37 protein-coding genes and 1 riboswitch are annotated in these 41,983 nt (G+C 72.4%); of the genes, 23 read left to right on the top strand and 14 right to left on the bottom strand.

Features of this window, described 5'->3' with window-relative positions:
- The coding region (locus LCD31_RS07410) for an acyl-CoA dehydrogenase family protein (RefSeq protein WP_255623070.1) at positions 1–234 on the top strand (234 nt) is incomplete at its 5' end.
- 279 nt (positions 235–513) lie between these two features.
- Here the strand turns inward: LCD31_RS07410 and LCD31_RS07405 are convergent.
- The 4 genes from LCD31_RS07405 to LCD31_RS07390 all read right to left on the bottom strand — a co-directional run bounded on the left by LCD31_RS07405 (position 514) and on the right by LCD31_RS07390 (position 4,967).
- On the bottom strand, positions 514–1,434 hold the full coding sequence (locus LCD31_RS07405) for an aldose 1-epimerase family protein (RefSeq protein ID WP_224956843.1): 921 nt from the start codon (positions 1,432–1,434) through the stop codon (positions 514–516).
- Between the two features lie 102 nt (positions 1,435–1,536).
- On the bottom strand, positions 1,537–2,931 hold the full coding sequence (locus LCD31_RS07400; protein ID WP_224956842.1) for an APC family permease: 1,395 nt from the start codon (positions 2,929–2,931) through the stop codon (positions 1,537–1,539).
- Between the two features lie 246 nt (positions 2,932–3,177).
- Positions 3,178–4,473: an MFS transporter gene (locus tag LCD31_RS07395; protein WP_224956840.1), complete on the bottom strand. Its 1,296-nt coding sequence runs from the start codon at positions 4,471–4,473 to the stop codon at positions 3,178–3,180.
- 215 nt (positions 4,474–4,688) lie between these two features.
- Entirely contained in the window at positions 4,689–4,967 is a 279-nt protein-coding gene (locus LCD31_RS07390) for a GlsB/YeaQ/YmgE family stress response membrane protein (protein ID WP_224956838.1), read from the bottom strand.
- A 271-nt stretch (positions 4,968–5,238) separates the two neighbouring features.
- Between LCD31_RS07390 and dxr the strand changes: the two genes are divergently transcribed.
- The 10 genes from dxr (at position 5,239) to LCD31_RS07340 (ending at position 15,744) form a co-directional block, all read left to right on the top strand.
- Positions 5,239–6,432 carry a 1-deoxy-D-xylulose-5-phosphate reductoisomerase gene (dxr, locus tag LCD31_RS07385; RefSeq protein WP_224956846.1) on the top strand — a complete coding sequence of 398 codons (1,194 nt, stop codon included), beginning with the start codon at positions 5,239–5,241 and terminating at the stop codon, positions 6,430–6,432.
- On the top strand, positions 6,432–7,715 hold the full coding sequence (locus LCD31_RS07380) for an RIP metalloprotease (RefSeq protein WP_224956836.1): 1,284 nt from the start codon (positions 6,432–6,434) through the stop codon (positions 7,713–7,715). Before dxr ends, LCD31_RS07380 begins: the two co-directional genes overlap by 1 nt.
- Before the next feature lie 296 nt (positions 7,716–8,011).
- Positions 8,012–9,169, top strand: coding sequence for a flavodoxin-dependent (E)-4-hydroxy-3-methylbut-2-enyl-diphosphate synthase (gene ispG, locus LCD31_RS07375; RefSeq protein WP_224956835.1), 1,158 nt, complete (start codon positions 8,012–8,014; stop codon positions 9,167–9,169).
- 274 nt (positions 9,170–9,443) lie between these two features.
- Entirely contained in the window at positions 9,444–10,280 is an 837-nt protein-coding gene (locus tag LCD31_RS07370) for a DUF4081 domain-containing GNAT family N-acetyltransferase (RefSeq protein ID WP_224956834.1), read from the top strand.
- A 165-nt stretch (positions 10,281–10,445) separates the two neighbouring features.
- Entirely contained in the window at positions 10,446–12,281 is a 1,836-nt protein-coding gene (locus LCD31_RS07365) for a penicillin-binding transpeptidase domain-containing protein (RefSeq protein ID WP_308015826.1), read from the top strand.
- A gap of 76 nt (positions 12,282–12,357) precedes the next feature.
- The gene (locus tag LCD31_RS07360) at positions 12,358–12,615 is read left to right on the top strand and encodes a type II toxin-antitoxin system Phd/YefM family antitoxin (RefSeq protein WP_224956833.1); all 258 of its coding nucleotides are present in this window, start codon (positions 12,358–12,360) and stop codon (positions 12,613–12,615) included.
- The gene (locus LCD31_RS07355) at positions 12,612–13,004 is read left to right on the top strand and encodes a PIN domain-containing protein (RefSeq protein WP_224956832.1); all 393 of its coding nucleotides are present in this window, start codon (positions 12,612–12,614) and stop codon (positions 13,002–13,004) included. The genes LCD31_RS07360 and LCD31_RS07355 overlap by 4 nt, the downstream gene beginning before the upstream one ends.
- A 64-nt stretch (positions 13,005–13,068) precedes the next feature.
- Positions 13,069–13,926: a type I methionyl aminopeptidase gene (gene map / locus LCD31_RS07350; RefSeq protein ID WP_224956831.1), complete on the top strand. Its 858-nt coding sequence runs from the start codon at positions 13,069–13,071 to the stop codon at positions 13,924–13,926.
- Positions 13,923–15,455, top strand: coding sequence for a cobyric acid synthase (locus LCD31_RS07345; protein ID WP_224956830.1), 1,533 nt, complete (start codon positions 13,923–13,925; stop codon positions 15,453–15,455). Before map ends, LCD31_RS07345 begins: the two co-directional genes overlap by 4 nt.
- A 19-nt stretch (positions 15,456–15,474) precedes the next feature.
- Complete coding sequence (locus LCD31_RS07340; protein ID WP_224956829.1) at positions 15,475–15,744, top strand: type II toxin-antitoxin system Phd/YefM family antitoxin; 270 nt, start codon at positions 15,475–15,477, stop codon at positions 15,742–15,744.
- Here the strand turns inward: LCD31_RS07340 and LCD31_RS07335 are convergent.
- Positions 15,711–16,409, bottom strand: coding sequence for a FadR/GntR family transcriptional regulator (locus tag LCD31_RS07335; protein ID WP_224956828.1), 699 nt, complete (start codon positions 16,407–16,409; stop codon positions 15,711–15,713). The two genes, LCD31_RS07340 and LCD31_RS07335, sit on opposite strands and share 34 nt — an antisense overlap.
- 103 nt (positions 16,410–16,512) lie before the next feature.
- Between LCD31_RS07335 and LCD31_RS07330 the strand changes: the two genes are divergently transcribed.
- Positions 16,513–17,799: an MFS transporter gene (locus LCD31_RS07330; protein WP_224956827.1), complete on the top strand. Its 1,287-nt coding sequence runs from the start codon at positions 16,513–16,515 to the stop codon at positions 17,797–17,799.
- Between the two features lie 211 nt (positions 17,800–18,010).
- On the opposite strand, the gene LCD31_RS07325 is transcribed toward LCD31_RS07330, so the two are convergent.
- Positions 18,011–18,226: a hypothetical protein gene (locus tag LCD31_RS07325; RefSeq protein ID WP_224956826.1), complete on the bottom strand. Its 216-nt coding sequence runs from the start codon at positions 18,224–18,226 to the stop codon at positions 18,011–18,013.
- 154 nt (positions 18,227–18,380) lie between these two features.
- Here LCD31_RS07325 and LCD31_RS07320 point away from each other — a divergent pair, with 154 nt between their 5' ends.
- The 3 genes from LCD31_RS07320 to LCD31_RS07310 all read left to right on the top strand — a co-directional run bounded on the left by LCD31_RS07320 (position 18,381) and on the right by LCD31_RS07310 (position 19,730).
- Positions 18,381–19,244, top strand: a complete 864-nt coding sequence (locus LCD31_RS07320; RefSeq protein WP_224956825.1) for a helix-turn-helix transcriptional regulator — start codon at positions 18,381–18,383, stop codon at positions 19,242–19,244.
- The gene (locus LCD31_RS07315; protein WP_224956824.1) at positions 19,241–19,438 is read left to right on the top strand and encodes a DUF397 domain-containing protein; all 198 of its coding nucleotides are present in this window, start codon (positions 19,241–19,243) and stop codon (positions 19,436–19,438) included. Before LCD31_RS07320 ends, LCD31_RS07315 begins: the two co-directional genes overlap by 4 nt.
- Positions 19,439–19,550: 112 nt before the next feature.
- Positions 19,551–19,730, top strand: coding sequence for a DUF397 domain-containing protein (locus LCD31_RS07310; RefSeq protein ID WP_224956823.1), 180 nt, complete (start codon positions 19,551–19,553; stop codon positions 19,728–19,730).
- A 20-nt stretch (positions 19,731–19,750) separates the two neighbouring features.
- Here the strand turns inward: LCD31_RS07310 and LCD31_RS07305 are convergent, their stop codons facing one another.
- The 3 genes from LCD31_RS07305 to LCD31_RS07295 form a co-directional block, all read right to left on the bottom strand.
- The gene (locus LCD31_RS07305) at positions 19,751–20,254 is read right to left on the bottom strand and encodes a metallophosphoesterase (RefSeq protein WP_224956821.1); all 504 of its coding nucleotides are present in this window, start codon (positions 20,252–20,254) and stop codon (positions 19,751–19,753) included.
- Between the two features lie 2 nt (positions 20,255–20,256).
- On the bottom strand, positions 20,257–21,660 hold the full coding sequence (locus LCD31_RS07300; RefSeq protein ID WP_224956844.1) for a mycothione reductase: 1,404 nt from the start codon (positions 21,658–21,660) through the stop codon (positions 20,257–20,259).
- A 640-nt stretch (positions 21,661–22,300) separates the two neighbouring features.
- A complete protein-coding gene (locus tag LCD31_RS07295; RefSeq protein WP_224956819.1) occupies positions 22,301–27,790 on the bottom strand; it encodes a biotin carboxylase N-terminal domain-containing protein in 5,490 nt (1,829 codons plus the stop codon).
- Positions 27,791–28,124: 334 nt separating this feature from the next.
- Between LCD31_RS07295 and LCD31_RS29490 the strand changes: the two genes are divergently transcribed.
- Positions 28,125–29,297 (top strand): sensor histidine kinase, encoded by a 1,173-nt coding sequence (locus tag LCD31_RS29490; RefSeq protein ID WP_224956817.1) that lies wholly within the window; start codon positions 28,125–28,127, stop codon positions 29,295–29,297.
- Between the two features lie 49 nt (positions 29,298–29,346).
- Positions 29,347–30,012 (top strand): response regulator transcription factor, encoded by a 666-nt coding sequence (locus LCD31_RS07285; protein ID WP_224956816.1) that lies wholly within the window; start codon positions 29,347–29,349, stop codon positions 30,010–30,012.
- Between the two features lie 31 nt (positions 30,013–30,043).
- Here LCD31_RS07285 and LCD31_RS07280 read toward each other — a convergent pair whose 3' ends face one another.
- Both LCD31_RS07280 and LCD31_RS29365 read right to left on the bottom strand, forming a co-directional pair.
- Positions 30,044–30,688, bottom strand: coding sequence for a response regulator transcription factor (locus LCD31_RS07280; protein ID WP_224956815.1), 645 nt, complete (start codon positions 30,686–30,688; stop codon positions 30,044–30,046).
- Between the two features lie 88 nt (positions 30,689–30,776).
- Entirely contained in the window at positions 30,777–32,009 is a 1,233-nt protein-coding gene (locus LCD31_RS29365) for a sensor histidine kinase (protein ID WP_304614470.1), read from the bottom strand.
- Between the two features lie 227 nt (positions 32,010–32,236).
- On the opposite strand from LCD31_RS29365, the gene LCD31_RS07270 reads away from it, so the two are divergent.
- On the top strand, positions 32,237–32,557 hold the full coding sequence (locus tag LCD31_RS07270; protein WP_224956814.1) for a PLD nuclease N-terminal domain-containing protein: 321 nt from the start codon (positions 32,237–32,239) through the stop codon (positions 32,555–32,557).
- A gap of 154 nt (positions 32,558–32,711) precedes the next feature.
- Here LCD31_RS07270 and LCD31_RS07265 read toward each other — a convergent pair whose 3' ends face one another.
- The gene (locus LCD31_RS07265; RefSeq protein WP_224956813.1) at positions 32,712–33,818 is read right to left on the bottom strand and encodes a VanZ family protein; all 1,107 of its coding nucleotides are present in this window, start codon (positions 33,816–33,818) and stop codon (positions 32,712–32,714) included.
- A gap of 19 nt (positions 33,819–33,837) precedes the next feature.
- The gene (locus LCD31_RS07260) at positions 33,838–34,383 is read right to left on the bottom strand and encodes a YbhB/YbcL family Raf kinase inhibitor-like protein (protein WP_224956812.1); all 546 of its coding nucleotides are present in this window, start codon (positions 34,381–34,383) and stop codon (positions 33,838–33,840) included.
- A 520-nt stretch (positions 34,384–34,903) separates the two neighbouring features.
- On the opposite strand from LCD31_RS07260, the gene LCD31_RS07255 reads away from it, so the two are divergent.
- A complete protein-coding gene (locus tag LCD31_RS07255) occupies positions 34,904–35,710 on the top strand; it encodes a helix-turn-helix transcriptional regulator (protein WP_224956811.1) in 807 nt (268 codons plus the stop codon).
- A gap of 420 nt (positions 35,711–36,130) precedes the next feature.
- Positions 36,131–36,955, top strand: a complete 825-nt coding sequence (locus tag LCD31_RS07250) for a trypsin-like serine protease (RefSeq protein ID WP_224956810.1) — start codon at positions 36,131–36,133, stop codon at positions 36,953–36,955.
- Positions 36,956–37,026: 71 nt separating this feature from the next.
- Here the strand turns inward: LCD31_RS07250 and LCD31_RS07245 are convergent, their stop codons facing one another.
- Positions 37,027–37,653 (bottom strand): LysE family translocator, encoded by a 627-nt coding sequence (locus LCD31_RS07245; protein WP_224956808.1) that lies wholly within the window; start codon positions 37,651–37,653, stop codon positions 37,027–37,029.
- A gap of 303 nt (positions 37,654–37,956) precedes the next feature.
- Here LCD31_RS07245 and LCD31_RS07240 point away from each other — a divergent pair, with 303 nt between their 5' ends.
- From LCD31_RS07240 to LCD31_RS07230, 3 genes are all read left to right on the top strand, one after another.
- The gene (locus tag LCD31_RS07240; RefSeq protein WP_224956805.1) at positions 37,957–38,736 is read left to right on the top strand and encodes a trypsin-like serine protease; all 780 of its coding nucleotides are present in this window, start codon (positions 37,957–37,959) and stop codon (positions 38,734–38,736) included.
- A 188-nt stretch (positions 38,737–38,924) separates the two neighbouring features.
- Positions 38,925–39,392, top strand: coding sequence for a GNAT family N-acetyltransferase (locus LCD31_RS07235; protein WP_224956804.1), 468 nt, complete (start codon positions 38,925–38,927; stop codon positions 39,390–39,392).
- A 68-nt stretch (positions 39,393–39,460) separates the two neighbouring features.
- A riboswitch (cobalamin riboswitch) is annotated at positions 39,461–39,590 on the top strand.
- Positions 39,591–39,648: 58 nt separating this feature from the next.
- Positions 39,649–41,796: a putative cobaltochelatase gene (locus tag LCD31_RS07230; protein ID WP_224956803.1), complete on the top strand. Its 2,148-nt coding sequence runs from the start codon at positions 39,649–39,651 to the stop codon at positions 41,794–41,796.
- Positions 41,797–41,983 lie beyond the last annotated feature (187 nt).

Here is a 41,983-nt window from a genome sequence, read left to right as displayed (position 1 = left end):
GGCGGGCGGGGGCGGGGGGGGGGGCGGCCGCGGCGGGGGGGGCGCCCCCCCCCCCCCCCCCCCCCCGCCGCGATGAAGGTGACCACCGACGCCGTGCAGGTCCTCGGCGGCGCCGGCTACACCCGCGACTTCCCCGCCGAGCGGTACATGCGGGAGGCGAAGGTGCTGCAGATCTTCGAGGGCACCAACCAGATCCAACGCATGGTCATCGCCCGCGACCTCGCCAAGGGCTGACCCACCGGTTCGTCCGTGTCCCGTCAGCGGCGAAGCCGCTGAGCAGAAACCACCCGAGCGACCGGACCACCCGCAGGCTCCGCCGTTTTCCTGTCAGCGGCGAAGCCGCTGAGCGGCGACCACCAGAGCAAGACGACCATCCGCGGGTTCTCAGCGGTTTCCTCGCGAGGACAGCTTTTTCGCATGTGGCGGAGCCACCTGCGAAAAAGATCCCGCAGCGAGGAAACCGCTGAGGTTCCGCCACCCCACCCCCTCAGCAACGAGAGCGGGGATCCCGCATCAGAACGGGCGGAGGCCCCACTGGGCGATCCAGTCCTCGCCGGGCGGGAGGGTGATCAGGTCGGTGCCGGAGTTCAGCGCGTCCGGCGGGCAGGTCATCGGCTCGATCGCGACGGCCCGGCCGCGGCCCGGGAACTCGTCGTTGGTGTAGACCTGGACCCACTTGAACACCGGGTCCGCCCACAGCTCCACGCCGTGCCCGGCCGGGTCGGTCAACGAGTGCCGCACCAGCGGATCGCCCGGATCCGGCGCGGCCCCGCCGAACGCGGTGTCCAGCAGCACCCCGGCGAGGCGGCGGCCGCGGCGGAAGTCCTGCTCGTCGCCCTCCAGCGCGCGCGGCGGCCGCACCGGCAGCAGCCGTTCCGGGTCGACCGGCAGCACCGAGGACGCCGCGAGCCGCAGCGCGCACTCGTCGGTCTCGGCGAGCCCGGCGCGCGGGTACGGGTGCACGCCCACGCCGAACGGCACGGCGCGCTTGCCGAGGTTCTCCACGGTGTGCGTGACGGTCAGCCCCGTCGCGTCCAGCGAGTAGCCGATGGAGGTGAGCAGCGGCACCGGCCAGCCCGGCTGCACCGGCACCATCGCGTGCAGCACGATCGTCGACTCGGCGTGCTCGACCACGGTCCACGGGGTGTGCCGCAGCAGGCCGTGGATCGCGTTGTGCCGGTCCGGTTCGGTGAGCGCCAGCTGCTGCGGCTCCCGCTCCAGGGTCCAGCGTCCGTCGGCGACCCGGTTCGGCCACGGCACCAGCACCGCGCCTGCGCCGCCCGGTGGCCGCTGGTCGGCGTCGTAGGTCTCGGAGTACGCGATCCCGTCCACTTCGAACAGGCGCAGCGCCGCACCGACCTCGGTGACGACGGCGCGCGCACTGCCGCTGACGATCTCGAACTGCCTGCCGGTGGCGGCGACCAGATCATTCACACCGCCACTCTAGAACGTGCCCGGCGACCCCGGTGCGGACGCGGAAGAACCCCGCCCCCACGGGTGCTTCCGCACCGCGGGGACGGGGTTCCGGTCCGGCGATTACTTGGCGAGCTTGTCCGGGTCGAAGTCGACGCGGCCGGCGATCGCCCGGTTCACGCCCCAGAACACGACGCCGATGAGCAGCAGGCCCGCGGCGACCAGGTACTCGGCGACGGGACGGCCCGACAGCGGGCTCGCGAAGAACAGGCACAGCACCGCGCCCAGCACGGGCACCCAGGTGGGGGCCTTGAAGTGCTTGTGCTCCACCTCGTCCTTGCGCAGCACCAGCACCGCGATGTTGACGATGGCGAACACGACCAGCAGCAGCAGCGAGGTGGTGCTGCCCAGGTCCTCGATGTCCAGCAGGCTCACCAGCACCACGGCCAGCACGCTGGTGAACAGGATCGCGACCCACGGGGTCTGCCGGGAGCGGTGCACGCGGCCGAACACGGACGGGATGATCCGCTCGTTCGACATGCCGTAGACGAGGCGGCTCGCCATCAGCATGTTGATCAGCGCGGTGTTGGTGACCGCGAACAGCGCGATGATGGAGAACAGGATCGGCGGGAACCAGGGCGCGGCGGCCTTGACGACCAGCAGCAGCGGCGCGTCGGTGGCGGCCAGCTCATCGGTCGGCACCAGCGTCGAGGTGATCACCGCGATGATCAGGTAGATGCCCGCGGTGATGGACAGGCCCAGCAGCAGCGCGCGCGGGAACACCTTCGCCGGGTTCCGGGTCTCCTCGGCCATGTTCACCGAGTCCTCGAAGCCGACCATCGCGAAGAACGCCAGCGCGGTCGCGGAGGTGACCGCGAGCAGCGGGCTGGACTCCGGGTTGAACTCCAGCAACCGGCCCGGGTCCGGCGCCACCGCCGGGTCCTTGCTGCCGCTGATCAGCGCGACCGCGCCGAACAGGATGACGATGACCAGGCCGCCGAGCTCCACGCAGGTGAGCACGACGTTCATCTTCACCGACTCGCCCACGCCCCTGAAGTTGATCAGGGCGAGCAGCACCAGGAACGCAAGCGCCACCACGATCGCGACCGGCCCCACGCCGGGGAAGATCTCCTCCAGGTAGTTGCCGCTGAACGCCTGCGCGGCGGAGGCCGCCGAGGTGATCCCGGAGCACATCACGGCGAACGCGATGATGAAGGTGACGAAGTGGATGCCGAACGCGCGGTGCACGTACAGGGGCGCCCCACCCGCCTTCGGGTACTTGCCCACCAGCTCCAGGTAGCTGCAAGCGGTGAGGAACGCGACGACGAAGGCGACCACGAACGGGATCCACAACGCGCCGCCGACCTTGCCCGCGACCTTGCCGGTGAGGGAGTACACCGTGGTCCCGAGGATGTCGCCCACTACGAAGAACAAGAGCAGTTTCGGCCCCATGACCTTCTTCAGGCCGGGCTGCGCACCGTCGGGCGCGTCGTCGTTCATGGTCGTGTCGTTGGCCATGGCAGGAAAGTGTGCAGGGTGGTTCGACGTGATCTTGGAGCACCCCTGGTGGACGGCGTGCACCGTCGACGGCACCGGGCCCGCTCAGCGCATCGGCCCCGGACCGGGAACCGCTCGTCGGCCGAACCGCGTTGAGCCGAACGGCCCCGGCCGGACACGCTCAGCCGCGCGGCCGGCTCCGGATAGTCACCGGTTCCCGCAGTGCCGCGGCCCGGCTGATCCCTTCCGGTGGAGTCCGCGGGCGGCTCACTCGGACGGCGCGCGGTAACGCCAGAACGAGGGCGTGAGCACCGCTGCGCCCAGCGCGAGCACCACCACGAGCACGCCGCCCGCCGCCACCGCGGTCTGCGCGCCGATCACCGCACCGCCCGACCCGTGCAGCACGTCGGCGAGCCGCGGGCCGCCCGCGACGACGACGGTGAACACGCCCTGGATGCGGCCGCGCATCTCGTCGGTCGCCGCGGCCTGCAGCATCGAGCTGCGGTACACCATGCTCACCAGGTCGGCCCCGCCACCGATGGCGAGGAACAGCACGCCCAGCCACAGCGAGTCGGACAGCCCGAACCCGACGATGGCCACGCCCCACACGACGACGCCGATGGTGACGCCGACGCCGTGGCGCAGGATCCGGTGCAGCCACCCGGACAGCACGCCGAACGCGAACGCGCCCAGCGGGATCGCCGCGTACAGCCAGCCCAGCGCCGCGCCGCCGCCCGGCGGGTCGCCGTAGACGCGTTCGGCGAGCTCCGGGAACAGCGCCCGCGGCATGCCGAACACCATCGCGATGATGTCCATCAGGAACGAGGTGAGCAGCACCGGGTGCGTGCCCAGGTACCGGAACCCGTCGACCACCGAGCGCAGCCCGGCCTTCGTCGGAGCCCCCGCCAGCGGCGGCAGCGCGGGCAACCGGAACACCGCCCACACCGCGATGGTCAGCGCCACCGCGTCCACCAGGTACAGCACGGACAGGCCCAGCACCGGCAGCAGCACGCCGGCCAGCAGCGGCCCGATGACCGCGCCGAGCTGGAACACGGTGGACCCCAGCGCCTGCGCCGAGGGCAGCAGCGGCGCCGGGATGAGCCGGGCGATGGCCGCGCTGCGGGTCGGCATGTTCACCGCGAAGCAGGTCTGCTGCAGCGCGAACAGCACCAGCACCAGCCACACCGAACCGACGCCCGATGCGGCCACCAGCCACAGCAGCACGGCCGTCGCGGCGAGCCCGCTGTTGGTGAGCAGCAGCAGCTTCCGCCGGTCCACGGTGTCGGCGACGGCGCCGCCCCAGAGCCCGAACACCAGCAGCGGCACCAGGCCGAAGATCCCGGCGAGGCCGACGTACGCGGAGTTCCCGGTGAGGTCGTAGAGCTGCTTGGGCACCGCGACGGCGCTGAACTGGGCACCGACCGAGGTGACGATGCTGGAGGTCCACAGCCGCCGGTAGGCGGGGTAGCCGAGCGGCCGGGTGTCGAGGACGACCTTGCCGAGCAGCGATCGCCAGGATCGCCGGGTCCGCTCCCGCTCCGCGCGGCCGCTCTGCTGGTCCACGAGGAGCCAGCCTAGCCATGAGCGTGGCTAAGGAAACCAGGTCTTGTGACGCAGCCGACCACGCGCACCGGCGATCACGTGCGCGGACGTCCCCTTCGACCGGTTCGCACGACGGCGGGGGGGGGGGGGGGGGGGGGGCCCCCCCCCCCCCCCCCCCCCCCCCCCCCCCCCCCCCCCCCCCCGCCCCCCCGCTTCCTGGGAGTGGACGGAGAGCGCTAGCCCCCCTTGGCGGCCTTCCCGGTCCTGCTGACGATCAACCGGTAGATGCCCAGCACGATGATCGCGCCCACGATGGCCAGCAGCCACGTCCGCCACGACCAGAAGCTGCCCAGTCCGACGTGGAACACCCAGTTCCCGATCAGGCCACCGACGAAAGCCCCGACCACGCCCAGCAGCAAGGTGACGAGGATCCCGCCCGGATCCTTGCCCGGCATGATCAATTTGGCGATGGCGCCCACGATGAGCCCGAGAACGATCCATCCGATGATGCCCATGGCGCTACCCCTTCCTGCCTGGTGTGTGAACGCTGTGCCAGCGGCGCGGACCGCTGGTTCAGGCGTCCGGTGCTCGGGGCCTACCCCCCGATCGTGACGCTGATCGCGGATTCGCGCACCGCGAGCGACCGGCGACCACCTGCTTCGGGGAGAATGGGCGGTGATGGACACCGCGACCCCCGCTTCGAGCGCGCGCCCCGAATCCCCCGTCCCCGCGAGCGGCCAGGCAGGCGCCGCCGAGTCGAACGCCGCGCGCGGGACTCCGCGCAGCGTGCTGATCCTCGGTTCCACGGGGTCGATCGGGACCCAGGCGCTGGACGTGATCCGGAACAACCCCGGCCGGTTCCGCGTCGCGGGCCTCGCCGCCGGGGGCAGCGACCCGGCCGCGCTGGCCGCGCAGGCGCTGGAGTTCGAGGTCGAGGCGGTCGCCGTCGCCAAGGGCACCGCGGCCGAGGACGTACAGCTGGCGCTGTACGCGGAGGCGCAGCGGCTCGGCTACTCCACCGGCGGGTTCCGGATGCCGCGGCTGCTGGCCGGGCCGGACTCGACGACCGAGCTGGTGCAGAGCACCCCGGCCGACGTGGTGCTCAACGCGGTGGACGGCTCGCGCGGGCTGAAGCCGACCCTGGCCGCGCTGGAGACGGGCGCGACGCTGGCGCTGGCGAACAAGGAATCGCTGGTCGCGGGTGGCTCGCTGGTGCTGCGGGCGGCGAAGCCCGGCCAGATCGTGCCGGTGGACTCCGAGCACTCCGCGCTGGCGCAGTGCCTGGCGGGCGGCCGGGCCGACGAGGTGGACCGGCTGGTGCTGACCGCCTCGGGCGGGCCGTTCCGCGGCCGCAGCCGCGCGGAGCTGGAAGGCGTCACGCTGGAGCAGGCGCTCAAGCACCCGACCTGGGCGATGGGCACCGTCGTCACGATCAACTCGGCGACGCTGGTGAACAAGGGCCTGGAACTGATCGAGGCGCGGCTGCTGTTCGACGTCGGCTACGACCGGATCGACGTGGTGGTGCACCCGCAGTCGATCGTGCACTCGATGGTCACCTTCGTGGACGGCTCGACGCTGGCGCAGGCCAGCCCGCCGAACATGCGGCTGCCGATCGCGCTCGGCCTGGACTGGCCGAACCGGATAGCGAAGGCCGCGCCGCCGCTGTCGTTCACCGAGGCGTCCTCGTGGACGTTCGAACCGCTCGACGACGAGGCGTTCCCCGCGGTCTCGCTGGCCCGGCACGCCGGTTCCACCGGCGGCTGCCTGCCCGCGATCTTCAACGCGGCGAACGAGGAGGCGCTGGCCGCGTTCGTCGGAGGGAACAGTGGTTTCACCGGCATCGTGCAGACTGTGGAGCGGACCCTCGCGGCGGCCGACCAGTGGCGCGGTGAACCGCAGGGCGTGGACGAGGTCTTCGCAGCAGAGGAGTGGGCCCGAGTGAAATCCCGCGAGCTCGTAGCGGCAGGGAAGGTGCAGTGATGCTGGTCATCGTCGGCATCGTCCTGTTCTTCGTCGGACTGCTGCTGTCCATCGCCTGGCATGAGCTCGGTCACCTGCTCACCGCGAAGATGTTCGGCGTCAAGGTCACCCAGTACATGGTCGGCTTCGGCCGGACCGTCTGGTCGCGCAAGACGGCGGAGACCGAGTACGGGGTGAAGCTGATCCCGTTCGGCGGCTTCATCCGCATGATCGGCATGTTCCCGCCGAAGCGGGACGAGGAGTACGGGCGCACCGCCTCCTCCGCGCCGTGGCGGGTGATGATCGAGGACGCCCGGGAGGCCGCGGCCGAGGAGGTCACCCCCGAGGACGCGCACCGGCAGTTCTACCAGCGCAAACCGTGGAAGCGGATCATCGTTATGGCCGCCGGGCCGATCATGAACCTGATCCTCGCGGTGCTCATCTTCGCCGGGATCCTGATGGGCTACGGCAAGGCCGAGCTCACCACCTCGGTCTCGTCGATCAGCGAGTGCGTGGTGTCCGCCGACGCGCAGGACAAGGGCACCTGCCCGCCGGGGGCGCCGCCGTCGCCCGCCGCGGCCGCCGGGTTCCGGCCCGGCGACAAGATCGTCGAGTTCGACGGCAAGCCCTATGGCTCGTGGACGGAGCTGCAGAAGGCCATCCGCGGCTCCGCCGGCTCGGTCCCGATCGTGGTGGAACGCGGTGACCAGCGCCTCACCCTGCACGCCGACCTGATCCAGGACAGGCGGCCCGCGCTGGACGACCCGAAGCGGACCGAGGTCGTCGGATTCCTCGGGCTCACCCCGGACCAGGTCATGGTCCGCCAGGACGTCGGCGGCGTGGTCCGCACGATCGGCGGGTTCGTCAGCCTCACCGCGCAGAAGATCGTGGAGCTGCCGCAGCGGGTGCCGGACCTCATCTCCGCCATCGGCGGCAGCGAGCGGTCCGCGGATTCGCCGGTGGGCATCGTCGGGGCCAGTCGCATCGGCGGCGAGGTGCTGTCGATGGACCAGGTGTCGGTGGGCGCGCGGCTGATCACGATGCTGAACCTGCTGGCCGCGGTGAACCTCTCGCTGTTCGTGATGAACATGCTGCCGATCCTGCCGCTGGACGGCGGGCACATCGCCGGTGCGCTGTGGGAATCGGTGCGCCGCGGCTTCGCGAAGCTGGTGCGCAGGCCGGACCCGGGCCCGTTCGACACGGCGCGGCTGATGCCGCTGGCCTACGGGGTGACGTTGGTCTTCATCGCCTATTCGCTGCTGGTGCTCGTCGCCGACGTGGTGAACCCGGTGACGCTGATGTAGCGCTGCCGGGTGAACCGCCGGTGAACCCCGGGCGGCATCGCGCCGAGTGCCCTCCGTCGATCACGCCGGGTGATCAGTCCAGGGGTGAACCTTGCCCGTCCGGGGGAGTGGCTATCGGTATCGTGGTTCGGGGAACGGCGTGCGCCGGGTACCCGGAAGGCCACCCGGGGGCTTTCCCGGAGCGGTGGTGACGGGCTCGTCGCCGAGCCGTTCCGGCCGCGGGGCGCGGTACGAACCGCCTCGTCCCGCTGACACTCACGAGCGCATCCGCGCAGCGCAAAGGTGGAGAGGAATCGATGACCGTCGATCTGGGCATGCCCGCAGCACCCGCCCCGACACTGGGCGAACGGCGCAAGACCCGGCAACTGCAGGTCGGTGCGGTCGGAGTGGGCAGCGACCACCCCATCTCCGTGCAGAGCATGACCACCACCAACACCGCCGACATCAACGGCACGCTGCAGCAGATCGCGGAGCTCACCGCGTCCGGCTGCGACATCGTGCGGGTGGCCTGCCCGAGCGCCGACGACGCGGAAGCCCTGCCCGCGATCGCGCAGAAGTCGAAGATTCCGGTGATCGCCGACATCCACTTCCAGCCGAAGTACGTGTTCGCGGCCATCGAAGCGGGCTGCGCGGCCGTCCGGGTCAACCCGGGCAACATCCGCAAGTTCGACGACCAGGTCAAGGAGATCGCGCAGGCCGCCAAGGACCACGGCACGCCGATCCGGATCGGCGTCAACGCCGGCTCCCTCGACCCGCGGCTGATGAAGAAGTACGGCAAGGCCGTGCCGGAGGCGCTCGCCGAATCGGCCATGTGGGAAGCGGGCCTGTTCGCCGAGCACGACTTCCACGACATCAAGATCTCGGTGAAGCACAACGACCCGGTCGTGATGGTGCGCGCCTACGAGATCCTCGCCGAGCAGTGCGACTACCCGCTGCACCTCGGCGTCACCGAGGCCGGTCCCGCGTTCCAGGGCACGATCAAGTCGGCGGTCGCGTTCGGCTCGCTGCTGCGCCAGGGCATCGGGGACACGATCCGCGTCTCGCTGTCCGCGCCGCCGGTCGAGGAGATCAAGGTCGGCACCCAGATCCTGCAGTCGCTGAACCTGCGCCCGCGCAAGCTGGAGATCGTCTCCTGCCCGTCCTGCGGTCGCGCCCAGGTCGACGTCTACACCCTCGCCGAGGAGGTCACCGCCGGGCTGGAGGGCATGGAGGTGCCGCTGCGCGTCGCCGTCATGGGCTGCGTCGTGAACGGCCCCGGCGAGGCCCGCGAAGCCGACCTCGGCGTCGCCTCCGGCAACGGCAAGGGCCAGATCTTCGTGAAGGGCGAGGTCATCAAGACCGTGCCCGAGGCCAAGATCGTGGAGACGCTGATCGAGGAGGCCATGCGCATCGCCGAGACGATGGAGGGCGCCGAGGAGCAGGGCGAGGGCGCCCCCGTCGTCACCGTCGGCTGACCGCAGGCCCACGGGCCCGCGGCGGGAGCGATCCACCGCGACCGTGGCGGCCTGATGTCCGCGGAGCACTGCAGGCCCGTCGGGAGATCCGGCGGGCCTGGCTCGTTCGTGGGCGGTTCGTCCGGAGTCAGGGGCGGGCTGCTCGGCACGGAGCGTCATCGGTGGCCCCGATGACCGCGCCGTCGCTGCGCCATCCGGGTGATACCCGGAGGGATTGTGCTGGGTACGTCGGGTAGGGGAGCCTGCGAGCGGTCCGGTCTGGCAGTCTTTACCCGTGCTGAAGCTCGTCGGAGCCCGCCTGCTGGAGGATCGGGACGCGCCCCAGGTCCGCACCGCGCTGGGCAGGGACCCGGTCGCGGCCTGCATGGTGGCCTCCCGCGTCGAAGCGGCGGGACTGCGGCCCAGCAGGCTCGGCGCCGAGGTGTGGGGCTACGGCAGCAGGCTCGAAGGGCTCTGCTTCTCCGGCGTCAACCTCATCCCGCTGTCCGGCGGGCCCGACGCGATGCGCGCCTTCGCCGACCGGGTGCTGCGCCGCCGCCGGGTGTGCTCCTCGCTCGTCGGTCCCGCCGAGCAGGTGCTGGCGCTGTGGGACGAGCTCGCCGGCCAGTGGGGGCCCGCGCGGGAGATCCGCGAGGAGCAGCCGCTGCTGGTGCTCACCGGTGCCCCGGCGGTCCGCCCCGACCAGCAGGTGCGCCAGGTCCGGCCGGACGAGCTGGACCGGTACCTGCCCGCCGCGATCGCCATGTTCACCGAGGAGGTCGGCATCGACCCGTCCCGGGACGGCGGTGCCGCCGGGTACCGGGCGCGCGTCGCCGAGCTGATCGCCGCCGGTCGCGCCTTCGCCCGGTTCGAGAACGGCGAAGTCGTGTTCAAGGCGGAGATCGGCGCGATGTCCCAGGCCGCCGGCCAGATCCAAGGGGTGTGGGTGCACCCGGACAAGCGCAGCTCCGGGCTCGGCACCGCGGGCACCGCCGCCGTCGCCGACCGCCTCGTCCGCGGGCTGGGGCGCGCCGCGAGCCTCTACGTCAACGGGTTCAACATCGCCGCCCGGATCGCCTACAACAAGGTCGGTTTCCAGCAGTTAGGCACCTTCAGCACGATCTTGCTCTGAGTCCGGGCGGGACTCCCGGCGCCGCCGCCACCGGCCGGACGCGGGCGCCGATCGCGGGACGACGTTGCCCCATCGGACCCCACGAATTGCGCGAACGGGCCAACCTCGTCCGGGGGAACGGGTGGTGGGTTCGGAGCTGTCATCGTCTTAGGCATACTTCCGGGGGTGCGTTCTTCACGGATCTTCCCCCAGCGGCGCCCGCGGGCGAGGCTGCTCGCCGCGTGCACCGGACTGGCGATGACCCTGCCCGTCTCGGGTTGCGGCCTGTTCGATTCCGGGCCGTCCGCCCAAGAGGTCGCCACGGCGTTCCTGAACACCGTCGCCGCCGGGGACACCGCGGGCGCGGCCGGCCGGACCGACGCCCCGGAGAAGGCCCGGCAGGCCCTGGACGACGCGCGCGGCGAGCTGTCCCCGCGCGCGATCAACTTCAACGTGACCCAGGTCGTCGAGGACGAGGGCGGCGCCCCCGCCCGCGCCACCTTCGACGCGAACTGGGACCTCGGTGACGGTCGCGCCTGGCAGTACCGGGGCGCGCTGGAGCTCAGCGAATCCGACCAGGGCTGGAAGGTGCACTGGGCGCCGTCGGTGCTGCACCCGAAGCTCGCCGACGGCCAGCGGCTCGCGTTCGACGAGCAGCGCCCGGAACCGCAGCCGGTGCTCGACCGCGAAGGCACCGAGCTGATGCGGCCCGAGCAGATCGTCACCGTCACCCTCGACCCGCAGGCCGCGGGCGACCTGCCCGGCGTGGCCGAGCAGCTCGCCGCCGGGTTGCAGCCGGTGGACCCGGAGATCACCCGGCAGACCATCGTCGACGGCGTGAACGCCACCGAAGCCGGCCAGCCGTACGTGGTGGTGTCGCTGCGCCAGGACGATTACGACCGGGTGCGCCCGGCGATCTACGACCTGCCCGGGGTGCGGTTCCCGGCGCAGACGAAGCTGGTCGCCGAGGAGCGCGGGTACGCCGCGCAAGCCCTGTCCGGGGTGTCCGAGCAGGTCGACGAGCAGATCACCGCGAACGCGGGCTGGAACGTGCACACCGCGGACGCGAACGGTGCCCCGATCGAGGTCCTCCAGGAGCAGCCGATCCGGCCGGTGGACCAGGTGCGCACCACGCTCAGCGACCGGACCCAGCGGGCCGCGGAACAGGCCCTGGACCCGGTGCCGCAGGCCGCGATGATCGTCGCGATGCAGCCCTCCACCGGCGACGTGCTGGCGGTCGCGCAGAACGACCCGGCCGACGCCCAGGGCGCCCCGGCGCTGACCGGCCAGTTCCCGCCCGGATCCACCTTCAAGATCATGACCGCGGCGGCGGGCCTGGAGGCGGGCAAGGTGACCGTCGACCAGCCGGTGGAGTGCCCGGCCAGCAAGGTCTTCGACGGCCGCACCATCCCGAACGACAAGGACTTCGACCTGGGCGTCGTGCCGTTGCGCACCGCGTTCGCGAAGTCCTGCAACACCACGTTCGCGCAGCTCGCGGTGGATCTGCCCGCGCAGGCGCTGACCGACATGGCGAAGCGGCTCGGCATCGGCGTCGACTTCGACGTCCCGGGCATCACCACGATCACCGGCCAGGCGCCGCCCGGGGAGAACACCACCGGCCGCGCCGCGAACGGCTTCGGGCAGGGCACCGTGCTGACCAGCCCGTTCGGGATGGCGTTGGCCTCGGCGACGGTCGCGAACGGGTCGATGCCCATCCCGAAGTTGATCGAGGGCGCCGAGACGAAGGCCGACTCGCAGGTGGCTCCGCTGTCGCCGCAGGTCCTGGACCAGTTGCGGCCGATGATGCGGGAGGTCGTGCTGTCCGGGACGGCCACCGCCGTAGCCGGGGAGGGCGAGGTCGCGGGCAAGACCGGCACCGCGCAGTTCGGCGACGGCACGCATTCGCACGGCTGGTTCGTCGGCTACCGCGACGACCTGGCGTTCGCGGTGCTGCTGGAGGACTCGGGCGAGTCCAAGCCCGCGGTGCAGGTCGCGCAGAGCTTCCTGTCGAACGTGCCCTGACCGGCCGCGCGGCGGACGTCGAGATCATCCGTTCGAGTGAGTCCGCGGTCGATCTTCAGGTGCTACCTTGTAGCGCATGGAGCGGATCGGGGTGCGCGAGCTGCGGCAGAACGCCAGCCGGTACCTGCGCCGGGTGGCGACCGGGGAATCGATCCTGATCACCGATCGCGGACGCACGGTCGCGGTGCTCAACCCGCCGTCGCGCGAGCGCTCGCTCTACGACGAGCTGATCGCCGCCGGGGAGCTCATCCCCGGCGACGGCGGTGAGCTGCCGGAACCGCTCGACGCGGACGGTCCGCTCGGCGACGACCGAGGTGAACGGGAGCGGCATTGATCTACTTCGATTCCTCCGCGCTGGTGAAGCTGATCGCGCCCGAGCCGGAGAGCGTGGCGCTGAGCGAATGGGTGCGGGCCCGCCTGGAGCAGCCCCGCATCACCAGCGCCATCTCCCAGGTGGACGTGCTGCGCACGTTCCGCGAGCAGGGACCGGCCATCGAGGACCTGGCCACGATCGTCCTGTCGAAGCTGGACCGGCTGCCGGTGAAGCAGGACGTGCTGGACGGCGCGGCCGCGCTGCGGTCGCGGGTGAGCCCGCTGGAGGCGATCCACCTCGCCTCCGCCTGCAAGCTCCGCGAGGGCCTGCACGCCTACGTCTCCTACGACGGGGCGCTGCTGGCCGCCGCCGCGGAGGAAGGTCTCGCCACCGCATCGCCGGGGGCTTGACCAGCGGAGATCGTGCCCGGGGCGGGGCGGTCGGGGCCGAGTGGCACGCTCTAGAGTGAAGGGCATGCCCGTACGCGCACCGTTGCAGCCAGGAGTCCAGACGCCCCGCCGGCCGGTGCCGGTGACGATCGAGCGGCCCGAGTACGTCGACAAGCCCGCTCCGCGGCGCAACACCGACCCGGACGTGCAGCCGCCCGAGGTGATCGAGGCGATGCGCGTGGCGGGCAGGCTGGCCGCGCAGGCGCTGGAGCTGGCGGGCAAGACGGTCCAGCCGGGCGTGACCACCGACCGCGTGGACGAGGTGGTGCACGAGTTCTTCGTGGACCACGGGGTGTACCCGTCGACGCTCGGCTACCGCGGTTTCCCGAAGTCCTGCTGCACCTCGCTGAACGAGGTGATCTGCCACGGCATCCCGGACTCGACGGTGATCGAGGACGGCGACATCGTCAACGTCGACGTCACCGGGTTCGTCGGCGGCGTGCACGGCGACACGAACGCGACCTTCATCGCGGGCGAGGCCTCCGAGGAGGTGCGGCTGCTGGTGGAGCGGACCCACGAGGCCACGATGCGCGGCATCAAGGCGGCGAAGCCGGGCCGCCAGCTCAACGTGGTGGGGCGCGTCATCGAGTCCTACGCGAAGCGGTTCGGCTACGGCGTGGTGCGCGACTTCACCGGGCACGGCATCGGGCGTTCGTTCCACTCCGGGCTGGTGGTGCTGCACTACGACGAGCCGTCGGTGCAGACGGTGCTGGAGCCGGGCATGACGTTCACCATCGAGCCGATGATCACGCTCGGCACCCACGAGTACGACCTGTGGGAGGACGGCTGGACGGTGACCACGCAGGACAAGTCGTGGACCGCCCAGTTCGAGCACACCATCTTGATCACCGAGGACGGCAACGAGATCCTCACCCTGCCGTGAGCGGGTTGCTCGTCGCGGGCACGACCTCGGACGCGGGCAAGAGCGTGCTGGTCGCCGGCATCTGCCGGTGGCTGGCGCGGGAGGGCGTTCGGGTGGCGCCGTTCAAGGCGCAGAACATGTCGAACAACTCCGTGGTGTGCCCGGACGGCGGCGAGATCGGCCGCGCGCAGGCGGTGCAGGCCGCGGCGTGCGGGCTGGCGCCGTCGGTGCGGTTCAACCCGGTGCTGCTCAAGCCGGGCGGGGACCGCACCTCGCAGGTCGTGGTGCTGGGCCGGGTCGCCGGGGAGGTCACGGCGCTGTCATACCGGGAGCGCAAGGCGGCCCTGCTGGAGGTCGTGTCGGCGACGTTGCAGGAGCTGCGCGGCGAGTACGACCAGGTGATCTGCGAGGGCGCCGGGTCGCCCGCGGAGATCAACCTGCGGGCCACCGACATCGCGAACATGGGGTTGGCGCAGGCGGCGGGCTTGCCGGTGCTGGTGGTCGGCGACATCGACCGGGGCGGGGTGTTCGCCGCGCTCTACGGCACCTTGGCGCTGCTGGACGCCGCGGACCAGGCGCTGGTCACCGGGTTCGTGATCAACAAGTTCCGGGGCGATCCGGCGCTGCTCGAATCCGGGCTGGCGCAGGTGAAGGCGCTGACCGGGCGGCCGGTGCAGGGTGTGCTGCCGTGGTCGGAGGAGCTGTGGCTGGACGCGGAGGACTCGCTGTCCTACGTCGCCGACGGCGTGGTGGGCAGCCCGGCGCCGCCGCGCGGTGACCAGTGGCTGCGGGTGGCGGTGCCGAAGCTGCCGCGCATCTCGAACGCCACCGACATCGAGGCGCTGGCCGCGGAACCGGGCGTGGCGGTGCGGTTCGTGACCGAGCCGTCGCGGCTGACCGACGCGGACCTGGTGGTGCTGCCCGGGTCGAAGGCGACCGTCTCGGACCTGGCGTGGCTGCACCGCACCGGGCTGGCGGACGCGGTGCTCGCGCACGCGCGGGCGGGGCTGCCGGTGTTCGGGATCTGCGGTGGTTTCCAGATGCTGTCGCGGCGGATCACCGACGAGGTGGAGTCCGGCGGCGGCGTCGTGGACGGGCTGGGCCTGCTCGACGTGGAGATCGAGTTCGCGGCGGAGAAGACGCTGCGCACGCCGAGCGGCACCGCCTTCGGCGAACCGGTCACCGGCTACGAGATCCACCACGGCGTCCCGGTGCGGCCGGGCGACGCGCTGATTCCGCTGCTGGAGACCGGGTCCGGCCCGGAGGGCGCGGTGGACGGCGCGGTGGCGGGCACGCACTGGCACGGGCTGTTCGAGAACGACGCGTTCCGCCGCCGGTTCCTCGCGCACGTCGCCGCGCAGGCGGGGCGGGACGGGTTCACCGCCGCGCCGGACGTGTCGTTCGCGGCGCTGCGCGAGGGGCAGCTGGACCTGCTCGGCGATCTGGTGGAGCGGCACCTGGACACCGGTGCGCTGCGGCGGTTGCTGGACCGCGGTGCGCCGTGCGGGTTGCCGGTGATCGGTCCCGCGGCGATGCGTGCCGGGGAGTGACGCGGGTAACGTCGTGAGCATGGCGACTGAATTCTCCGCGGACGAAGCGCAGGCGCGGCTGCAGGAGCTGCTGGACCGCGTGGAATCGGGGGAGGAGATCGTCATCACCCGGTTCGGGGCGCCGTCGGTGGCGCTGCACCGCGCGGGTTCCCGCCGCTCACCGGAGGTGGTGAGCGCGGGCGTGCTCACCGCGGCGTGGCTGGCGCCGATCGCCGGCGGTGCGGTCGCGGACGCCGGGTTCGACGTGGGGACCGACTACTCGCCGGGCGAGGTCGGCTTCTCCGGCTGAGCGCTGAGCGAGTCGAGCAGCTCGTCGAGGAAGCCGCCCGCTTCGGTCGCGGCCCGGTGCGCGTCGCCGGAGCGCACCGCGTCGAGCAGCGCGGTGTGCGAGACCTGGGTGACCGAGGCCGGGTCGAAGGTGGTGGCGACGCTGGACTGCACCGCCTCGCTGATCCCCTCGTAGAGCCCGATCAGCAGCACGTTGTGCGAGGCGGCGACGAGCCGCAGGTGGAACCGGGTGTCCTTGTCGACGACCTGCTCTGGGTCCCGCTGCTCCAGCGCCGCGTCGCGGGCCGTCAGCAGCGCGTCCAGTTCGGCGAGGTCCTCGTCGGTGCGGGCGGCGGCGGCGAGCCGGGCGGCCTCGACTTCCAGGGCGCGGCGCACTTCGAGGATGCGGCGCAGTTCGGAGCCGCAGAGGCGGCGCACGGCACCGGAGAGCTCGTTGGTGGCGCGGACGAAGGTCCCGTCGCCTTGGCGCACTTCCAGCAGGCCGGCGTGGGCGAGGGCGCGCACCGCCTCGCGGACCGTGTTGCGGCCGACGCCGAGGGCGGTGACGAGCTCGGATTCGGTGGGGATGCGTTCCCCCAGCGGCCATTCCCCGGAACTCACCAGGGTGCGCATCTGCGCGATGACCTGCTCGACCAGACCCGTGCGCTGGGTGGTGACCAAAGGCACTGAAGGGTCCTTTCATCCAAACATCCTATGTTTGCCATACTAGGCGGCGATGTCTCCTGAGTCGCACACCCAGCCCCCGATCGACCGAGTTCCCGACGACCGTGTGACCGACCAGGATGCCAGGACGGCGGCGCACGCCGTGTCCGGTACCCCGGCCGACGACGCCTCCAGGCCGGCCGCGGCCGAGGCGTTGGTCAACGAAGGCGCCGCCGAGACGATGGCGCCCCGCGGCCGCGCCGTCGCGGGCGGCGGCCTGCTGCTGGCGGGCGTGGCGCTCGCCGCGGCGAACATGCGGCCCGCCGTCACCAGCCTCGCCTCCATCCTCGGTGAGGTCCGCGATTCGCTGGGCGCGGGCAGCACGTGGGCGAGCATCGTGACCTCGGTGCCGACGCTGTGCTTCGGCCTCGCCGGGATCGGTGCCCCGCTGCTCGCCCGCCGGTGGGGGATGAACCGGGTGGTGGGCGCCTCGCTGGCGCTGCTGACCGCCGCGATGATCGCCCGCGTGCTCGGTGGCCCGTGGACGCTGCTGGCGGGCACCGTGCTGGTGTGCGCGTCGATCGCGATGTGCAACGTGCTGATCCCCGTGGTGGTGAAGGAGTCCTTCCCCGGGCGCGTCGGCTTGGCCACCGGGCTCTACACGACGGCGATGGCCGCCGGTGGCGCGTCCGGTTCGGCGCTGACCCCGTACCTGAACTCGGCGACCGGGAGCTGGCGGCTGTCGCTGGCGACGTGGATGGTCGTTGCGCTGGCCGCGCTGTGCCTCTGGGTGCCCGGCACCCGCGGACACGGCTCGAAGGCCGTCGCGGCGCCGAAGGGCGAACGCCGGTCGCTGATGCGCAACCCGCTGGCCTGGCTGATCACGTTCTACTTCGCGATGCAGTCGACCGTCGCCTACGTGGTGATGGGCTGGCTGCCGGAGGTGTTCAAGGGCGCGGGCATGGACGCGACCTCGGCGGGGGCGCTGCTGGGCGCGCTGCTGCTGATCGGCGTGCCGATCAACATGGTGCTGCCGCCGCTGGTGACGCGGACTCGCGGGCAGTCCGGATGGGCGCTGCTGCTGGGCGTGCTCATGTTCGCCGGGCTGCTGGGGTTGCTGATGGCGCCGCTGGCCGCACCGGTGCTGTGGGCGGTGCTGATCGGGATCGGGATGAGCGCGTTCCCGCTGGCGCTGGTGATGATCTCGCTGCGCACCCGGAACGCCGCCGACACCGGGCAGCTCTCGGCGATGGCGCAGAGCATCGGCTACCTGATCGCCGCCTCGGGCCCGTTCCTGTTCGGGATGCTGCACGACGTGACGGCGGCCTGGGCGGTGTCGCTGGTGGCGTTGCTGATCATCGTGGTGGTGCAGACGGTCGTCGGCATGCTCGCCGGCCGCCCGCGCACGATCTGACCGGGGTCCCTGAACTCGGGTCGCTGAGTGCTCGGGCTGCGTGCTGGGTCGCTGCTCAGCGGTTTCGCCGCTGACAGGGAACGACCGAGGCTCGCCGGCCGGATTCGAAGGGTGAACTGAGTGAACGGACCGTTCGTCCCTCTCGTTGGACGGACGGTCCGTTCGCTCGTGTTGGTGGGAGTGCGCCGTTTCAGCGGGCGAGGTTCTGGTGTCAGGAGGGCGGGCGGAGCAGTTCCGCGTTGCTGCGGCCCACGGCTCGGGTGAGCTCGCCGAACGCCGCCTCGCTGAAGCTGAGCGTCAGCCCGTCCTCGCCGCGGCCCCGGAAGTCCAGCTGCACCGAGCGGTCGGTGTCGATCTCGTAAGAGATCCGCACGTGCTCGGACAGGCACACGTAGGTATCGCTCTCGACTGCTCGCTGTTCGCGCATCCGGGTTCCTCCTGGTTTGCGGTGTATCGGTACAGTTCACGGAAGATCTTCATGTAAGCCGCATAGTTAGGCTTGCCGGATAAATAGAACACAGGTTGTGGTCTATTGTCGGTCCCCTGATCAGGTAGCCAATGGATCAGCCGGAGGAGATTTCGTGCCCACAGGCCGCCAAACGGTCGAGCGCCGCCAGCTGGGGCTGACGCTCCGCCGACTCCGACGTGAAGCAGGGCTGTCCCAGCAAGAGGCGGCTCGCGCGATCAACCGGCACTACACCCGGATCAGCCACCTCGAATCGGCGAAGGCCTCGCTGAGCATCGATGAGCTCGGGTTGCTGCTCGACCGCTACGGAGTGTCCGACGCCGACCGGGAAACCGTGCTCGCGTTGGGCGCGGTGGCCCGGAAGCGGCAGCGCGGGAAGGGCTACACCGACCAGCTGCCCAAGTCGTTCGAGCGGCTGGCCGACCTGCAAGCCGATGCCGCCGCGATCGGCTTCTACGACACCGGGATCGTTCCGGGGCTCGCGCAGTCGCAGGACTACATCGTCGCGCTGATGCGCGCGGCCGATGGGATCTGGTGGGAGGCGTCGGAGGACGAGATCGAGCGCAGAGTCGCATTCCGGCTTCAGCAGCAGCGACGCGTGCTGGAGGCGGAGGAGCCGAAGCAGATCGACTTCGTGCTGACCGAATCGGCGCTGGAGGAAGTGGTCGGGAGCCCGGAGATCATGCGTGGCCAGCTCCTCCACCTTCTCCAGCTAGGTGAACGTCCGTCGGTGAGCGTTCGAGTGCTGAGTCGGGCCGCTACCTCCAAGCCCCTCCTTGGAGGCGGTCTCATCACATTGGACTTCGCAGGGAACGCACCTCGCATGACCTGCACCACTTCCCACGGCCCCTGTACTTACCACGATCAAGAATTGGAAACTGCTCCCATGCTCCGGGCTTGGGAGAGCGTTCGCGAGCTCGCCCTGGACTCGGAGTCGGCTCGTGCCTTGCTCATCGAGAAGCTGAAGGAGCTGAAGTGAGGGCCTACGACAGCGGATGGTTCACAAGCAGCCGCAGTGCGGCCTCTTCCAACGCCTGCGTCGAGGTGAGGTTGACCGATCGGGCGGTGTCGGTGCGGGATTCCAAGGACCCCGACGGCGGAGACTTCACAGTCGACCACCGGGCCTGGTCGGCGTTCCTCCGGTACCTCACCGCGCCCGACGTCACCGGGTGAACGGTCCGTTGGTCCAACGGGCGTGGACTGGTCAAACGGCCTGCGAGGGCAGGGCGTCGACGGGATCGTGGTGGATGATCGAGGTGCGGTGGGTTACTCGTGAGGGGGCTGTATGACGCGCTATGACACCGGGTGGTTCAAGAGCAGCTGCAGCGCGGGCTCGTCCAATGGTTGCGTCGAGGTCCGCCTGACGGATCGTGCGGTGTCGGTGCGGGATTCCAAGGACCCGGACGGTGGCGAGTTGTCGGTGCGCCACGACGCCTGGGCGGCGTTCCTGGCGACGCTGAGCTAGCGGAAACCGGCGCTCGCCGCTCAGGTTCGCGGCGGCAGGCGGTGGAGTTCGACGCCCGCCAGGACCCCGTCGGTGAGCTCCGCCGTCTGGTAGGTGCAGTGCGGCTGGCGGCGGCGGTCGGTGGGGGAGCCGGGGTTGAGCAGCCGCATCCCGTTCGGCGTCGTCGAATCCCACGGGATGTGGCTGTGGCCGAACACCAGCACGTCGGTGTCCGGGAAGTCCCGGTCGCAGCGGCGTTCCCGGCCCTGCGCCGCACCCGTCTCGTGGACCATCGCGAAGCGCACGCCGGCCAGCTCGCCCCGCGCCACCTCCGGCAACCGGCGGCGCAGCTCCGCGCCGTCGTTGTTGCCGAAGACGCCGACGAGCCGCGCGCTGCGGGACTCCAGCTCGTCCAGCAGCGGCGGCTCCACCCAGTCCCCGGCGTGGAAGACGACGTCGGCGCGCGCCACCTCCTGCCACACCTGCTCGGGCAGCGCCTTCGCGCGCTTCGGCAGGTGGGTGTCGGCGATCAGCAGCAGGCGCACGGTCACTCCGGCTGCAGTTCCAGGCCCAGCAGGGCGTTCTCGATGAGCTCCGGCATCGCCGGGTGGATCCAGTACTGGCCGCGGGCCATCGTGCGCGCGTCCAGGCCGAACTGCATCGCCTGGATCAGCGGCTGGAGCAGCGTCGGCGCCTGCGGGCCGATGATGTGCGCGCCGAGGATCGTGCCGTCCGACGGATCGGCCAGCAGCTTCAGGAAACCGGTGGAGTCCTCCATCGCCCAGCCGTAGGCGATGTCGCCGTAGGCCTGGATCTTCGTGACGTAGTCGACGCCGCGCTCCCGGGCCTCCTGCTCGGTTAGCCCGACCGCCGCGATCTGCGGGGAGGAGAACACCGCGTGCGGCACGTAGGTGTGGTCCGAGTCGATCAGCTCGTCCGGGTGCAGGAGGTTGTGCTGCACCACCCGCATCTCGTGGTTCGCGACGTGCTTGAGCTCGTGGTCCGAGCTGATGTCGCCCAGCGCCCAGACACCGTCCACCGAGGTCCGCTGCTCGGCGTCCACCTGGACCTTGCCGTCCTCGCGGACCTTCAAGCCGCCGGCCGCCGCGTCGATCAGGTCCGAGTTCGGGGTGCGGCCGATCGCGACCAGCAGTTGCTCCGCCTCCACGACCTCCGGGCCGTCGGGACCGTCCAGGTGCAGCCGCACCACGTCGCCGTCCTGCTCCACCGACGTCTGCTTCCGGTTCAGCCGCACGTCCCAGCGGGCCTGGGCGAGCTCGGTGAACCGCTGCGCCACGTCCTCGTCCTCGGCGCGCAGCAGCGCCCCGGACCGGGCCACCACCGTCACCTCGACGCCCAGCGCCGAGAACACGTGCGCGAACTCGGCGCCGACGAACCCGCTGCCCAGGATGATCATGCGTCGGGGCAGTTCGTCCAGCCGCATCACGCTGTCGCTGGTCTGGAAGTCGACCCGCTCGATGCCCGGCAGCTCCGGCAGCGTCGGGCGCCCGCCCGCGGCCACCACGAACCGGTCCGCGGTGATCGTCTCCGGGCCGTCCGCGGTCGCCACGGTGAGCTCCTTCACGCCGGTGAAGCGCGCCTCGCCCTGGAACAGCGTCACGTTGGAGCCGCCCTCGGCCCGGTAGCGGCGGCCGCCGTCGGAGATCGCGTCGATGCGGCCGAAGATCCGGTCCCGGATCTCGCGCCAGCGCACGTCCCGCAGCTCCAGGTCCACGCCCAGCTTCGCGCCCACCCCCGGGCTCGACGCCGTGTCCGCGGTGTGCACGAACATCTTCGTCGGGATGCAGCCCACGTTCAGGCAGGTGCCGCCGTAGTTGCCGGTGCTGCCGACGCCCTTCTCCACGATGGCGACGTTCCAGTCGTCGAACCGCTCGTCGAGGATCGAGTTGCCGGAGCCGCTGCCGATGATGATCAGGTCGAAGTGAGGCATGTCCATCCCGTGCTCGTCGTGGGCGCGCGGTGCGCTCGGCGCACCTCGACGTACAACCGCGCGGGGCGCCCGCTGATTCCAGCAGCCTGCCACGGACCACGAGCCGAGCCCCGCCGAGCCCCGCCGAGCCGAGCCGGGCGGAACGGGCGGAACGGACGGTCCGGACCCTTGTTTAACTACCACGTAGGTTTACCCCGGATCTCCTGCTCTGGTCTGTCGACCCCGCCCGACCAAGATCACTAACTTGGTCCTCGCATCGCTGTGCGCAATGCCGGAACGGGTGCGGCCGCGCGGCGATCACGGGGAGGCACGAGAAGCAGGGATGACCACCAGGGGGTGTCATCCCTGCTTTTTCCTGTTTCTGGTGTGGGTCGTTCTGCTCGGTGGCGCCAGTGGCGGAACCTCAGCGGTTCCCTCGCTGCGGGATCGTTTTCACCGGTGGCTCCGCCACAGGAGAAAACGCTGTCCTCGCGAGGGAACCGCTGAGAACCCGCGGGTGGTCCCGTTGCTCTGGTGGTCGCTGGCTCAGCGGCTCCGCCGCTGATAAGGCGGTGGCGCCGGTGCTCGCCGGTCGGTGGTCTGAGCAGGAGAGCAGCAGGGCCCGGGACCTCCTGGTCACGGGCCCCGTTCGCTGCTTCCGTCAGCCGTTCAGGCCTCGTTCGATCGAGGCGATGATGCGGGGGCGCAGCTGGGCGACGCTGACGATCTCGTCGACCGAACCGACCTCCACCGCGCGCTGGATGCTGTGCACCCGGTCGAACTCCGCGGCGACCTCGCCGAGCTTCTCCGCCCGCACCGAGGACTGCACCTCCGCCAGCTGCGCGTGCAGCGCCGCCCGCTCCGCGCCCGTCGCCTCGCCCGCGCTCGCCTGCAACGCGGTGACCCGCGGATCGTTCGCCGTGCGGTTGTTCACCTCACCGGAGAACACCACCGCCGCCGCCGGGGCACCGCCCAGCACCGACGCGAACGAACCCTCCAGCGCCAGCACCGTCATGTTCGGGTTCAACGCCTTCGAGAACACCACGAACGCGCCGCCGTGGTACCGCGAGATCACGCAGAACACGATCGGGCCGTCGAAGTTCACGATCGCCCGGCCGATCTCCGCGCCGTACTCCAGCTGGAGCTTGCGCATCGACTCCGGCGAACCGTCGAACCCGGACAGGTTCGCCAGCACCACCAGCGGCCGGTTCCCCGACGCCGCGTTGATCGCCCGCGCCGCCTTCTTCGACGACCGCGGGAACAACGTGCCCGCCGTGTAGGTGTCCGGGCCGTCGGTGGGGGGGAACCCGCGGCGCTGCACCGACCGGGACTCGATGCCCAGCAGGCACACCGGGTGCCCGCCCAGGTGCACGTCCTGCACCGCCGCCGTGTCCGCGTCCGCCATGCCCGCCCAGCGCTCCAGCACCGGGTGGTCCTGGTCGGACAGCGCGCGCATCACCGTGCGGATGTCGAAGGGCTTCTTGCGGTCCGGGTTGTGCTCGGCCGAGAAGATCTCGCCGACCGTGCCGAAGTCGCCGCCGAACTCGTGCGGGTAGGGCGAGACGTCCCGGTCCGCCGGGTCGGTCGTCGCGGCCGCGCGCGGCGCCGACTCGCCCGGCACCACGTAGGTGTGGTCGTAGTGCGCCATCAGCACGTCCCGCGCCGCGGGCAGGTTCGGCGCCCAGTACTGCGCCTGGCCGTTCGGCCCCATCACCCGGTCGTAGCCGCCGATGCCGAAGTTGTCCTCCGCCGACACGCCGCCGGAGAAGTCCAGCGACTGCTTGCCGGTGAGCACCATCGCCGAGTCCGGCGTCATCACCAGGATCCCCTTGGTGTGCATCAGCATCGTCGCCTCGGCGTTCCAGTACGGCTGCGCGCCGACCGTGATGCCCGCGACCACGATGTTGATCTCGCCGCCGTCCTGGGTGAACCGCACGATCCGCTTCAGCGCGGCAGCCACCCAGTCCATGTTCTCGGTGCCCGAGGACATCGAGATCCGGGCGCCCGCCGACAGCGCGAACCACTCCAGCGGCAGCCGCAGCCGCTCCGCCAGGTCCAGCGCCGCGATCACCCGTGCGCACTCCGGTTCGGACAGCGCGCCCAGCGCCTTCGTCGGATCGCCCAGCAGCACCACGCGCCGCACGCCCTCCGGGTGACGCTCGGTCGGGGTGGAGACCACGCCCGCCACGATCGCCGCCGAGTTCTTCCCGCGCGGCCGGTCCACCGGCACCAGCACGCCGTCCTCGTCCAGGTCGTGCTCGACGAACCCGCCCGCGTCCCCGGCCAGCATCCCGGTCAGCTCGTACGGGTAGGTGGTGCCGCGGCGCGCCGCGCGCAGCACCTTCTGCCGGTAGTCGTCCAGCGGCAGCACCGGCTCCGCCGACGGCTCCTCGATGTGCAGCCGCGGTTCGCGGCCACCGGCCAGGTCGATCCGCACCGCCATGTCGGTGAGCTCGCCGTTCTCCCCGCGCTGGCGGGACAGGAACACGACCTCCTCCAGCCCGGCGCCGGCCGTCGTCGGCAGGATCCGCTGCACCAGGGTGTTCAGCTCGTCCGAGGTGAACTCCGTCGGCGGCCACACGTACATCAGGATCCGGTTGGTGTCGAAGCGCTTCTTCGCCGGGCGCTGCGCCTGCACCGTGCGGATCGCGTCCATGCACCCGGCGAGGATGTCCTCCACCGCGGGCAGCGCCACCAGCCTGCCCTCCGCGTCGCGCAGCGGGGTCAGGTCCCGCACCTGCGCCATCGCGACCAGCCGCTCGTCGGACGGGTTCTCCCGCGCGACGCACTTGAACAGGTAGACCTCCTCGTCCGCCGACGGCAGCCGGGTCAGGTCGAACTCGCGCAGCCGCTCCAGCTGCATCCGCTGCGCGATCAGCGGGTGCAGGCCGCGGATCAGCCGGTCCTCGGCGAACCCGGCGTGCTCGTCGCGGCGGAACGTGAAGTGGTGGTGCATCACGGCTCCGCCGGTGCCCGCGACCGTGGTAGTGATGCGGCCGACCTCGGCGGGAAGCGGCTGCGCCGCCAACACCTCGCCGAGCCGGGCCGCCACCGCGTCCGCGTCCGGCTGCCCCTCCCACTTCACGTACAGGTCGGCGACCACGTCCGCACCGTCCGGGCGGTCCACGGCCAGCTCGCCGACCGCGCGCACCGCCTCCGGCAGCTCGCCGAAGTCGACGGCCGTGGTGACCAGCCGGGTCACGCCCTGCGCACCGGTGTGCTCGGCGGTGACGAACCGGCAGCCCGCGGCCTCCCGCGACGTGACGCCGGAGAGCCCGCGGTTGCCGTAGTAGCGGCGGGTCAGCACCTCCAGCAGCGGGGTGTGGTCGTGCCCGCCGCGGCCCATGCGCTGCCCGAGCAGCCGCACCAGCGGCTCGGCGCTGGCGACCATCTTCGCGATCCGCTCCGCGCGGTCCGCGGCGTCCGGGTGCTCGTCGAGGTGGCGCAGCTCGGCGCGCACCCCGGCGTACACCTCGGCGCGGGTGCGGCGCAGCAGCGGCTGCGCGAACCAGCGGAACACCACGCCGCGCGCCAGGTCCGACACCGCGGGGAAGCGCACCTGGGTGGCCTTGATGACGTGCTCCAGCGCCAGCCCGGCGCGCTCCCGCAGCTCCTTCGCGGGCGGCGGCTCGGCGATCCAGCGCCGCAGCAACGCCGAGATGATCTTCACGTCGGAGGCGGCGCGCTGTTGCGCCAGGAAGATCCGGAACACCGCCGACTCCAGCTCCGGCGTCCGCTCCAGGTCCGTCACGTCGTAGTGCGCCAGCACCCGGCGCAGCCGCTCCTCGAAGCCGCTGCTGACCCCGGCGCGCTCGACGTCCAGGCTCTGCAGGTAGCTGTGGAAGTACTCGCGCGGGCTGTGCACCGGACCCGGCTCGTCGTCCACGTCCCCGGCCGGCTTGTTCCGGCTCAGCTCCGAGAGGTCCGCGAACACGCCCAACAGCTCGACCTCGCCCTCGGTCACCCCGGGCGCCGCGTCCGGCTCGGTGCGCGCCGCCAGGTAGCCGCTGAGCACCCGCTCGCCGTCCTGCGGATCCACGTCGAAGCCGAGCAGCAGGCCGCGCAGGTCCCGCAGACCGGCGGCGGCGCGCTGCGCGGCCGACACGCTCGTCGGCTCCGCGGGCAGCTCCACGTCCACCGCCGCGGACTCGTCGGTCTCCTCGGCCGCGTCGTCGTCGGCCAGCGGCTCCAGCCGCATCAGCGGCGCGCCCGTCTCGACCTGGCTGCCGGTGGACACCGGCAGCTCCCGCACCCGCGCCCGGAACGACGCCCGCAGCACGGTCTCCATCTTCATGCTCTCCAGCACCAGGATCGGCGCGCCCGCCTCGACCTCGTCGCCGACGGCCAGCGGAGTCGCCACCACCAGCGCGGGCGCGGGGGAGCGGACCACGCCGCCCTCGTCCCGGGTGATCCGGTGCGCGACCCCGTCCACCTCCACCAGGTGGATCGGGCCGTGCGTGCCGGTGACCAGGCGGAACCGGTGGCCGTTCACGGTGATCCGGCCGCTGTGCTCGTCGAAGCGGTCGATCTCCACGTCCGCCGGGTGCACCGGCCCGCCACCGGAGATCGCGACGCGGAACCGCTTGTGCCCGACCCGGGCGACGCCCACCTGGTAGCCGACGCCGCGCAGCTTCAGGTCCAGCGGGCGGCCCGTCTCGTGCTGCACCTGCGGCCTGCCGCCGAACGCAGTGGACAGCAGCCGCTGCCGCGCCGCCTCCTCCTCGTCCTGGTAGGCCTCGATGGCCGCCGCGGCCAGCGCGATCGCCGAGTGCCGGTGCAGCACCAGCCGGCCGTCCTCGCGCACCCGGTCGATCCAGCCGGTGTCGGCGCTGCCGTCGATCACCTCCGGCTGGTCCAGCAGGTCCAGCACGAAGCTCTTGTTCGTCGCCCCGCCGTCGATGATCACCGTGGTCTCCGCCATCGCGCGGCGCAGCCGGGCCAACGCCTCGTCCCGGTCCCGCCCGAACGCGATGATCTTCGCGATCATCGAGTCGAAGTCCGCGGGGATCGTGTCGCCCTCCGACACCCCGGTGTCCACCCGGATGCCCGGGCCGGCGGGCAGCAGCAGGCGCGCGATGCGCCCGGGGGAGGGGGCGAAATCGCGGTCCGGGTCCTCGGCGTTGAGCCGCGCCTCCACCGCGTGCCCGCTCTCCGAGGCGCACAGCCCGTCCAGCGAGCCGCCCGCGGCCACGTGCAGCTGCAGCTTCACCAGGTCGGTGCCGGTGGTGATCTCGGTGATCGGGTGCTCCACCTGCAAGCGGGTGTTGACCTCCAGGAACGCGAACAGCTCCTCGCCCGGGTGGTACAGGAACTCCACGGTGCCCGCGCCGCGGTAGTCCACCGCCAGCGCCAGCCGCTCCGCCGAGGCCTTCAGCTCCGCGGTCTGCTCCGGGGAGAGCACCGGCGAGGCCGACTCCTCGATGATCTTCTGGTTGCGCCGCTGCACCGAGCAGTCCCGCACGCCCAGCGCCACCGCGGTGCCCTGGCCGTCCGCGATGACCTGCACCTCCACGTGGCGGGCGCCGGTCACCAGGCGCTCCAGGAACACCACGCCGGAACCGAAGGAGCGCAGCGCCTCCTGGCTGGTGCGCTCGTAGGCGTCCGCCAGGTCCGCCGCCGAGGTCACCTTGCGGATGCCGCGACCGCCGCCGCCCGCGGTCGCCTTCAGCATCAGCGGGTAGCCAATCCGCTCACCCGCGGCCAGCGCCTCCGCCGCGGACGCCACCTCGCCGCGGGACCACGGCGCCACCGGCACGCCGACCTCCTCGGCCAGCAGCTTCGCGCCGATCTTGTCGCCGAGCCTGCGCATCGCCTCCGCGCTCGGGCCGATGAAGGTCACGCCGATCCGCTCGCAGACCTCCGCGAACGCCGGGTCCTCGGCGACGAATCCCCAGCCCACCCAGGCCGCGTCCGCGCCGGTCTCCAGCAGCGCCCGCTCCAGCACCGCGTGGTCCAAGTAGGGCCGGGCCGAAGCCGGGCCCAGCGAGTAGGCCACATCGGCCTCCCGCACGAACGTCGCGGTCCGGTCGGCGTCGGTGTAGAGCGCGACCGTCTCCACCCGCTTGCCGGTCTCCGCGGACAGATCCCGCACGGCGTGGATGAGCCGCATCGCAGCCTCTCCACGGTTGACGATGGCGACACGACTGAACACCGGATGAGCCTCCTGATTGCCACGCACAACAGGCGACGTCCCGTCCCCGGAGCGTCGCCTGCACCTGCCCTACACACTGCTCCGTCACACGCGGGTGTACCAATGTCCGCACCGGCGCATGCCGGAGCCGAGACTTTGTAGGAACCCGCCAAAAAACTAGCCGAGCGCCACCCCGGAACTCCCCGGAAGGCCGGTCCAGCACACGAATTCGCGGCAGAACCCGCGAGATCGGCTCACCGCCGCGTTGCGCCACCCGCAGCAACCCGCACCGCCGCGCGGACCGCCCGTACCGCCTCGCGGCGGGGCCCGGCGGGCGGGCGGTTAGGTTCCCGTGGTGGACGGAGCACGGTGGGCGGCGCTGCCGCAGCGGTACCCGCGGATCGCCGACGCGGTGCTCGCGGTCTTCGTCACCTACCTGGCGCTGCTGGGCATGTCCCCGGGCGACGTGCTCGACAGCGGCGATCCCGGGCCGGTCGCCCACACCGCGGCCGTGCTCGGCGGCGCGCCGCTGGCGCTGCGCAGGCGGTACCCGGTGCTCGTGCTGGCCGTGGTCGCGGCGGCGCTGTGCGTGTTCTACAGCACCGGCTGCAAGACCTCGCTCGGGCTGCTCGGGCCGCTCGTCGCCATCTACACCGTCGGCGTCCACCACCCGCTGACGCGCTCCGCGCCGCTCACCGCGGCAGGCGTCCTCGTCATCAGCAGCGGTGCCGTCGCGGGCCTCGCCCACTTCCGGTGGACCACCGACCTGTTCGCCGGGCTGCTGTTCGGCAGCACCCAGGCGGTGATCGCGCTCGCGCTCGGCCAGGCGATCCGGATCCGCGGCCGGCAGGCCGAACGGCTCCGGCACGAACGCGACCTGGAAGCCGAGCGCGCCGTCACCGAAGAGCGGATGCGCATCGCGCACGAACTGCACGACGTCGTCGCCCACCACCTGTCCGTGGTGGCCGTGCAGGCCAGCCTCGCCCGCTACGTGCTCGACTCCGACCTGGAGACCGCCCGCGAAGCGCTCGGGACCATCTCGGCCACCACCTCCAGCTCGCTCGACGAGCTCGGCAGGCTGCTGCGCGTGCTGCGGCCCAGCCTCGAAGAACCGCCCGGCGGCGGCACCCGGTTCCTGCCGCAACCCGGTCTCGACGAACTACCGGTGCTGCTCGAACGGGTCCGCTCGTCCGGGGTACCGGTGGAACTGCGGGTCGAAGGGGAACCGCGGGCGCTGTCGCCCGGTGCCGAGCTGTGCGCCTACCGCGTCGTGCAGGAGGCCCTCACCAACGTGCTCAAGCACGCGCCCACCGCCACCGCCGAAGTCCACGTGCACCACCACCCCGACGCGGTGACCGTGCGGATCCGGGACCACGGCGCACCGCCCCCGAAGAACCCCAAGCCCTCCGGGCACGGTTTGATCGGCATGTGCGAACGGGCGAAGATGTACGGCGGCAGCGTGGAGACCGGACGTCGTCCCGAAGGCGGGTTCCAAGTGGTGCTGCGCATCCCGCGCGCCGAGAGCTGACCGGCCGCGCCCCGGGCCGCCGGGTGCCGATCGGCCGGGGGAGCACCGCATGATCCGCGTGCTCGTCGTCGACGACCAGGACCTGCTGCGCGCCGCGTTCGCCGCGCTGCTGCGCGCCACCGACGGCATCGACGTCGTCGGTGAGGCCGCCAACGGACGCGAAGCCGTCGACCTCGCCGCGCGGCTGCGGCCCGACGTGGTGCTGATGGACCTGCGGCTGCCCGAGGTGGACGGGGTGCGCGCCACCGAGCTCATCCTCGACGCCGCCGAACCACCGCGGCCCGGGATCCTGGTGCTCACCGTCTTCGACCTCGACGACTACGTGTACGCGGCGCTGCGGGCCGGGGCCTCCGGGTTCCTGCTCAAGGACAGCCCGCCGGAAACGCTGCTCACCGGGGTGCGCACCGTCGCCGACGGCGGAATGCTGTTCGGCCCCACCATCACCCGGCGGCTCGTGGAGACCTACATGCGGGTGCCGCCGCCCGGCTCCGGGATCCCCGTCCAGCTGTCCGGCCTCACCCAGCGGGAACTGGCCGTGCTGCGGCTCATCGCCACCGGCGCCACCAACGCCGAGATCGCGGAGCACCTGGTGCTCAGCGAGGGCACGGTGAAGACGCACGTGAACCGGGCCATGACGAAGCTCGGGGTGTCCAGCCGGGCGCAGGCCGTGGTCGTCGCCTACGAATCCGGGCTGGTCGTCCCCCGGCGGCGCTGACCGCCGCCGCGCGCCGCTCGTCCGGCCGGGTTCAGACCAGGCCGGCGTCGTGGGTGACGATCGCGACCTGGGTGCGGTTCGCGGCGCCGAGCTTGCCCATGATCCGGCCGAGGTGGACCTTCACCGTGGACGGGCTCATGTACAGGTGCGCGGCGATCTCCGCGTTGCTCAGGCCCTGCGCCACCGAGACCGCCACCTCCCGCTCGCGCGGGGTCAGCTGGTCGATCCTCCGGCGCGCGTCCGAGTTCTCCTTGCCCGCCGCGAACGCGCCGAGCAGCCGCTTGGTGATCCGCGGCGAGAGCATCGCCTCCCCGGAGGCCACCGTGTGCACCGCCGCCGCCAGCTCCCGCGGCGGGGTGTCCTTGAGCAGGAACCCGGACGCCCCCGCCTGCAGCGCGGCGTGCACGTACTCGTCCACGTCGAACGTCGTGAGCACCAGCACCGCGGGCGGATCCGGCAGCGCGGCGACCCGCTTGGTCACCTCCAGGCCGTCGACCCGCGGCATCTGGATGTCGGTGACCACCACGTCCGGGCGGTGCTTCGCGATCAGCTCCACCACCCCCGAACCGTCGGCGGCCTCCGCGGCCACCTCGATGCCCGGGTCGGATTCGAGGATGAGCCGGATCCCGCCGCGCACCAGTTCCTCGTCCTCCAGCAGGACCACCCTGATGCCCACGTGACTCCCCCGTGCCCGACTGCGTTGCCGGGCCCACGGTATCCAAGTCCGGTCCGCACCGGATCACGGTGTCCCGGGACCGGGCGCGTCAGGACGCGGCGGCGGGCTCCAGCACCGGGAACTCCGCCCGCACCCGGTAGCCGTCCTCGTCGGTGCGGCCCACCTGCAAGGTGCCGCCGGCGAGGGTGACCCGCTCGCGCATGCCGATCAGGCCGTAGCCGGAGCCCTCCACCACCGTGGTGCCCGTGCCGCGCGCGTTCACCACCTCCACCGCGAGCCCGTCCGGCCCGACGGCGACCGACGCGCGCACCGGTGAACCGGGGGCGTGCTTGCCCGCGTTCGTCAAGGCCTCCTGCACCACCCGGTAGGCGGCGCGGCCGACGGCGGTGGAGGCCTCCGGCAGCTCCGCCGGCATGTCCAGCGCGATGTCCGCGCCCGCCGCCACCGAATCCGCGACCAGCTCGCGCACCCCCTCCAAGGTGGGGGCCGCGTGGTCGCCGCCCGGGTTCTCGGCGTCGTCGCGCAGCGCGCGCAGCATCTCCCGCAGCTCGCTGAGCGCGGCCGAGCTCGACACCCGGATCACCTCGGCGACCTGCTCGGTGCGCTCGTCCGCGGCGGTCATCGTGAGCGCGCCCGCCTGCAGCGAGATGACGCTGACCCGGTGCGCCACCACGTCGTGCATCTCGCGGGCGATGCGGCGGCGTTCGGCGCCGACCGCGCGCTCCGCCAGCAGGTCCCGCTCCCGCTCGGCCTGCACCGCCCGCTCCCGCAGCGAGCGCAGCAGGTCCCGGCGCTGGTACAGCCACAAGCCCAGCAGCGTCGGCATCCCGACGAAGCCGGTCAGCATCGCGCCCAACCCCAGCAGCACGCCCAGCATGCCGCTCGACCACAGGCTCTCGTTGGCCATGAGCAGCATGCGGGTCAGCTGCGCCACCGCGACGATCGCCGCCGCGCCCCAGGTGGAGGCGACCGGGCCGCGCTGCTTCGCCATCGTGTACAGCGCGATCACGACGGCCATGCTCTGGTCCGCCGTCCCGGACAGCACCGAGATGGCGGCCGCCGCCAGCACCGCGATCCACGGGAAGCGCCTGCGCACCAGCAGTCCGGCGAACAGCACCGCGTTCGCCGGTACCAGCACCCACTGCTGCCAGATCTCCGGATCGTCGGGCATGGCCACCGCCGCCACCGCGATCAGCAGATCGAGCAGCAGGGATCTGAACTTGCCGTCCCACCAGGCCAGCCGGCTGGCCCACTTCCCTCGTTCGCGCACCCGACCACGGTAGGCGTCGTCTTCGTCGTCCGGCACCAGGTGTCCGATCATGCTGCTCCTCTCCGGTGACGAGGTTGGCCGACGGGCTCCGCCGATCGCGTCCCGCTTCCGGTCAGGGCGGCGTACTACTTCGGGCCAAGTCGGGACGAGCCGGTTCGACGACGTGCGCGGGCCTCCTCGCGGCGCACCATGGATCTCGTCGGCGAACGGCGGAAGTCGAGCCGGCGGGCACCGCGACCGCGGTCCGCTCCCGAAGCACTCCCGGAAGGACGAATCCGATGTTGAAGTCCGAGGTCACCCGTTCCCTCGCCCAGACCGCCGCCGAGCAGCCCTCGCAGGTGTGGGGCTGGGTGGTGCTGGCGGTCGGCGCGCTGATCGCGCTCGGCCTGGCCGCGCTGGTCATCGGCGCGCTGGTGAGCTTGTACCGCGCCGAAGCGGACGGCACGACGAAGGCGGTGTGGGTGCTGATCGTCGTGATGGCGCCGCTGCTGGGCGCGGCCCTGTGGTTCGTGATCGGCCGCTCCCAGGCCCGCAAGAACGCGCTCCGGCCGGTGGAGGGCCCGGCGCCGCGGCTGGACGGCGACCAGGCCACCGCGTGACCGCCCGCGGCCACGACCGCGCCGCCGCCGCGCGCGCTCCCCGGCTCCGGGGACGCGGGGGACCGGCGGCGCAGCGGTCGTCCGGGGCTCCGCGGGAGCGGCGTTCACCGTCCGAAGTGGACCGCGCGGCCCCCGTCGCCGCGCGGGCTGCGGATCAGCGGTCGGTCGCGGTGAGCGCGCGGGCGTCCACCAGCTCGGAGCCCGCGACCTTCCCGCTCAACCCGCGGCACCGCGCGCTGCGCGGCACGGCCAGCGCGTGCACCGCGCACCACACCACCGCGACCGGGAGCCCCGCCGCGGGCCACAGCACCGCGAGCACGCCCTCGACGAGGGCCAGACCGCCCAGGCCCACCAGCCAGCGCCGCAGCACCGCGCGCCACCCGGGGCGCCGCCCGTCGACGACGACGCGCAGCAGCACCGCGTGCTGGCCGAGCGAGCTGCCGCGCCCCGCCGCGGTGGCGATCAGGAGCAGCACGGCGGGCGCGAACCACAGCGCCGCCGCCTCCGACCAGGCCTGCGCCGCGACGGGCGGCCGCACCTCGGCGACCCGCAGCAGCAGGTCCGCGCCGCGGGCCAGCGCCAGGCCCAGCCACCACAGCAGCAGCAGGTCGCAGACCATCCCCAGCAACCGGCGGTAGCTCCCGACCGGCCGCGGCTCCCCGGACCCGGCGGCACCGCGCTGACCGGGGACCAGCCGCAGCACCGGTGCCAGCAGCGCCCCCAGCACCGCGCCCGAGGTGTTCGCGATCAGGTCGTCCACGTCGAACAGCCGGTACGGGCACGGGTACAGGAACCAGATCCCGGTGAGCTGGGTGAGCTCCACCGCCAGCGACACCATGAACCCGGCGAGCGCGGTGCCGCCGAAGCCCTCCCGCAGCAGGTAGCGCACGAACATGCCCAGCGGCACGAACAGCAGCACGTTGAACCCGAACTGCTGCACCGCGGGATCCGCGACCAGCCCGGTCAGCTCGGTCAGGCCGCCGGGCCGCCGCACCTCGTCGAACCCGGCGAAGGGCCGCCACTGCGGCCGCAGGTCGCCGAACGCCTCGCAGAACCCGGGGCCGATCGGCGGCAGCGGCACCAGCACGTACGCCACCAGGCCCAGCGCGTAGAGCACCGCGGCCAGGAACAGCAGCAGCGCGCCGGGCCGCAGCTCGCCGCGCTTGCGGTGCTCGCGGGCCACGTAGGGCACGAACAGCAGCACCACCAGCGCCACCGCCACCAGGACGGCGGCCACCGCGGGCAGCACCCGGATGCTCACCGGGACCTCCTGGTGGCGGTCAGTGCGCGTAGGTGGTGGACAGCACCGCGCGGCCCAGGATGTGGCCGAGCGCGGTGAAGTTGACGACCGCGGGCGTCACCTGGTCGTTCAGCCCCAGCGTGGGCACGTCCAGCGCGAGCACCGCGAACAGGTAGCGGTGCGGCCGGTCTCCGGGCGGCGGCGCGGCGCCCGCGTAGGCGCGCTCGCCGAGGTCGTTCGGCACCTGGAACGCGCCGGCGGGCACGCCGGAGCCGGTGGCGGAACCGGCGTCGGTGGCCAGCTCGGTCACCGCGGCGGGCACGTCCACCAGCGTCCAGTGCCAGAACCCGCCCGGGATCGGGGCGTCCGGGTCGAAGCAGGTGACCACGAAGCTCTGCGTCCCGGCGGGGAAGCCCTCCCAGCTCAGCTGCGGGGAGCGGTTCCCGCCGCCCGCGCCCATCCCGCTGTGGACGTGCGCGAGGTCCAGTTGCTCGTCGGCGGCGACGTCCTTGGAGGTGAGCGTGAACGCGGGGACCTCGGGCAGCAGCGAGTACGGGTCCGGGTCGATCGGGCGTTGCAGGCTCATTCGTCTCCTCCTCGGCGGGTGCGGCGGGGTCGGACGATCTTCGGGATCGTCCGGTCGCAGCCTAGTGGGGCCTGCGCGGGCGCGTGCGCGGCCTCGCGCGCGGGGCGATCCGCGCCACTCCGTCACCCCCTTGATGCAACCCGTGCAAGCGTTCACTTGATCGAGTTATTGTCGCTGCCCGCCAGGCTCGGGATCATGGTCCGGTGCGCGCCGATCTCCACGTCGGCGACCGCGGTCGAGCGGATCCGGGACAATTTCGGGCGGACGTCCCACAACGACGATGACCGGTTCTTCGAGCGGCTACCGGAAACCGCTCGGAAGCCGAATGCGAGAATCGGTCGGCCGGATTCGGAACAGCAGGGGAAACCGCCCCCGAAACCGGTGGTGCACCTGTCCAATGCGCCGTCGTCGCCGGTACCGGAAAAGTCCGGGTTCCGCCGATGCCGGCCCAGGGATGTCGATGCTGGGGGATAGCGCAGTCATGCCGGGAAATCGCCACACTTCGGTCCGTTCGCGCCAGGTGGCCGCGGAACTCCGCCGCCACCGCGAGCGCGCCGGGCTCAGCTGCACGGCGGCGGGAGCCCGGCTGGGCGTCTCGGGCAGCAAGATCAGCCGGATCGAGACCGGCGCCAGCGGGGTGCAGCTCGACGACGTCACCGCGCTGCTGCGGCTCTACCAGGTGGGAGAGCGGGAGCGCACCGCGCTGGTGGAGCTGGCGCGCAACGCGGGCCGCTCCGCCTGGTGGCAGCGGCCGTCCGCGGCCCCCGCCCGCTGGCGGGATTTCCTCGACTACGAGAGCAAAGCGGTCCGGATGCACAGTTTCGAACCGATGCTGATCCCGGGCCTGCTGCAGACCGCGGAATACGCGCGGGCCGTCATCTCGGGGATGGAGCCCGGGCGTTGCGAGGACGAACTGGACGATCTGATCGCGACCCGGATGGCGCGGCAGATCATTCTGAGCCGTTCCCGCGCGCCGTTGTTCCACGCGGTGCTGGAGGAATCCGCGTTGCGTCGCCCGATCGGCGGCCGGGGAGTGATGAAGCGGCAGCTGCTGCACCTGCTGGTGATGATGGAATCCGATCACGTCTGCCTGCGAGTGGTGCCGCGTTCCGTGGGCGCCTATCCGGGATTGCAGGGGTCATTCCTTCTTCTGGAATATGACGGAGAGCCGGACGTGGTGTACGTGGAGAACCAGCACGGTCCCGCATTCCTGGATTCCGAGCGGACCGTGAGTTCCTACCGGGAGGTGCTGCGGGACATCGTGCGGCTCGCCCACGCCCCCGACGCGGCGGGCGACCTGATCCGCGAGGTCCTCGCCGAGCACTGACCGCGCTCGTGCGCCGGAAATCCGCTCCGCTGCCGGTTCGCGCGGCGCCGGGGACTACGCCGGTCCGGTGATCTTCTCCGCCGCGCGGGTGACTCCGAACCGGCTGCGGCGGGCCGAGGAGAGGGGCGCCGAAGGGGGGCGGGTGATCCGGTGGAACTGCTGGAGCGGGTCGCCGCCGTGGCCCGCAGGCTGCGCGAACACCGGCCGGTGCCGCCCGTGCGACCGTCCGAAGTGGACTTGGTCTGATGCTGCCGCCGAGCGGTTTTCTCCCGATGTATCACCTGATCAGGTAACGACGTTCGGCCGTTGTGGACGATGACCGGGCCGTGATCGGCTCCCTCCGCGACACTGGCACGAGCCGGAGGCGGGCCGGTCACCCCGACCGCGCCGCAGGGGCTCCGGGGGATGGAGAGCAGCGGGATGACACGCACACGGCGGACCCACACCCGGTGGTGGTCGGCAGGCGGAACACTCGCCGCGGCCGCGCTGGCCACTGTCGCGATCACGACCCCCGCCGGGGCCGGGACCGCCGCCGACGAGCCCGCCGCCGCGCCGATCAGCACCCGGATCGTCGGCGGCGAGTACGCCAGCACCAGCGAGTACCCGTGGGTCGTGTACCTCACCGACTCGGCGGGCAACCAGTTCTGCGGCGGCACCATCGCGGCCGCGAACAAGGTCATCACCGCCGCGCACTGCGTCACCGGGGGTGCGCCGCCGGAGATCACCGTCGTCTCCGGCCGCGACGACAAGAACAGCGACGAGGGCACCGAGACCGCCGTCCGGGACGTGTGGGTGCACCCCGACTTCCAGAACGCCAGCAGCGGTGCCGACGTCGCCGTGCTCACGCTGGACCGCGACGTCACCGCGACCCCGCTGCCCATCGCGACGGCGGGTGACCTCCCCGAGTACCGGCCGGGCGGAGCCACCACCGTCCTGGGCTGGGGGACCACCACCGAAGGCGGCTCGCCGTCCAGCACGCTCCGCCAGGCACACCCGCCGATCACCAGCGACCAGGACTGCAGCCGCGCCTACGGCGGGCAGTACGACCCGCGAGGCCAGGTGTGCGCCGGGCTCCCCGAAGGCGGGGAGGACAGCTGCCAGGGCGACTCCGGCGGACCGCTCGTGGCCGGGGACAAGCTGATCGGCATCGTGTCCTGGGGCAACGGCTGCGCCCGCCCCGGCCAGCCCGGCGTCTACACGAGGCTCGGCGCCTACCACGACGAAGTCCAGGCCCAGCTCCGCTGATCCCCCCACCACCGAGGCGCACGGCCCGTTCGACCGCACCGCGCGGTCGAGCGGGCCGTTCTGCTGCGGGGTCAGGCCGCGACGAGACCCGCGGAGATGGTGAGGAAGGCCGCCGCGCTGATCACGTCCAGGGAGCGGGCGAAGCGCGGGCGGCGTAGCCGGTCGGCGATGCGGGCCGCGCCCAGCACGATGGTGACCTCCCAGATCGCCGCCAGCACCAGGAACACCGCGCCCAGCAGCACCAGTTGCAGCGTCGGGTTCGCCGCCGAACCCACGAACTGCGGCAGGAAGGCCAGGCTGAACAGCAGCATCTTCGGGTTCGTGATGTTGCTCAGCAGGCCTTGCCAGAACGGCCGGGTCGTGGCGCCGCCGCCGGAGAGGCCGTCGCCGGTCTCGGCGCGGGTGAGCCACAACCCGCGCACGATCATCGCGGCGAGGTACACCAGGTACGCGGCGCCGGCCCACTTCAGCGCCGCCAGCACCGCCGGGTGGCTGGTGATCACCGCGCCGAGCCCGCAGATCACCAGCGCCACCTGCAGGATGCTCGCCGCGTGGATGCCCGCCAGCGCTCGCAGCCCGGCGCCGATCCCCTGCCGCAGCGACGTCCGCAAGATCAGGAACGCGTCCACCCCGGGCGTCAGCACCACCACTGCGCTGGCGAGCAGGAACGCCGGCAGGGTCGTGGGGTCCAGCAGCATGACGAGTTCGCTCCTTGCCTGGTCGACGCGCGCGCGGAGGCGCCGGTGAGCGCGCGGCCCACCGGTCGAGGTTTCACCGGATCGGGGGTGATCTCGGTTCCGCGTCGTCGCGGGCACCGGAGATCTTGACTGAGTGGGCGGGACGAACCATCTCCGCCGAAGCAGTGATCCGGATTTTTTCCCGCCGAAGTCCATCTTAACGAAAAATTATCATGAGCCGATGTGAGCTCGCCCTCGTCATCCCGGCGTGATCGGGCCGCTACCGTGTGCCGCCGAACGACGCCGCACGTCCAGGAGGCAGCCGTGCCCGACCGATCCAGCCCGCTCGCCCGGATCGCCGCCGGAGGCGCTGCCGCCGCCACCGCGGCCACCGCCGCGCTCGCCGCACCGGCCGCCGCCGGCCCCGCGCAGGAACGCGTGCTCGGCGGCACCGACGAACGCGCGGCGCCCTGGGCGGTCGCGCTCACCGACCAGGCCGGGCGCCAGTTCTGCGGCGGCACCCTCGTCACCGAGATCAAGGTGGTCACCGCCGCGCACTGCGTGGACGGCCACGACGCGGCGGAGCTGCGCGCCGTCACCGGCCGCCCCGACCTGCGCACCACCGGCGGCGCCGACACGCCCGTCGGCGACGTCTGGGTGCATCCCGAGTTCCGCGACGTCACCGGCGGGCACGACGTGGCGGTGCTGACCCTGGCCGCACCGGTGCGCGAACGACCGCTGCCGATGGCCGGGGCCGACGAGACCGCCCGCTACCGGCCCGGCACCCCGGCGCGGGTGCACGGCTGGGGGCGCACCACCGAGAACGGGCCCACCTCGGCGACGCTCCAGTCCGTCGAGGTGCCGATCAGCGCGGACACCGACTGCCGCGCCGCCTACCCCGGCTACGAGCCGGGGACGCGGGTCTGCGCGGGCCCGCCCGAAGGCGGCCGGGACGCGTGCGCCGGGGACTCCGGCGGACCGCTCGTCGCCGACGGCAGGCTGATCGGCGTCGTCTCCTACGGCACCGGCTGCGGACGTCCCGGAACACCCGGCGTGTACACCCGGATCTCCGGGGTCGCCGACGACGTCGCCGCGCGGCTCTGAACCCGGCGTCCCGCACCGCGGGACGAGCCGGTGCCACCCGGTGCTCGCGCCGCGGCGGTGCACCGGTCGCCGTGCGCAGCACCGACCCGCCCCGAGGCCCGCGCGCCGGGGCGCGCGGGACGTGGTGTGCGCTACTTCCACCGCAGGTGACCCCGGGTGTCGTAGCCGGAATGTGATATCCCGTTGGGGTGACCCTGCAACCGCTCGCCACCGCCGTCCACCGCGCCTACACGGCCGACCTCGACGCCGAGGACTTCTACCGCATGCTCCGCTTGCGCGTGGACGTGTTCGTGGTCGAGCAGCAGTGCGCCTACCCGGAACTGGACGGCCGGGACCTGGAGACCACCACCAGGCACTTCTGGATCGACTCCGCCGACGGCTACGTGCTCGGCTACCTGCGCCTGCTCGAAGACCCCGACGGCACCTTCCGCATCGGCCGCGTCGCCACCGCCAAGGACGCCCGCGGCCTCGGGCTCGGGCGCAAGCTGATGCGCGCCGCGCTCGCCGAGATCCAGCGCGCGCCGGCGACGCTGTCCGCGCAGACCTACGCGCTGGAGTTCTACCGCGGATTCGGGTTCGAACCCTCGGGTGAGGAGTATCTCGAAGACGGCATCCCGCACGTCGACATGCACCGATACCCGGGTTCGCCGCGCTGAGCGAGCCGCGCCGGTTCCTCGCCCGTCGCGGGGATGCGACGATGCTCGCTGGTCCCAGCCAGGGCAGGTCAGGAAACCGGTGCGACACCGGTGCGGTCGGCGCCACTGTGACCGGGGAGCGGATCTCCCCCGCGAGCCACCGGGCGCTGCCGCCTGGGAAGGCCGGAGTTCCGCGCTGATCCGGGAGCCAGGACACTGCCTCGCCCAGGCGCAGCCGACATCGGGGCGTCCGAGACCCGAGGAAGGAACACCTGGCATGACTGCTCCCGCGAGCCCGCGGTACCCGTTCACGGCCGTGGTCGGGCACGACGACATGCGGCTGGCGCTGCTGCTCAACGCGGTGCACCCGCGCATCGGCGGGGTGCTGGTGCGGGGTGAGAAGGGCACCGCGAAATCGACGGTGGTGCGCGCGCTCGCTTCGCTGCTGCCCGCGCTGGACGTCGTGCCCGGTTGCCGCTTCGGCTGCGAACCGCGGCGACCCGACCCGCGGTGCCCGGACGGCCCGCACGCCGAGGTCTCCGGGACGACGCGCCCCGCGGAACTCGTGGAACTTCCGGTCGGCGCCACCGAGGACCGGCTCGTCGGTTCACTCGACCTGGAACGCGCGCTCACCGAAGGCGTCAGCGCCTACCAGCCCGGGCTGCTGGCCGCGGCGCACCGCGGCGTGCTCTACGTGGACGAGGTCAACCTGCTGCACGACCACCTGGTGGACCTGCTGCTGGACGCCGCCGCGATGGGCCGCGCGCACGTGGAGCGGGAAGGCGTGTCGGTGACGCACGCCGCCTCGTTCCTGCTCGTCGGCACCATGAACCCGGAGGAGGGCGAGCTGCGCCCGCAGCTGCTCGACCGGTTCGGCCTCACCGTGCAGGTCGCCGCCTCCCGCGACGTCACCACCCGCACCGAAGTGGTGCGCAGGCGCCTCGCCTTCGAAGCGGACCCGGCCGGCTTCGCCGAGCGGTGGGCCGCCGAGGACGCCGCGCTCGCCCGCCGCATCGCCGACGCCCGGTCCACAGTGGAATCGGTGCGGCTGCCCGACGCCGAGCTCCGGCGGATCTCCGCGCTGTGCGCCGCGTTCGACGTGGACGGGATGCGCGCCGACCTGGTGCTGGCCCGCACCGCCGTGGCGCACGCCGCGTGGCGCGGCGCCGACGAGGTCGCCGAAGCCGACGTGGAGGCCGCGGCCCGGCTCGCGCTGCCGCACCGGCGCCGCCGCGACCCGTTCGACGAACCCGGCGTCGAGGAGGACCAGCTGCAGCAGGCGCTCGAGGACGCCGCCCAGCACGCCGAGCAGGAACCGGCCGACGACCGGAACGCCGGTGACGACCAGGGCTCCGCCGACGACCAGGACTCCGGTGAAGAGCCGCCGGAAGGTCCCGACGACGGCCCCGGCGGAGGCGGCGGTGGCGCGCCCGACGGCGGACCGGACGACGGACCCGACGGGCCCGGCGGCGGCGAAGCCCCCACCCCGCCGGAATCGCCCGCGCCGAACGGCGACGGCGGTTCCCGGCGCGAGGACGGCCCCGGCCAGGCTCCCGCGAACAAGCCCCCGGCCGCGCCCGCGCCCGCGTTCCGCGCCCGGCTGCTCGAAGTCCCCGGCGTCGGCGAAGGCGCCCCCGGCCGGCGGTCCCGCGCCCGCTCCCGCAGCGGGCAGACCGTTCGATCATCCACAGTGGACGGTCATGGCGTGCACCTGCCCGCCACCCTGATCGCCGCCGCCCCGCACCAGCGCACCCGCGGCCGCAGCGGCCCCGGCCTGGTGCTGCACCGCGACGACGTCCGGCGCTCCGTCCGCGAAGGACGCGAAGGCAACCTGGTGCTCTTCGCCGTCGACGCCTCCGGCTCCATGGCCGCCCGCGAACGCATGTCCGCCGTCAGCGGCGCCGTGCTCTCGCTGCTGCGCGACGCCTACCAGCGCCGGGACAAGGTCGGCGTGGTCACCTTCCGCGGCGACCAGGCCGAACTCGCGCTGCCGCCCACCTCCTCCGTGGAGATCGCCGCCACCCGGATGCGCGACCTGCGCACCGGCGGCCGCACCCCGCTCGCCACCGGCCTGCTCAAGGTCCACCAGGTCATCGGCACCGAACGCACCCGGGACCCGCGGCGGCGCCCGCTGCTGGTGCTGCTCACCGACGGCAAGGCCACCGTTCCCGCCGGTGACGGCGGAACCGGGCGCGCTCGCGCGAAGCGGGCGGTGCAGGACTCCATGCGCGCCGCCGGACTGCTCGCCGGGCTCGGCGTCGCCTCCGTCGTCGTCGACTGCGAGCAGGGCGTGGTGCGGCTCGGCCTCGCCGCCAAGGTCGCGACCGCGCTCGGCGGGGCCTGCCTGCGGCTCGACGAGCTCTCCGCCGACGCCGTCGCCGGAGTCGTCCGCGCCGCCCGCGGCACCACCGCCGGCGCAGCTTGATTCCGATTCGATTACGACACCGGCCGGGCGGAGTAGGAATATCCCGATGTAGTTGGTAAGGTGTTCTTCGTCCACCTGACCCCCAGGGGTGGACCACGAAGCGCCCTCGCGCTCCCGGTGACCCCCAGGCCGGTCGAGCGCGGGGGCGCTTTCTATTGCTGGGGGGCGTGGTCGTTCTGCTCGGGGG

Origin of the sequence: Saccharopolyspora sp. 6M (genome assembly GCF_020176775.1) — a bacterium.
Classification (GTDB): Bacteria; Actinomycetota; Actinomycetes; order Mycobacteriales; family Pseudonocardiaceae; genus Saccharopolyspora_C; species Saccharopolyspora_C gregorii.
The sequence above is the reverse complement of the archived record's forward strand: the minus strand, read 5'-3'. Positions and strand labels throughout refer to the sequence as shown.

What these genes read in the sequence shown, in the direction of transcription:
- LCD31_RS07390 (WP_224956838.1), bottom strand. Translation starts at nt 4,967, where the DNA reads ATGGGCATCATCGGATGGATCGTTCTCGGGCTCATCGTGGGCGCCATC.
- LCD31_RS29365 (WP_304614470.1), bottom strand. Translation starts at nt 32,009, where the DNA reads ATGATCGGACACCTGGTGCCGGACGACGAAGACGACGCCTACCGTGGT.
- LCD31_RS07245 (WP_224956808.1), bottom strand. Translation starts at nt 37,653, where the DNA reads ATGCTGCTGGACCCCACGACCCTGCCGGCGTTCCTGCTCGCCAGCGCA.
- LCD31_RS07310 (WP_224956823.1), top strand. Translation starts at nt 19,551, where the DNA reads ATGACGCGCTATGACACCGGGTGGTTCAAGAGCAGCTGCAGCGCGGGC.
- LCD31_RS07380 (WP_224956836.1), top strand. Translation starts at nt 6,432, where the DNA reads ATGCTGGTCATCGTCGGCATCGTCCTGTTCTTCGTCGGACTGCTGCTG.
- LCD31_RS07300 (WP_224956844.1), bottom strand. Translation starts at nt 21,660, where the DNA reads ATGCCTCACTTCGACCTGATCATCATCGGCAGCGGCTCCGGCAACTCG.
- LCD31_RS07285 (WP_224956816.1), top strand. Translation starts at nt 29,347, where the DNA reads ATGATCCGCGTGCTCGTCGTCGACGACCAGGACCTGCTGCGCGCCGCG.
- LCD31_RS07270 (WP_224956814.1), top strand. Translation starts at nt 32,237, where the DNA reads ATGTTGAAGTCCGAGGTCACCCGTTCCCTCGCCCAGACCGCCGCCGAG.
- LCD31_RS07230 (WP_224956803.1), top strand. Translation starts at nt 39,649, where the DNA reads ATGACTGCTCCCGCGAGCCCGCGGTACCCGTTCACGGCCGTGGTCGGG.
- LCD31_RS07340 (WP_224956829.1), top strand. Translation starts at nt 15,475, where the DNA reads ATGGCGACTGAATTCTCCGCGGACGAAGCGCAGGCGCGGCTGCAGGAG.
- LCD31_RS07260 (WP_224956812.1), bottom strand. Translation starts at nt 34,383, where the DNA reads ATGAGCCTGCAACGCCCGATCGACCCGGACCCGTACTCGCTGCTGCCC.
- map (WP_224956831.1), top strand. Translation starts at nt 13,069, where the DNA reads ATGCCCGTACGCGCACCGTTGCAGCCAGGAGTCCAGACGCCCCGCCGG.
- ispG (WP_224956835.1), top strand. Translation starts at nt 8,012, where the DNA reads ATGACCGTCGATCTGGGCATGCCCGCAGCACCCGCCCCGACACTGGGC.
- LCD31_RS07400 (WP_224956842.1), bottom strand. Translation starts at nt 2,931, where the DNA reads ATGGCCAACGACACGACCATGAACGACGACGCGCCCGACGGTGCGCAG.
- LCD31_RS07250 (WP_224956810.1), top strand. Translation starts at nt 36,131, where the DNA reads ATGACACGCACACGGCGGACCCACACCCGGTGGTGGTCGGCAGGCGGA.
- LCD31_RS07325 (WP_224956826.1), bottom strand. Translation starts at nt 18,226, where the DNA reads ATGCGCGAACAGCGAGCAGTCGAGAGCGATACCTACGTGTGCCTGTCC.
- LCD31_RS07360 (WP_224956833.1), top strand. Translation starts at nt 12,358, where the DNA reads ATGGAGCGGATCGGGGTGCGCGAGCTGCGGCAGAACGCCAGCCGGTAC.